The 46,736-nt window shown below is 41.2% G+C and carries 39 protein-coding genes and 6 pseudogenes; 12 read left to right on the top strand and 33 right to left on the bottom strand.

Features of this window, described 5'->3' with window-relative positions; all coding sequences use genetic code 11:
• The coding region (locus tag E0H81_RS13010) for a transposase (RefSeq protein ID WP_165492629.1) at positions 1 to 145 on the bottom strand (145 nt) is incomplete at its 3' end.
• A gap of 70 nt (positions 146 to 215) precedes the next feature.
• On the opposite strand from E0H81_RS13010, the gene E0H81_RS13015 reads away from it, so the two are divergent.
• Positions 216 to 548: a hypothetical protein gene (locus E0H81_RS13015; RefSeq protein WP_131319475.1), complete on the top strand. Its 333-nt coding sequence runs from the start codon at positions 216 to 218 to the stop codon at positions 546 to 548.
• A gap of 120 nt (positions 549 to 668) precedes the next feature.
• On the opposite strand, the gene puuE is transcribed toward E0H81_RS13015, so the two are convergent.
• Positions 669 to 1,631, bottom strand: a complete 963-nt coding sequence (puuE, locus tag E0H81_RS13020; RefSeq protein WP_131319477.1) for an allantoinase PuuE — start codon at positions 1,629 to 1,631, stop codon at positions 669 to 671.
• 83 nt (positions 1,632 to 1,714) lie between these two features.
• Complete coding sequence (locus E0H81_RS13025; protein WP_165492630.1) at positions 1,715 to 2,575, bottom strand: DUF2971 domain-containing protein; 861 nt, start codon at positions 2,573 to 2,575, stop codon at positions 1,715 to 1,717.
• 140 nt (positions 2,576 to 2,715) lie between these two features.
• Between E0H81_RS13025 and E0H81_RS13030 the strand changes: the two are divergent.
• Positions 2,716 to 2,841: pseudogene (locus tag E0H81_RS13030) on the top strand (IS5/IS1182 family transposase); the annotation flags it as partial.
• Positions 2,842 to 2,928: 87 nt separating this feature from the next.
• A pseudogene (locus tag E0H81_RS13035) lies at positions 2,929 to 4,103 on the top strand (IS3 family transposase).
• A gap of 80 nt (positions 4,104 to 4,183) precedes the next feature.
• Here the strand turns inward: E0H81_RS13035 and E0H81_RS13040 are convergent.
• The 13 genes from E0H81_RS13040 to E0H81_RS13100 form a co-directional block, all read right to left on the bottom strand.
• The gene (locus tag E0H81_RS13040) at positions 4,184 to 6,607 is read right to left on the bottom strand and encodes a glucose/quinate/shikimate family membrane-bound PQQ-dependent dehydrogenase (RefSeq protein WP_131319528.1); all 2,424 of its coding nucleotides are present in this window, start codon (positions 6,605 to 6,607) and stop codon (positions 4,184 to 4,186) included.
• Between the two features lie 179 nt (positions 6,608 to 6,786).
• Positions 6,787 to 8,124, bottom strand: coding sequence for a carbohydrate porin (locus tag E0H81_RS13045; protein ID WP_131319481.1), 1,338 nt, complete (start codon positions 8,122 to 8,124; stop codon positions 6,787 to 6,789).
• A 59-nt stretch (positions 8,125 to 8,183) separates the two neighbouring features.
• Positions 8,184 to 9,644 (bottom strand): NosD domain-containing protein, encoded by a 1,461-nt coding sequence (locus tag E0H81_RS13050; protein ID WP_131319483.1) that lies wholly within the window; start codon positions 9,642 to 9,644, stop codon positions 8,184 to 8,186.
• 44 nt (positions 9,645 to 9,688) lie between these two features.
• Positions 9,689 to 10,546, bottom strand: a complete 858-nt coding sequence (aroD, locus tag E0H81_RS13055; RefSeq protein WP_131319485.1) for a type I 3-dehydroquinate dehydratase — start codon at positions 10,544 to 10,546, stop codon at positions 9,689 to 9,691.
• A gap of 157 nt (positions 10,547 to 10,703) precedes the next feature.
• Entirely contained in the window at positions 10,704 to 11,333 is a 630-nt protein-coding gene (pcaG, locus tag E0H81_RS13060; RefSeq protein WP_131319487.1) for a protocatechuate 3,4-dioxygenase subunit alpha, read from the bottom strand.
• Between the two features lie 15 nt (positions 11,334 to 11,348).
• Positions 11,349 to 12,074 (bottom strand): protocatechuate 3,4-dioxygenase subunit beta, encoded by a 726-nt coding sequence (gene pcaH, locus E0H81_RS13065; RefSeq protein ID WP_131217874.1) that lies wholly within the window; start codon positions 12,072 to 12,074, stop codon positions 11,349 to 11,351.
• A gap of 26 nt (positions 12,075 to 12,100) precedes the next feature.
• A complete protein-coding gene (gene pcaC, locus E0H81_RS13070) occupies positions 12,101 to 12,535 on the bottom strand; it encodes a 4-carboxymuconolactone decarboxylase (RefSeq protein ID WP_131319489.1) in 435 nt (144 codons plus the stop codon).
• A gap of 14 nt (positions 12,536 to 12,549) precedes the next feature.
• Complete coding sequence (gene pcaK, locus E0H81_RS13075; protein ID WP_131319491.1) at positions 12,550 to 13,905, bottom strand: 4-hydroxybenzoate transporter PcaK; 1,356 nt, start codon at positions 13,903 to 13,905, stop codon at positions 12,550 to 12,552.
• Between the two features lie 42 nt (positions 13,906 to 13,947).
• The gene (gene pcaD / locus E0H81_RS13080; RefSeq protein ID WP_165492631.1) at positions 13,948 to 14,724 is read right to left on the bottom strand and encodes a 3-oxoadipate enol-lactonase; all 777 of its coding nucleotides are present in this window, start codon (positions 14,722 to 14,724) and stop codon (positions 13,948 to 13,950) included.
• An 8-nt stretch (positions 14,725 to 14,732) separates the two neighbouring features.
• Complete coding sequence (gene pcaB, locus E0H81_RS13085; RefSeq protein WP_131319495.1) at positions 14,733 to 16,088, bottom strand: 3-carboxy-cis,cis-muconate cycloisomerase; 1,356 nt, start codon at positions 16,086 to 16,088, stop codon at positions 14,733 to 14,735.
• A gap of 22 nt (positions 16,089 to 16,110) precedes the next feature.
• Positions 16,111 to 17,316, bottom strand: a complete 1,206-nt coding sequence (gene pcaF / locus E0H81_RS13090) for a 3-oxoadipyl-CoA thiolase (RefSeq protein WP_131319497.1) — start codon at positions 17,314 to 17,316, stop codon at positions 16,111 to 16,113.
• A 64-nt stretch (positions 17,317 to 17,380) separates the two neighbouring features.
• Positions 17,381 to 18,034, bottom strand: coding sequence for a 3-oxoacid CoA-transferase subunit B (locus tag E0H81_RS13095; protein WP_131319499.1), 654 nt, complete (start codon positions 18,032 to 18,034; stop codon positions 17,381 to 17,383).
• A gap of 13 nt (positions 18,035 to 18,047) precedes the next feature.
• Positions 18,048 to 18,728: a 3-oxoacid CoA-transferase subunit A gene (locus E0H81_RS13100; protein WP_131319501.1), complete on the bottom strand. Its 681-nt coding sequence runs from the start codon at positions 18,726 to 18,728 to the stop codon at positions 18,048 to 18,050.
• Between the two features lie 276 nt (positions 18,729 to 19,004).
• Here E0H81_RS13100 and pcaU point away from each other — a divergent pair, with 276 nt between their 5' ends.
• Positions 19,005 to 19,829, top strand: a complete 825-nt coding sequence (gene pcaU / locus E0H81_RS13105; protein WP_100355955.1) for an IclR family transcriptional regulator PcaU — start codon at positions 19,005 to 19,007, stop codon at positions 19,827 to 19,829.
• 144 nt (positions 19,830 to 19,973) lie between these two features.
• Positions 19,974 to 21,152, top strand: a pseudogene (locus E0H81_RS13110) (IS3 family transposase).
• A 100-nt stretch (positions 21,153 to 21,252) separates the two neighbouring features.
• Here the strand turns inward: E0H81_RS13110 and E0H81_RS13115 are convergent.
• Complete coding sequence (locus tag E0H81_RS13115; protein ID WP_131319504.1) at positions 21,253 to 26,304, bottom strand: tyrosine-type recombinase/integrase; 5,052 nt, start codon at positions 26,302 to 26,304, stop codon at positions 21,253 to 21,255.
• A complete protein-coding gene (locus tag E0H81_RS13120) occupies positions 26,301 to 26,969 on the bottom strand; it encodes a hypothetical protein (RefSeq protein ID WP_131319506.1) in 669 nt (222 codons plus the stop codon). The genes E0H81_RS13115 and E0H81_RS13120 overlap by 4 nt, the downstream gene beginning before the upstream one ends.
• 151 nt (positions 26,970 to 27,120) lie before the next feature.
• Here E0H81_RS13120 and E0H81_RS13125 point away from each other — a divergent pair.
• Positions 27,121 to 27,303, top strand: a pseudogene (locus tag E0H81_RS13125) (IS3 family transposase); the annotation flags it as partial.
• Positions 27,304 to 27,348: 45 nt separating this feature from the next.
• Here E0H81_RS13125 and E0H81_RS13130 read toward each other — a convergent pair.
• Both E0H81_RS13130 and E0H81_RS13135 read right to left on the bottom strand, forming a co-directional pair.
• Positions 27,349 to 27,663, bottom strand: coding sequence for a BrnA antitoxin family protein (locus tag E0H81_RS13130; RefSeq protein ID WP_131268936.1), 315 nt, complete (start codon positions 27,661 to 27,663; stop codon positions 27,349 to 27,351).
• Positions 27,650 to 27,937, bottom strand: a complete 288-nt coding sequence (locus tag E0H81_RS13135; protein ID WP_016659740.1) for a BrnT family toxin — start codon at positions 27,935 to 27,937, stop codon at positions 27,650 to 27,652. Before E0H81_RS13135 ends, E0H81_RS13130 begins: the two co-directional genes overlap by 14 nt.
• Before the next feature lie 301 nt (positions 27,938 to 28,238).
• On the opposite strand from E0H81_RS13135, the gene E0H81_RS13140 reads away from it, so the two are divergent.
• Positions 28,239 to 29,573 (top strand): ISNCY family transposase, encoded by a 1,335-nt coding sequence (locus E0H81_RS13140; protein WP_131319508.1) that lies wholly within the window; start codon positions 28,239 to 28,241, stop codon positions 29,571 to 29,573.
• Between the two features lie 194 nt (positions 29,574 to 29,767).
• Here E0H81_RS13140 and E0H81_RS16010 read toward each other — a convergent pair.
• The 13 genes and pseudogenes from E0H81_RS16010 to trxA all read right to left on the bottom strand — a co-directional run.
• Positions 29,768 to 29,854 (bottom strand): annotated as a pseudogene (locus E0H81_RS16010) (recombinase family protein); the annotation flags it as partial.
• Positions 29,855 to 29,872: 18 nt separating this feature from the next.
• Positions 29,873 to 30,724: a hypothetical protein gene (locus tag E0H81_RS13150; protein WP_131319510.1), complete on the bottom strand. Its 852-nt coding sequence runs from the start codon at positions 30,722 to 30,724 to the stop codon at positions 29,873 to 29,875.
• Positions 30,725 to 30,851: 127 nt separating this feature from the next.
• On the bottom strand, positions 30,852 to 33,287 hold the full coding sequence (locus E0H81_RS13155) for a two-partner secretion domain-containing protein (RefSeq protein ID WP_131319512.1): 2,436 nt from the start codon (positions 33,285 to 33,287) through the stop codon (positions 30,852 to 30,854).
• A 64-nt stretch (positions 33,288 to 33,351) separates the two neighbouring features.
• Positions 33,352 to 35,019: a ShlB/FhaC/HecB family hemolysin secretion/activation protein gene (locus E0H81_RS13160; protein WP_131319514.1), complete on the bottom strand. Its 1,668-nt coding sequence runs from the start codon at positions 35,017 to 35,019 to the stop codon at positions 33,352 to 33,354.
• Positions 35,020 to 35,297: 278 nt separating this feature from the next.
• Complete coding sequence (locus tag E0H81_RS13165; protein ID WP_131319516.1) at positions 35,298 to 35,495, bottom strand: hypothetical protein; 198 nt, start codon at positions 35,493 to 35,495, stop codon at positions 35,298 to 35,300.
• A gap of 78 nt (positions 35,496 to 35,573) precedes the next feature.
• Positions 35,574 to 35,801, bottom strand: coding sequence for a hypothetical protein (locus tag E0H81_RS13170; protein ID WP_131319518.1), 228 nt, complete (start codon positions 35,799 to 35,801; stop codon positions 35,574 to 35,576).
• 108 nt (positions 35,802 to 35,909) lie between these two features.
• Positions 35,910 to 36,125: a cold-shock protein gene (locus tag E0H81_RS13175; RefSeq protein WP_067869987.1), complete on the bottom strand. Its 216-nt coding sequence runs from the start codon at positions 36,123 to 36,125 to the stop codon at positions 35,910 to 35,912.
• Positions 36,126 to 37,102: 977 nt separating this feature from the next.
• Positions 37,103 to 37,300: pseudogene (locus E0H81_RS13185) on the bottom strand (integrase core domain-containing protein); the annotation flags it as partial.
• Positions 37,301 to 37,307: 7 nt separating this feature from the next.
• Positions 37,308 to 37,802: an IS630 family transposase gene (locus E0H81_RS13190; RefSeq protein WP_005265831.1), complete on the bottom strand. Its 495-nt coding sequence runs from the start codon at positions 37,800 to 37,802 to the stop codon at positions 37,308 to 37,310.
• Positions 37,803 to 37,849: 47 nt separating this feature from the next.
• On the bottom strand, positions 37,850 to 38,155 hold the full coding sequence (locus E0H81_RS13195; RefSeq protein WP_000122230.1) for an IS630 transposase-related protein: 306 nt from the start codon (positions 38,153 to 38,155) through the stop codon (positions 37,850 to 37,852).
• Positions 38,156 to 38,340: 185 nt separating this feature from the next.
• On the bottom strand, positions 38,341 to 38,622 hold the full coding sequence (locus E0H81_RS13200) for a hypothetical protein (RefSeq protein WP_131319522.1): 282 nt from the start codon (positions 38,620 to 38,622) through the stop codon (positions 38,341 to 38,343).
• A gap of 420 nt (positions 38,623 to 39,042) precedes the next feature.
• Entirely contained in the window at positions 39,043 to 40,311 is a 1,269-nt protein-coding gene (rho, locus tag E0H81_RS13205; RefSeq protein WP_067721834.1) for a transcription termination factor Rho, read from the bottom strand.
• Between the two features lie 329 nt (positions 40,312 to 40,640).
• A complete protein-coding gene (gene trxA / locus E0H81_RS13210; RefSeq protein WP_086175779.1) occupies positions 40,641 to 40,967 on the bottom strand; it encodes a thioredoxin in 327 nt (108 codons plus the stop codon).
• 259 nt (positions 40,968 to 41,226) lie between these two features.
• Between trxA and ppx the strand changes: the two genes are divergently transcribed.
• The 5 genes from ppx to E0H81_RS13235 are packed head-to-tail and all read left to right on the top strand — an operon-like array spanning position 41,227 to position 46,365.
• Entirely contained in the window at positions 41,227 to 42,747 is a 1,521-nt protein-coding gene (gene ppx / locus E0H81_RS13215; RefSeq protein ID WP_131319524.1) for an exopolyphosphatase, read from the top strand.
• 50 nt (positions 42,748 to 42,797) lie between these two features.
• Entirely contained in the window at positions 42,798 to 43,622 is an 825-nt protein-coding gene (locus E0H81_RS13220; RefSeq protein WP_131267058.1) for an acetyl-CoA carboxylase carboxyltransferase subunit alpha, read from the top strand.
• On the top strand, positions 43,559 to 44,941 hold the full coding sequence (gene tilS / locus E0H81_RS13225) for a tRNA lysidine(34) synthetase TilS (RefSeq protein ID WP_131319526.1): 1,383 nt from the start codon (positions 43,559 to 43,561) through the stop codon (positions 44,939 to 44,941). The genes E0H81_RS13220 and tilS overlap by 64 nt, the downstream gene beginning before the upstream one ends.
• Entirely contained in the window at positions 44,938 to 45,768 is an 831-nt protein-coding gene (gene proC / locus E0H81_RS13230; RefSeq protein WP_131267056.1) for a pyrroline-5-carboxylate reductase, read from the top strand. The genes tilS and proC overlap by 4 nt, the downstream gene beginning before the upstream one ends.
• Positions 45,769 to 45,795: 27 nt before the next feature.
• The gene (locus tag E0H81_RS13235) at positions 45,796 to 46,365 is read left to right on the top strand and encodes a YggT family protein (RefSeq protein ID WP_131267055.1); all 570 of its coding nucleotides are present in this window, start codon (positions 45,796 to 45,798) and stop codon (positions 46,363 to 46,365) included.
• Positions 46,366 to 46,736 lie beyond the last annotated feature (371 nt).

A 46,736-nucleotide genomic window follows, 5' to 3' on the forward strand; every position in this document is an offset into this window, starting at 1 on the left:
TTGCTTTATTATTCCAATTTGAAAGAGTTTGCATTGAAATGCCAAGTTGTCTGGCTGTTTCCGATACATTGCCTTGATTGGCTTCAATCAATTTTATTGCTTCAACTTTAAATTCTGCGGTGTAAGTCTTCTGTTTCTTGCTCATGGTAAACTCCTGATGAGTGTCTATAGTTTACCAAGTTAAAACCTCCTGTTTTCTCAGCACACATCAGTCTATGACTTTTAATAAAGGTATTTTATTAGGTGTGGTGAGTATATTTATAGTGGCTTGCTCACCTATGGAAAAAGATAATGGAACTATCACCGTGAATAACAAAACTGATAGTCCCGTTTATAATGTTAATTTTAAGTATAAAACATCAAAAAGAGTAGATGTTATTGGTGATTTAGCACCGAATGCTTCATATAAATATCAAATACAGTATTCAGATACTGAGGATTCAATAAGTATTAATTATACGGACAAAGATAAAAAACTTCATTCTGAGTCTGTAGTAGCATATTCTGCTAAATATGATAAAGAAAATCTTATATTTGATATCAAATAGATATATCAAATTAATTTAAAAAACCACTGCAAAGTGGTTTTTTTGTAGAATTAAAAAAGTTATGGATAATAGAATATTAAACACTATTACTCAGTATGATACTTTATTGCTCTCATACAATTACGGCGCGTGGTGTTTATACCAGTGTTCGGCAATATCCCCACGTCGGCAAATCCAGATCTTGTCATGACTTTGAATATAGTCGAGGAACTTTTGTAGCGCTTTGAAACGTCCCGGTCGCCCTAAAATACGGCAATGCATGCCAATCGACAGCATTTTCGGTGCAGTTCCCCCTTCGGCATAGAGCACATCAAAGGCATCTTTTAAATATTGATAGAACTGTTCCCCACTGTTAAAGCCGCCCGGTGAAGTAAATTTCATGTCATTGTTATCTAAAGTATATGGAATGATCAAATGCGGGCGTGTTTCACCTGCCTGATTGGTCAATGTGCTCCAAAATGGCAAGTCATCTGCATAGTTATCACAGTCATATTGAATCTGCGGAAATTCAGCCAGTAACTGACGGGTGTTTGGACTGTCGCGACCGGTATACCAGCCGATTGGTGCTTTACCAAACAAGGTTTCCAATATGCTAATCGCCTGATCCATATATTGGCGTTCAAGCTCAATCGGCATGTTCTGATAATGCAGCCAGCGCTGTCCATGTGAAACCACATCGTAATTGGCTTCTTTAATCGCTTCGACAATATAGGGATTGCGCACTAATGCCATGCCCACACCAAAAATGGTCATGGGTAAATTTCGTTTTTGAAACTCATTATGAATGCGCCAAAAGCCAGCACGTGAACCGTATTCGTACATCGAATCCATGGACATGTGTTTGTCTGGAAAGCTTGCTGCCCCGATGATGTCAGATAAAAACTGTTCCGAACCTGCATCACCATGTTCAACGTGGTTTTCCCCACCTTCTTCATAGTTCAGTACAAATTGAACTGCAACACGTGCCCCATTTGGCCACTCGACTTTGGGAGGTTCGCCGTGGTAGCCAATCAGGTCACGTGAATAGGGCGCGCTGCGAATGTCATCAATCAGTTCTTGGCCGCGTAAATAAGTCGTGGTCACGTTAAATCCCTAATGTGTTATATCAATTTGTCAATTTTCTATAACAGCGATAAGCAATTTATGCGCCAAAATGAAATCCTATTTTAAGTAGTACTTTTGAAAGGATTGTTTTTGCTTTTTTTAGGTGTTTTCAAAATATCTAACCGAGGATGATTAGGAACAGTTATTTCATATTTTCCTAATATTTTTTCTGCTTTATATAATTGAATTACATTACCAGTTTGGTTAAAAATCTGAGAAAGAATATTTTGTAGTTTTTTATAAAATTCATCATTGGTCTTTAGACCACTTATCACAGAAGACAGAACTATATCTCGTGGATAATTTTGAAATAAACTCTCATATTGCCCATACCTAACTACCCTATATTCTTTTTCGTAACTCCATTCTTCTGACTTTTTTAAAAAAACTTTAGTCATTGTGTCATCATTTTTTAAATCACTCCTATCTAATACTGGGAAATTTTCAGTATATTCAACAGCAGTTGGCACAAAATTGAATTTTTTTAACACATCAAATTTGTTATATGGAATTTTAAATTCAATCATGAAACCTTGGTGAAATTGTGCATAATGAGACCACATGAGATGGCTTAAAGGATTTTGGTTTAAACAACAAATGAAAGCTTTATTTTGAATATCTGTAATTATTGGTAATATATTTGGATTACTGCTTAGCTTATTTCTTACTTTTTGAACATGTAAAATTCTTTTTGCTGCAGGTAAATTCGCATAATTAACATCTAATTTCTTTAACTCAGAAGCTTTTGGATAAAAGCTTTGATCTAAACTAAAGAAGCAATCAAAAGGATCATTAAAATTTTCAGGTTTATTAAATTTTAGTGTTCCTTCTGATAAAATACATAATGAACCATCCGAAGCATCAACATGTTTATATAAATATATGTAATTATCATCTATAAATTTATTTTTCTTACTAGTCATCACTCTACAACCTACATATCTTTTTAAAAAATATTTTAGTAAATTAATTATAAATATTTTATTAGGGTCTGTTGACATTTACTGTATAAAAAATAGCGAGATAGTAAAATCAAATCGCCAAACCTAATTCTACTCTCGCTATGCCTCGTACAATGCTGAAGGATCAACACTGGTCTAAGTTACTTTCCATTTTCCGTCACTTTAATATTTATCTCAAATCAAATTTAAGAAATTTCATTGAAGCTATTTTATTTCGTATTAGAACTTGATCCTAGCCAAAATAATGGACAGCACTTCCCTCTAAAGATAACGTAACGTTAACTTTGGAGTGAGTAGCACTGCTATGCAAGGAAATGGCCAAACGTTTTAGTCCTGAATTTAAACAGCAAGCAATTGATTATGCACTTTCAAACTCACACGAGTCTGTAGCTGCAGTCGCCCAGAAATTAGGTGTGGGTTATGCAACATTAGATAAATGGATTCGTGAAACCCATCCAGCAGGTTCAAGCAAACGTCAACTTTCACCAGAACAACAGCGGATCTTGGAATTAGAGAAATAAGTCAAACAGCTCAGGGAAGCCAATGACATCTTAAAAAAAGCGCATGTGTACTTTCTGACAGATCATGCCAAGAAAAGTACACGGTAATTTAAGATCTAGCTGTGAATAGAGTCACTGTATCTTCTGTCTGTAAATGCCTGGGTGTCAGCACTTCAGGCTATTATGCCTGGCGAAAACGCCAGGCCAATACAGCGCAGAAATATAATGATTTAAAAGCCGTATATTGGCAGCATCATGCACGATTGGGTGCACCTTCATTGGTACATGACATGCATGATTTAGGTTACAGCATGAGTGAACGCACTGTTGGAAGAATGCTGAAAAAGCTGGGTTTACGCAGCAGGATTGCGCGTAAATACAAGCATACGACTGATTCAAACCATCGTTTGCCTACAGCACCCAATCTGTTAGAGCGTCAATTTACAGTCATTCAGCCTAACAAGGTTTGGACAACGGATATTACCTATATCCGTACCAAGCAAGGTTGGCTGTATTTATGTGTGATGATGGATCTATTTAGTCGTCGTATTGTGGGGTGGCAAACCAGCCATCGAATAGACTGTCAATTGGTGTGTGATGCGTTTCATTATGCAATGGCTCGTCAGGGGTATCCAACGGGTGTCATGGTACATTCACTTGCGAAGCAGTGCTTCTCAGGCTCACAGTACTGTAGTCGTGATTTTAGAACGCTATTATTAACGAATAACTGTATTCAAAGCATGTCACGCAGAGGGAACTGTTGGGATAATGCAGTGACCGAAAGCTTTTTTCATACATTGAAAGGTCATGTGGTACATGACAGTGTGTTTGCCACTCGAAAAGAGGCGAATGCTGTCTTGTTTGACTATATTGAGATTTATTACAATCGGGTCAGAAGGCATTCTGCAAATGGTTGGTTAAGCCCAGAAGCTTTTGAACAGAAATATTTTAAGAATTTAGAGGGATCGGTTGTCCACAATACTGTCTAGGATCAAATACTTCCTTGCTTGTTATTATCAAAAAATGGGAAACCTAGCCTCTCAACAGGTTCCCCATACGATAAAATGTTTTAATCAGCTAAACTATATGCAATCACATAATCTCCATGATCAGGCGATTGACGTGCCCCACCTGCGGAAATAACCACATATTGCTTGCCTGTTTTTGGTGAAATATAGCTGATTGGTGTACCTTGGCTACCCACAGGTAAACGCGCTTTCCATAGCTCTTCACCATTTGAAGAGTTAAATGCACGTAAGTAATAATCCTGCGTTGCTGCAAAGAACACTAAACCACCCTGTGTTGCCATTGGACCACCAATAGTTGGCATACCAATCGGTACTTTCAAGCCCATTTTAATACCCATTGGACCTGTATCTTTGACTGTACCCAAAGGAACCTGCCATGCAATTTGACGAGTTTTCATATCAATTGCGGTCATGGTACCAAAAGGTGGTTTTTGACAAGGAATACTTAACGCTGACCAGAAACGGTTTTTGTTTACTTTGTATGGCGTATCTTTCATTGGCACAGCACCCATACCTGTATTCACTTTCTCACCGCCATTGGCTTGAATGGCCAAATCTTCAGGCGTTTGCTTAATTAACTGAATCCAAAGTCCTAGACGCATGTCATTCACAAACATATAACGATGAGTTGGGTCAAATGCAATTGAACCCCAGTTCATACCGCCCAGTGAACCTGGGAAGCTCAATGAAACATCAGTCCCTGGTGCAGTAAAGAGGCCTTCATAACGCATCGATTTAAAATTAATACGACACATCAACTGATCAAATGGTGTTGCGCCCCACATGTCCGATTCGGTCAAAGTTTGATTACCAATCTGCGGCATTTCAACTGAACGTGGCTGAGTTGCGCTGTATTGCTCATCAGGAATATCAGCAGCTTTTACAGGTTGCTCAATGACTTTGGTCAAAGGTTTACCAGTAAGACGGTCTAGTACAAAGAACTGACCTGACTTGGTGCCAATCACAACGGCGGGCTTAGTCGAACCATCTTTCAGTGGGAAATCCACCAAACTTGGTTGCATCGGTAAATCAAAATCCCATAAATCATTATGTACTGTCTGATAGACCCACTTTTCTTTACCTGTAGTCGCATCTAGTGCCAATACCGAAGTATTGTATTTATGATCCAATGGCTGACGGTTTGCTCCCCAAAGGTCGACCGAAGAACTTCCCATCGGTAAAAACACGGTATTCATTTGTGGGTCATAAGACATTGCAGCCCATGAGTTGGCTGAACTACGCTTATAGGTTTCACCCGGTTTAAGTACATAGTTCGGATTTGCATTACGTGGATCGAAGGCCCAACGCAACTGACCTGTAATAACATCGTATGCACGAATTACACCACCTGGCATGTCTGCACCTACGTTATCGGCAATACGGCTGCCAATGACGATTGACGTACCTGCAATGGTTGGTGCTGAAGTGACTTCAAAACGCGGTGCTTTGGTGCCGTCACCTAAGCCTTCAAGCAAATTCACCGTCCCATCGACACCGAAGTCTTTACAACGCTCCCCTGTATCGGCATTGACTGCAATTAAACGACCATCAGGTGTGTTGGTATAAACACGACGTGGACATGCGGTATTGGTTGCCACAGCAGTGACTGCGTTTGCACCGGCCAATGTTGGCTGTACCAAGGCTTGCGTCGAATCGAAATAAGCAACGCCACGGCATCGCTCCCAAGCATCGGCTTTAGAGTTAACTTCGGCTTTCCATATTTGTTTACCTGAGTCTGCATCCAGAGCAATCATGTTGTTATGCGGGGTACATAAAAAGACTTTATTACCGACCTGCAATGGCGTCATTTGATCTTCTGCACCATTACCCGAACCTGTGGTCATATCTCCCGTCCGGAAACGCCAAGCTTCCTTGAGTTTAGATACGTTATTACGGTTAATTTGATCAAGTGCGGCAAAACGGCTACCACCTGTATCACCACCATAGTGATCCCAATTGACCTGTTGTTTATTTGGTGTCACTGGTACAAGCGGTAATTCCTGACCAGAAGCCTCCACTGTTGGATGTGGAATAAACATACCGTACATACCACCCAACATGCCTAGGACAGTCAGTCCACCTACAACATAAGCAGGTGCAGACATTGCAATTTGTTGCTGATATTTACGAATAGAGGGCAAGGTGAATAACACGGCAGCAAATAAACCTGCTGGGAACATTAAACGTGAATGCAGTGGCCAAAATTCCAGGCCAGTATCAATCAATGCCCAAATGACAGTGCCTACAAAGACTAAACTGAATAATCCAACCCCAAGGGCTTTTTTTCTAAAAATGAAAATCGATGAAACGATGATCAATAAGCCTGCAATAAAGAAGTACCAAGAGCCGCCTAAACTAATGAGCTTCACGCCACCCATTAAATAAAATAGGCCGGTTAGCAATAAAGCCAAACCTAATATAAAACACCATATTTTAAATATGGGTTGAGATTGCGCTTCGGACATACTTTTTACTCCAAATGCTGTGTTTTGAATGATCACTTCTGCTGCATTCTGAGGATCATTCACATCACATCTAAACTTTTGAGCCTTCGCAATTGAATTGCTTCAGCAACGAAAAAGAGTGTTTAAATCTGGCGACCGCATTGCCTAAAATTTAAACACTCTTTTCACTTTATATACGATTAAAAATTCACCTTGACGCTAAGTCCAGCCACCCAAGCATCATCAACCTCCTTCACGCCAGAAGGTTGGTAGATATATTGCAGGTTGGGTCTGAGCATCACCGCAGGCGACCATTGGTAGGTGTAATTGAGTTCTACATTAAGTTCATCACGTTGAATCGGGACATAGTCACTCGCAACAGCATCGTAACTGTAATAACCACGCCCTTCGTTGGTGGCGATTTGCTTGTCTGTCGCACGATCATTCACGACATAATTGGCTAAACCCAAGCCAATCGAATCATTGGGGCGACTGTCAAAAGGGCCTTTATACCAAAGTGCCAGCTGTTGTGTGCTTTCTACAGCGGTCGTGTCTCGGTCATTGATGACCCCATTAAAACTAATATATAAACCACGTTTAGAATCAGACCCGCGTTGGGTCAGTTGTTGTTGAGCATTCAACCAGAAACTATATTTGCCATCATGGATTTCTCCTGATGTACCCACATCATTAGCTTCTGCTGTGGAATACAATGCACCTACTTTATATTCGCCCGGTAAAGCGTTAAATGTGGCAAGTTTAGGCTTCCATGCCAGTTCAACCGGAATCGTGGCTCCTTCAACATTGTCCATATCGAGGTTAAAGCCATCACGATCCGAGTCTGTTTTGACATTGTCTGGATTGACTTCATAGACCCCTACACCTAGCGACCAATCCGGTGCAAATTGATATTTGAGGTTTGTTCCCCATAAGCCGACAGGCCAGTTATACCAAATCGAACCGATGGATTTTCCAAGCTGTCCACCACACAATAGTAAGTTCTGAAATTCACATTGTGAGCTGTTAAAGTCATCGGACATGCCCATCCGACCAATCTTGAACTGGACACGGTTGTCATCAAATCCTGTTTTGATCCATGCTTGGGTTAAGCGCCAGATTTTGCCACGACCATAAATTTCCTGGCTGTTACCCAAAGTGCTGGCACGTGGATCTTTAATGCGTTCAAGCGTTAAGGCGTTACCATCTCGCTTGGTAATCATTAAGCCTGCTGTGGTATTTTCCCAACCTGTAATTTTGTTTAAATCAAAATTGGCACCTAAGGTCAACTGTGCAGCATTGTCAAAACTTTTGTCTTCGTTATAACCGCCAGCCAGATTAGTGGCTGACTGGCTCATAATCGAAGCAGTAAATTTATAACCTTGATCTTCCAGTTGCTTCCGTTCACCGTTCCAATCACCGAATAACCATTGACGATCTGCCGAATAAAATTCATTGGCTGAAGCCAATTGGCAACCTAATAATGCCAATGACAATGTGACAAGTTTTAAAATAGGTGGTTTTAATAACTGTTCTTGCATAACCAAACATCCTTTTTTGTGAGGAAAGCTCTAAATGTGAGCTTCCCATGCAGTTTTTATCACTTCACTCGAACGGCTGAACTCAATTCAGAGGTCGCGCCCAAATGGTCTGTGACAGTGGCAGTCACATTGGCAATACCACTGGCTGCCTTCAAAATCGCCTGAGCTTTACCTTGTGCATTGGTCGTTACAACTTGCGTACCTAAATACTGCTCAGCTTCTTGACCATTCGCCTGATGGTTGGCAAAGAACTCAACCTGATAACGCTGGTTTGGTTGTGCCTGGACTTGAGCCATGACTTGGCCTTTGCTATAGCTTAAACGTGGCGCTTGGATGTTTTGGTTTGGCATGGCATTACAGCCTTGCTGGTTTGGTTGAGTGCAGGTTTTTTGCAATTTGGCATCTTCAATCACTACGCCACCACCACGAGAACCGACAAAATCTGCATGTTCAAGCGCAGGCACGGAAAACACAATTGCCCCTAAACGCTGATTGGGTACACATGAACCGCCCGCTTCACAGCGTTTAATATCTTTAGCGTTATTCCAAATTAAATTTTTGGTCAAAGTCGTACGTGCATTGGCATCTTTTTCTGAACGAATGGCTATTCCTAAACGGTTACCATGAACTTTGTTGCTGTCAAAAATGTTGCCATCACCCGTAAGGTTAAAACCAATCGAGTTATTGGTCAGTTCGTTATAGGCGATGTAATTGCGCTTGCCCCAATTGATTTGTAAACCATCAGAGTAGTTTTCAAATTTGTTTCCTACTACAGCATTGTCATTGCCCCACAAGATTTCGATACCTTGCGACGGTTCTGGATTGGCTTTAGTTGAAGTAAACAGGTTGTTGGCCACAAGGTTAAATGCTGCACCACGGGTGAGCTCAAGACCATCACCGTTATCCACAAACAGATTGTTCAGAACTTTATTATTATTGGTGGTGGTTGAGGTCGGATTGCCCTTGCCATCATCACCGGTCAGCATTACGCCCGAACCACCATAGTTATTACTAATGCGGTTATGTTGAATCAAGTTATTGCTTGAACGGTTCACCAAAACGCCAATACAGAAACGACGAATATCGAGTCCTTTTAAAGTCACACCATTCACATCTTGCAAAACGAGACCAGGTAAAGTCGTGGTACGGACATTGGTGCCATACTGTTCAGGGTTTGCCCCCGGACATGCTTTAGCCCCCTCGCCTTTAATATAGTTTGAACCATCAATCGCAATAAACTCGCCCGTTTTGTCCCATTGCGCCCCAATGATCTTCACTGAGGACTTAATCGGCGGTAAAGGTTGATTCAGTTTAATCGCATAGGGTGCTTTACCCACAGCCTGGATTTGAATTTCATTTTCTTGCATCGCATTGCTATTGGATTGTTCAATCGCCCAACGCAGTGAACCATTTGTACTATCGTCTTGATAGCGATCCACAATATATGTTTCTGCACTGGCAAAACCTGATGCCGCTAAACTCAAAACTAATGTGGTTAAACGTAAGGTTGATGGTTTCATATTTAAAATCCTTTTCTATACTTGAAGATCAATAACACAGTGCATTAAGGGGTCGGTTGTACTGTTTTCAGCAACTGTTTGAGTTGGGTTACATCAATTTGACCCGGCGCAGAGGCTTCCCCAATCATGCCGAAACTCAAACTGCCGCCCATATTGGCAGTCGCGACACGCGAAATTGTACCCAACTGTCCCATCGACATAGTCAGCAGTGGTTTTTGACTTTTTTGACTGACGGCCAGCGTGGCATTCATGAGGGTAAAGACATCTTGTTTTGACTTGGGCATCACCGCAATTTTAAGAATATCTGCCCCCATCTGATCTTGTTTCAGTAGGCGGTTTTCTATGTCCTGTTGCTCAGGTGTTTTGGCAAAATCATGATTCGACATGATCACCAACACTTTCTTGTCATGCGCCAACTTGGTTAATTTCGCTACACTTCCAGCATTGCGGAACATTTCGATATCCAGCAATTGCATAAATGGCTTTTTCAAATATTCATGATAAATCTTTTCATAGTCTTGGTCGGACACCGTCATTTTTCCACCTTCGTTATGGGTACGAATGGTGGCAATCAACGGTTTGTCTTTTAAAATTTGATTCAGCTGCTGACCCAGTGCAATCACTTTTTTACTCTCGGCAGAAAACTCCAGTAAGTCGATGCGAAACTCAGCCACATCTGCGTTTGGGTTGCTGGCAATCACTTGCGCTTGGGCAATCGCCTGCTCTGCTGTTTTTGCGGTAATCGGTACAATGGTTTTGACAGGTAAATCACCAATATTGAGATTTTTCACCACATAATGTCGCGCACTTGATTGAACCGCTTCTGCTGCAAATGCTGGCATTTCCGCTAAAACAGCACTGCTTAAGCAAAGTTGCATCGCAATTTTTTTAATCTTAATCATTACATTTCCTTGTATTTATAAACTTATTGCCTGACTTCTGTCGTCAGCAGCAAATATACGTAGGATGGATGAAATGGGTCATGCCATCACCACGCCTAAACTTGAATCATTTCAACAAGAGCAATAATGGACTAGCTGCTCTTGCCAATTCCGACAATTAGATGTCTAAGAAAACTGTTTCGTCTTCGCCTTGCACACGAATATCAAAGCGATACACCACTTCACCATCACGTTCTTCACGCTTGGCAATGAGCGTCTGACGACGAGGTGCCCACTCAATACCTTTCAGCACTGGGTCTTGTGCATTGGCTTCGGCTTCATCTTCAAAATAGACGCGGGTGTTCAAACCGATGTTGATACCACGTGCAAAGATAATCAGTGCAATATGCGGGGCTTGAGTTGTCCCTTTACGTCCCGGAACCGCACCCGGTTTAATGGTATTGAAACTCCAAAAACCAGTTTCGAAGTCAGCCCCTGTACGGCCCCAACCGAGGAAATTGGGATCGACTGCTTTGCCCTGAATATCGGCCGCACTTGGATAGACACCGTTGGCATCGGCCTGCCAGATTTCAATTAACACATCGCGTAACGGCAAACCCAGACCATCAAACACTTGACCTTCTAAGCGAATACGTTCGCCTAAAGTTGTTTCTTGAACTAACTGATTATTAAAATTGTTTTCAAACACTTCGATGTTGGCTTGTTGTGGCAACAAACCAATGTGTACATAAGGTCCACCTGTTTGAGATGGCGTTTCATGCAATTCCTGAAAATTCCAATGGTTCATGTTGTTCTCCCTGAATTAAGTCAAATCATTTTCGAAATAAGTCGCACGACGACCACGTAAAGTGATGTCAAAGCGGTAACAACGGCTGTCTGCTTCAATGAAGTTGCTCTTGTCTTCAAGGGCAATCAGCGCGCGACGTTGTTGTTCCGAAGGAATGGTTTTAATAATCGGACACGAATCAATCAGCGTATCGCCTTCAAAATAGAACTGTGAAATAAGACGCTGCGCCCAACCATCGGCAAGCAAAGAAAAATGGATATGCGCAGGACGCCATTCATTAATGCGGTTACGCCAAGGGTATGGACCCGGCTTAATGGTACGGAACACAAAATAGCCGTTGGCATCGGTCATCATGCGGCCACAGCCACCAAAGTTCGGGTCCATTGCACCAATAAACTGGTCATTTGGATGGCGGTAACGACCTGAAGCATTGGCTTGCCACACTTCGAGCAAGGCATTTTTGACCGGACGACCAAACTGGTCACGCACATAACCATGCACAATAATGCGCTCGCCGACCGGTAAACCTTCTTTGGCATAGTTCAAAATCAAATCATTATCTTTAGGCCCCAACTGCTCCGCACTAAACTGCGGTGAAGTCACTTCTGTTAAAGTTTCTGCAATTGAGATCAAGGCATTTTTTGGCGAGCGTAATACACTGGTTTTATAGCCGGGTGCATATGCTGGCGGATGATCTTCGGTATTGCGTTGTGCATAAGCACCTAAAATAAGTTGTGACATGTGACGTCCCTCTTAATCTTGTTCCATTACTCTTGATTCGTTTGTTCTTGGCTGAGCTGCTGTTCACTCAGTTTTTGCGGGGCAATGCCCAAATCTGCAAAAACCTCTTCTGCCATGTGCATAGCTGCATTGGCTGCGGGTAAACCGGCATACAGCGAACAATGCAAAATCAATTCTTTTAAGTCATCCTTGGTCACGCCATTATTAAAACAAGCACGTAAATGCATACGCAGTTCGTCTTCACGGCCCAGTGCCAATAACACGGCAATGGTGACTAAGCTACGGGTGTGGCGTGGCATGCCTGGTCTAGACCAGACTTCGCCCCAGGCAAAACGACTAATAAAATTTTGAAAGTCGGCATTGAAATCATTCAAGTTCTCAATTGAACGACCGACATGCTTTTCACCCAGCACTTCGGTGCGTACGGCGATTCCTTGTTTATAACGTTGTTCATCATTCATGGAAGAAATCTCAATTAAGTCGCATCGGTATGTGCAACCAGTGATTTAACAAAAATAGCGACTGCTGCTGCCGTTGCAGGAATTAACAGCAGGCTTAAAATGGCAGTAAATGACCAGTCATTCCCCAGTAAAACTGCGCCAATCCAAGCCCCAAATACCGCACCGAAACGGCCAATCCCGGACATCCACGCCACGCCTGTTGCACGGCATTGGGTTGGATAAAAACGAGCACTCAATGCTGGCATAGCCGACTGTGCACCATTTATGGCAACACCTGCGCAAAGCACTAAAATGGCAAGTAATGTCGGGTTAGCTAGGCTCTGCCCTACGGCAAAAGCAAAGATCCCAGCGACAAAGTAGAAGCCTGCAATAATGCGGTTCGGGTTGAAACGGTCCATTGCCCAGCCAATAAATAAAGCACTGAGTACACCACCAAACTGGAACAAACCACCGATAAATGCAGCACGTTCCATGCTTGCGCCAGTTTCACGCATTAAGGTTGGTAACCAACTGGTGAGCAGATAAATCATCACCAAACCCATGAAATAGGTCAGCCACAATAAAACCGTACCTTTGACATATTTCTGAGAGAACAGCATGCCCAACACGCCTTTCTTCTCTGCACCTTCCGTTTTTTCTTCGGGTACATGAAACTCAGTGACACCTTGTATTTTTTCAGGTGCAATACGAGTCAGAATTTTGCGGACTTTTTCGCTGTCACGACCTTTCACAATCAAGAAACGATATGATTCTGGCAGGAAGAAAATAACCAAAATCATCAAGATCAGTGGTAACCAACCGCCCAATAAAAATAAGCTGTGCCAACCAAAAGTTGGGATCAACCAACTGCTGATGAAACCGCCTGTTGCCATACCCAAGTTGTATCCACAGAACATACAAGTCACGAGTAACGAGCGAGAGCGCTGTGGGCAATATTCAGAAAATAGCGTAGTCGCATTTGGCATCGCTGCACCCAAACCAATACCGGTTAAAAAGCGCAGTACCACCAGGGTATTCAGGTCAGTTGCATAGGCGGATGCAAGAGTAAAACCACCAAAAATTAGCATCGATACACTTAAAACAATCTTGCGTCCAAAGCGGTCAGCCGTCGGACCAGACACCAAAGCACCAATAATCATGCCGCCTAAGGCCGCACTCATGACTGGACCCAGTTGCGAGCGGTCAATCCCCCAGTCTTGTGCCAAGGCTGGAGCAATAAAACCCATTGCCGCAGTATCAATACCGTCAACAAAAACAATGAGAAAACATACAATTGCAATCAACCACTGATACTTGCTAATCGGTGCATCATTAATCAGTGCTTGTGCGTCTATACTCGTTTTTTGAGTAGCGTATTCCTGAGACGCCATACCTGCCTCCTTGGGCTGAAAGTCCTTTTAAAAATTCTTAAACTATTGAATTAATACAATAAACTGAATGAGGGTTTGAGTAAAATGCTCGGGCTGCTCAATATTGGAAAGATGCGATGCATCTATCACCGTCAATTCACTGTTTTGAATCTGTTGTTGCATATAGATGCCATCGGCCACTGTAGTGACTGGGTCAAATGCTCCAGCGATGATCAAAGTCGGAACTGTAATCTGCTGAATTTCGGTGCTCAAATCCGCTTTTGCCAATGCTCGACAAGATTCTGCATATCCCAGCGCTGGCGTAGTGGCTAAAGACTGAATGGTGCGCTGTGCCAAAGCATCATGTTGATAATCAAACTGTTCGCTAAACCAGCGCGCATGTGTAGTCGCCACCAAATCTGCTAAGCCATTGGCCGTTACGGCATCTGCACGGGCATTCCAACCTTCCGCAGTCCAAATTTTAGCTGCCGAGTTCGCCACAGTTATGCTATGAAAACGATCTGCATGATGAATACCAAGCCACAAAGCGGTCATGCCGCCCATTGAAATCCCGCAGAAATGCGCTTTTTCAATGTTTAAGCCGTTCAGAATATCAATCACATCTTCTGCGAGATTTTGTACAGTGGTCTGCTCAATTACATCGCTTTGACCGTGACCACGGGTGTCATAAGTCACTACTTTGAACTGTTGTTCGAAGGCAGCAACTTGTGGCTGCCACATGCCTTTATCTGTACCCAATGAATTTGAAAATACAATTACAGGTGCATCTTCTTGTCCGCTCACTTGTACAGCCAAGTGTTTGTCTTGACGATTGGTCATTGTGATATTCACATTGCCTCTCCCTTTGCTTCCTGCAAAACCGCATCAATCTGGTCTTGAATATTGCCTAGATAGGACGCTGGTTCAAAAATTACCGAAATCTGAGCTGCGCTAAAATAAGCTTTGACTTGATCGAGTTCGCAAATGACCTCTTTTAAGTGAATACCTTTTTCAACGGCTGTTTTACACGCGTCCTCTACCAGATGATGGGCCTGTAAGCGCCCCATATGCGGTGCCAAAGCCATCATGACGGCTTCCGCCATGATCAAGCCTTGGGTACATTCCAAGTTGCGTTGCATGTTCTCAGCATTAACTTGCATGCCTTGTAAAACGTCCAAAGTCCGCTCCAAAGCGCCTGCGCAAAGCTGGAAAATTTCAGGCAATGCCAGCCATTCTGCATGCCATCCACCTAAACTACGCTCATGCTCTTGCACCATGCTCTGGTACAAACTCGACATCAACACAGGCACACGATTGGCCGCCGCCAAAACGGATGCCGCAGCGACAGGATTACGTTTATGCGGCATGGTCGATGAACCTCCACGCCCTTTCGCTGTGGGTTCAAAGATTTCAGCAATCTCTGTTTGCATCATCAACGACCAGTCACGCGCCATTTTGCCCAAACTGCCGGTCACCATGGCTAAAACACTCGCAATCTCAACAATACGATCCCGCTCACCATGCCAGGTACAGGCTGGTACAGAAAGCTGCAACTGGGCTGCATAAGCATGAACCACTGCTGTACCTTGTGCCTGCAAGGAAGCCAGTGAACCGACCGCACCGCCTAATTGCACAGTAAAAACACGGGCTTTCATCGCTTCAATACGGGCCAAATCACGATGAAATGCCGAAGCCCAGCGTGCCAATTTATGCCCCAAAGTAATTGGTAAACCTTGCTGCAACCAGGTGCGTCCAATCATCACTTGTGAGCGATACTGTTCAGCTTGGGTCAATGCAGTGCGATAACATTGATGAATTAATGACTCAACCTGTTGCAGCGCAGCACGACATTGCAAAATACAAGCTGTATCTAAAATGTCCTGACTGGTTGCACCCCAATGCACATAACGCGCAGCCTCTTCATCGTTTTGTTTCACAATCGCAGTCAATTGCTTCACAAAAGGAATTGCGATATTTCCCGCCAAACCTGTGGCAACAGCCAAAGCATCAAAATCAATCTGATCAATTGCAGTCTGGGCAACTTGGGAAATTGCAATTGCCGCAGATTCTGGAATGACGCCGACCTGAGCCTGAGCTTGTGCCAAGGCCACTTCAGCCTCAATCATGTAAGACACCAACGCGCGATCACTGAAAATTTCAGTCACCTCGTTTTGGTAAAATAAGCTGGCATATAACTGGCTCATGATCACTATCCTTAAATCTGCTTTAAACGCGCTGAATAATCAAAGCAATGCCTTGACCGACACCAATACACATTGAACATAGGGCATATGTCCCACCGGTTTGCTCTAATTGATTTAATGCCGTGGTGACCAAACGTGCACCTGATGCACCCAATGGATGACCGATCGCAATTGCGCCACCGTTTGGATTCACCTGTGTCGTATCATCCGCTAAACCAAGATCACGTGTTACAGCAAGTGCCTGTGCTGCAAAAGCTTCATTTAGCTCTATCACATCCATCTGCTCTAATGTCAGATTGGCTTGTTTCAATAACTTTTTAATGGCAGGTGCTGGAGCAAAGCCCATGATGCGTGGTTCTACACCCACTGCCGTTGAAGCAATAATTTTGGCACGTGCTTTGAGCTGATACTGTTCAATTGCTTGTTCTGAAGCAATCAGTACTGCAGCTGCACCGTCATTGATACCTGAAGCATTTCCCGCTGTGACGCTGCCCTCTGCTGTCACCACTGGCTTGAGTTTTGCCAAACCTTCTAAGGTGGTAGATGCACGTGGATGTTCATCGCTATCTACCACAATTGGATCACCTTTACGCTGTGGAATATTCACGGAGATGATTTCATGTTTAAAGAAGCCTTTTGCCTGAGCGACTGCTGTACGCTGTTGACTTGTCAAGGCAAAATGGTCTTGATCTGCACGATCAATATTAAATTGTTGTGCCACGTTTTCAGCAGTTTGCGGCATAGTGTCCACACCATACATCGCTTTCAGCTTTGGATTAATAAAACGCCAGCCCATGGTGGTGTCTTCAATCTTTTGGTTACGCCCATAAGCAGTTTCTGATTTGCCCATCACAAAAGGTGCACGGGACATACTCTCCACACCACCGGCAATGATCAGATTGGCCTCACCCGCTTTGATTGCACGGGCTGCCATGGCAATTGCATCTAGGGATGAACCACATAAACGGTTCACAGTCGTGGCAGGAACTTCAACCGGTAAACCTGCAAGCAATGCTGACATACGGCCGACATTACGGTTATCTTCACCCGCCTGGTTGGCGCAGCCATAGATCACATCATCAACTTGCGTCCAATCCACGCTTGGATTGCGTCGCATCAGGGCTTGAATCGGCACTGCACCCAAGTCATCTGCACGTACTGGTGCGAGTCCACCTGCATAACGACCAAATGGAGTACGAATGGCATCGATGATATAAGTGTTTTTCATATTTCATTTCCCTTTGAATCTTCCTAAGCCTCTCCTTTTAGGAGAGGCTTAGGAAGAGGTTCATTTATCCCTGCGTCGCATCCACCAAAGTGGCACCCGTCATCGCCTGTAATTCTGCAAAGCTTAAACCATCTACTTTCTCGATGACTTCAAGACCGTCTGCGGTCACATCAATTACACACAGGTCGGTGTAGATGCGGTCTACACATTTCAAACCTGTCGCTGGGTAGCTCAATTCAGCTACGATCTTCGGTTCACCTTCTTTGGTCACATGATCCGTGGTGATAAAGACTTTCTTAGCACCAACGGCTAAGTCCATCGCACCGCCCACTGCAGGAATCGCAGCTGGTGCACCGGTATGCCAATTGGCTAAGTCACCATTCGCTGCCACTTGAAAGGCACCAAGGACTGCAATATCTAAATGCCCACCCCGCATCATGGCAAAAGAGTCACCGTGATGGAAAAAGCTGCCACCTTGCAGCATGGTCACATATTCTTTACCTGCGTTGATCAGTTCAGGATCTTCTTGGCCTTTTTGAGGTGGTGGACCAAAAGCCAACAATCCATTTTCAGAATGTAAGAACACATCTTTGTCTGAAGGGAGATAGCTGGCAATCTTGGTCGGCAAGCCAATGCCTAGATTGACATAAGCCCCATCAGGAATATCTTGTGCCACACGTTCAGCGATTTGGTTACGGCTGAGTTTTTGATAGCTCATGATGTTCTCCCGATTACACAGCAACAGGTTCAGGCTGAACCTGCACCACGTGTTGAACAAATATCCCAGAGGTGATGATGTGCTCTGGGTCTAAAACCCCTAAGTCCAACACTTCAGAGACTTGAGCAATGGTCACGCCCGCTGCCATCGCCATAATCGGGCCGAAGTTCCGTGCAGATTTACGGTAAATCAAATTGCCCCAACGGTCGCCTTGCTGGGCTTTAATCAAAGCAAAGTCGGCTTTGATTGGATATTCAAGTACATAATCTTTACCGTCGATGTGACGGGTTTCTTTGCCTTCAGCCAATAATGTGCCATAGCCAGTTGGGGTGAATACTGCACCTAGGCCCATACCAGCCGCTTGAATACGACAAGCCAAGTTGCCTTGTGGGACCAGTTCTAACTCAATTTTGCCTGCGCGATAGAGTTCATCGAAAACCCAAGAATCTGACTGACGCGGGAACGAACAAATAACTTTTTTAACCGCCCCAGCTTTGAGTAATTTCGCCAGACCATAGTCGCCATTGCCTGCGTTGTTGCTGACAATTGTCAGATCTTTAATACCGAGTTGAATTAAGCCATCAATTAGTTCAGCAGGTTGTCCTGCTGTACCAAAACCACCAATCATGATGGTTGAGCCGTCGGTGATTTGGGAGAGCACTTCCGCGAGGGATGCGGCGCTTTTATCTATCATTAGATAACTCCATTGTGCATCATGCAAATTTGAAAAGGCGTAGAAAACCAACTTGTACTGGAGGATGATTCAGCTAAAACGACATTCCCTAGTTTTTTAGTTTGATTTCCTTGTCCGTTCATTCTTTATAATTTCTTTACTTTGGGCTAGATAGTAACTACATGTTTTGTTCGATCATCGAACATTTTATCTATTTATCGCACAAAATCTGATTAATACGGTCTGGTTTCACGCTATAGTAAAGATATACAGGAAGAAAATGCAGAAAGATTCAGTATGAGTAAAACAGTACAACACAGCGAAAAGCAGCTGCACAATCAAGACAATAAAAAAAATATTCGGCACGAAGACTTTGTCGCTGGCATCAGTAAAGGCATGGCTATTCTGGACAGCTTTGGTACTGACCGACATCGTTTAAATATTTCTATGGCCGCAGAACGAACAGGCATGACACGAGCTGCTGCACGACGCCATTTACTCACCCTTGAATATTTAGGTTATTTAGAATCCGATGGTCATTATTTCTACCTAACCCCTAAAATTTTAAAATTTTCAGGTTCTTATCTTGGGGGTGCCCAACTTCCTAAAATGTCTCAACCTTTACTCAATTTGTTGACCAATCAGACATCTTTGATCTTTTCGGTTATGGTGCTAGATGGATATGAGGCTATTACGATCGCTCGCAGTGCAGCACATCAGCAAACAGATCGCGTTAATCCCTACGGTCTACATTTAGGAAACCGTTTACCTGCACATGCAACCTCTGCAGGAAAAATTTTATTAGCACATTTAGAACGCCATGAGCAAATAGAATGGTTAGAAAAATACCCTCTGCAACGACTGACTAAATATACGATTGTTGACAATCAGCTCTTTCTAGAACTTTTGTATGAAATAAAAGAGGATGATTGGTGTTATTCATGTGAGGAACATGAATTGGGAGTACATGCCCTTGCTGTACCTATTTATGATCATAAGTTTAAAGTAATTGCTGCATTAAATATTGTTTCTCCAACCGTTCGAACAACAAAAGACTACTTAGTTCAAAATATTTTACCTTTACTTCAAGAAACAGCTCGAGAACTGCGTAATATTTTATAATTTATCAATTAAAATTTAGTGGGATTTCAAATGCTAATCTAAGATTTCAACAAGTAAGAATATTATCCCAATAAGGAGGGTGAATAGCCACCGATTTTGTAGACACTCTTTAGTTAGATAAAATGGCTAATTAACGAGGTGTTTATGAGCAGTAGCAAAAGATATCCTGAAGAATTCAAAATTGAAGCAGTAAAGCAAGTGACTGAAAAAGGTCATAGCGTGGCTGAAGTTGCCGCACGTTTAGGTACAACCACGCATAGTCTTTATGCCTGGATTAAACGTTATGATCCTCAACAGCCTAAAATCACAGAATCTGGTGATCCACTTGCGGAATTGGCAAAGCTAAAAAAAGAACTTCAAAGAGTCACAGAAGAAAGAGACATATTAAAAAAAGCCGCGGTGTACTTCGCAAGCCAGTCCAGGTGAGGTATGCCTTTATTCAGGACAATCAGTTTTTCTGGCCGATCCGTCGTTTGTGTTCAACTTTAGATGTTCATCACAGCGGATATTACGCATGGTTAAAGCAACCCATCAGTAAGACTGCTAAGAAACGGCAACAGCTTTCAGGTCTCATTAAACAGTTCTGGCTCGAATCTGGTGGAGTTTATGGCTATCGCAAGATTTACTGTGATTTAAAAGATATTGGTGAGGGCTGTGGAGTTAATCGAGTACATCGGCTGATGAAAGCGGATGGACTTAAATCACAGCGTGGCTATCGCAAGCCCAGAGCTTCTGCTGGTATTCCCAGTATTGTTTCCGCAAACACTTTAGACCGACAATTTAATCCAACTCAGCCTAATCAACGGTGGGTGACTGATATGAGAAGCACTGCTTCGCAAGATATTCGTACGCATGAAGGTTGGTTATATCTTGCTGTAGTGATTGATTTATTTTCGCGTCTTGTGGTTGGCTGGTCTATGAAATCGAGAATGACTACAGATCTGGTTTTAGATGCACTATTGATGGCGCTATGGCGGAGAAAACCACAGAACAAAGTTCTGATCCACTCTGATCAGGGCAGTCAATACACTAGTCATGAATGGCAAGCATTCCTTAAACAACATAATTTGGAATGCAGTATGAGTAGACACTTGCGCAGTATACTGCTCATGCCATGATAATGCTGTTGCTGAGAGCTTCTTTCAGTTGTTAAAGCGAGAACGTATTAAGAAGAGAATTTATGTATCGAGATCAGATGCGAGAGCAGATATATTTGAATATATTGAAATGTTTTGTAACTCAAAACGAAGACATGGTTCCAATGGACAACGTTCTCCATTAGATTATGAAAAGGCCCATCGAAAGATGGTTATGTGTGTCTAGAATTTTGGTGGCTATTCAGTTGTCACTTGAATTTAGCTCAATTAGGGTAGCGCTGTCTTTCAAACCTTTGTGTAACAAAGCCTGCGTAAGTCATATTTACTTAGATTCTGATATGATCTCTAATCACCAAATATCGTACACTCAACCACGCAAGTACCCATCGCACGGCGCTTAATGACGCTTGTTGAGACATAATTCTAAAATAATCATATTTATTATGTTTCATCACTATCGGAAAAAACTGATGTTCAGTAAGGATTGAAAGCATAGGTTCATCCTCTGCCGTAAAATGCATCAATACTTTTGTTACATTACTTTCATACAACCATTTTTTTATTAACCAATTATAAGTTTCTGATTGGTTTTGTTCTAAATAATCAAATCGCTCTAAAATCTCTTGTGCAGAATTAAAATCTACAGCACTTAGTAATTCAGGCAAACGTGCTAACTTTCCTTGTATGGATAATGGATGTCTTCCTATATTTGAACCACGTTTACCTGACGGAATGTTTGCCATCTTAATTAAAGCCCTCTCCCAGAACTCAATATCTGATCGTGGCTGCCCCTGCCCTGAAATAAGATACCGCTCAATATCTTCAAACTGTTGAAACAACTCGTGTTTAATTAATTTATCAGTCGAATTCCCTCTTTTTTGAGCATAGATTACCCACCTCTGACTTTGTCTTTTTTTGAGTACATATTTTTCGATGGTATCTCGCAACTCATATTTTAGATGACCATCCTGTTGATGAATCGCTTGGAAATGCCTGAATAAATTACTCCGACTCATGATTCGCTTATAAAATGCAGTATGTAAATTGGGTTGCTGTTGTTGCATGCTATAGGCATAAGTAGCCAGAAATAAGATATGAACATAATGCTTTAATGTTGTCGATTCATGCAAATGTCCAAGCACTCGACTAATCGCCTTAATGCCTTGCCCAACCTGTCCTTCATTGCCGACTAGCGTATTAAATTGCTCATTCGATGGCATCCAATTTTGTAGCCATGGCAATTCTATCGTAAGCGCTTTAAAATCCACCACTGTTTGCAAACACTTTACAGTATATGCACTTGCAAACGTATGTCTTAAATGATGTAAGCTGAGATCAACATCTCCGGTGACTTTCTTTAATATTTGGGATATTTGATTAAAAAAAGGCCTATGCTCACTGTTCTCATCAGACATTAATATCGAATCTTTTTGATTCTTATAAATATCATCTAATCCCTTTTGAATCGTCTGACTTAATAAATTCATCGGAACAACACGTTCTGATCCAAGTGTTTTTAACTGATGCTCACCATAAGGACGAATTCGGAGCATATCCTCTTCAATATCTAAGGGCCGTAAATGAAGTGTCTCTGAACGGCGTACACCCATCGCTGCAGATAAACGAAAATGACGCTGAATCTCTAGACGTAAAGCAGCATCATTCACTCCAGATTCGACAGATTGTAATATTTGAACGATCTGCTTCACTTCATTTTTTGAAAAAACTTTAGCACTTGCTTGATGCGCTGTACGATTGTGCAACTTTATACGATCATCATTTAACTGAATTAAAAAATCTCTAAAGCGATTCCACGCAGCGAGATGCTTGCGGTGTGGAAAATGCTCTTGCGTCAACTCCATCCATTTTTGAAATACATCTTCATCAATCTGGCTATCTTTTGTTAAATCTTCTGAAAACCCCAATATACCTGCACTGACGATGGCCAAATGTAGATGAATCATATTTCGATTCTGTAGACTTAACTCTTCTGCATCACAGCGTAAAATCAACCATTGCACAAAGCACGTTAATAAATTGACTGAGTAGTGATTCGTTTTATTATTGGCAAGCTGTTTAAGCCAAATGCTTGATCTAGACTCACCTTTTAGTTGCTGAATCATCGCTAAAATATCAGACAAATGTAGTTGCTCATCGCCTATTTCTATTTCACTTTCTGGCTCAGTGCTATCTAAACCTGTGGTTAATTTTTCATATTCGGATAAGCGTAATAATTCATTTATTGAAAGATCTTCAGTCAGGACTTGGCCTGATATATAACCTGCAATCAACGGAGTGCTATTTAACATCACATTTTGCTGTAAAGCTTTCAACCATTGAGCTAACGATAGATTTGACTTAAGCCCTATTTGTTTTAAATATGTATTAAAACACTTTTGCCAAGCCGTTCTTTGTTGATTTCTTGGCTGTGCTAAAATCTCTTTTAATCGGGGCTGTAGATACTGTCGGTCTACTAAAATTAAAGTCGAGACATAAGGACTTAACAGTACTGTACGGCGTATCTTCGTCACAGATCTATCATTATTCACTGTCAGCTCAACGAGCCGACTATTTCCCATAGCGACTATATGTTGATCAGAAGCAATAAACTCCAACATCGCTTGTAAATGGCTCACTCTGCACAGTTGTGAATACATGGAGAGTACAACCAGCAAACGTCCTATTTCAACATCACAATTTTGATGTTCAGGTAAATGTTCTAAATCCTTCTGAATAAGATCAAGTAAGTTTTGTTCAATATAACACCATGTACTAAAACTATTTTCAGATGTCAGCCATGTACGATTAGCTTTTTGAGGAAGTTGAACGAATAAAGGAATTTTCGTTTTATCGCGAATATAAGCACAATACGTTTTGATCGCTTGTGGCAAATCAACCTTTGTATTTTTAGCTAAATTGAGAGCTAATACATGTCCAAGCTCTAAAGCTACTTGTGGCTCAGGATTTTTCTCAAAAATCAACTGACAATAGGACTCATACTCTGAGTTTTTCAGCCATTCTTTTACATCATTTTCTGAATATTGTATTCTCGGCTTCGTCTCTGCTTGTACTGTTTTAGTCTCTTGGGTTAAAACAAATGTTGGAATATTCTGGGTTTTTAAAAAATCAAAAACATCAAGACATTCGAAACCTAACTGTTTTTGCAGGTTTTCTTGTACATCAAGCCACTGTTGTTTAAAAGCTGATACAGGAAATACGGATAACATATCCCATGGATAACGACCGCGTACCCAGTGCCCAAGTCCAGCGTCCTTGAACCGTCCAGGTAACTGATTATGATCAGAGCGAACCAACTTCCGTGCCCAATTTCTAACTAAACCTTCAATCTGATGAGGATCACAAAGTTGCACAGCATAAAATGATAAATCAACACGTGCTTCAACTTGCTCCCCCAGCATTCCCATCAAACCACGTAAACCTTGAATCTGTTTGATCAAGGCTGCCGTCAATGGCACATAACGATCGGTTGATTCATCTTGATGATGTTTATCTTGAATCAATGCCCAGCCTTGCTGACTTATCCACTTTGGAAAGGGTTGCTTAATTCCTCGTCCTGCAGTTGCAAGATTCATCCATAATGCTGTATACAACGTTAAGTTATCAAAGAGTACCTGCCAATCTTCCTGTTCAGAAGCCTGATTTATTCTCTTTTTTATTCGTGTAATTTCATTTTGTATTTCAACAATCTTTATTCCAATCGGACTACCCACGCGTTCACTGGAAGAGTGCATATATTCAGGAATATCAATTTTTATCGTTCTTAAACAATCAGCCCATAATTGCTCAAGTTGCCTCTGTTCAAAAGAGGCATAATGAATCAAGTTATCATAATTTCGACCTGATGCATTAGTCACTGCTTTAACGACAGCTAAATCACCTTGGCTATGCTCATATAACAACCGTGGAAGAATATCTCGAATGCTTTTGAGGCTGATTTCTAACTCTTTAGGCAAACTGTTAATCAGTCTTCTAACTTCGCGTTCAACTGCCGGTTGACGGGTCTTAATCCCAAGATTTTTGACTTGATTCACCAAAGCATTGAGCTCACTTGGTAAAACCAAATGTAATTTCTTGGTCCATGGCACATGAAATTTAGACTCTTCTGGCTTTGCTTTGAGTATCGGTGTGCCTGCTAAAACACTCAATACGTATGCAGATGAAATATGATCATACTCAATAACAATATTATTTTGATCAGTATTTTGACTAAAACACGGCGCTATTAATTCACTCACTGGACGTCCTGTGAGTAAGCTCAATATTAAAGCTAATTTTGCGCGTAAAATTAAGCTGGTATCAGCCTTAGATGGTTGACAGAGCCTCAACACTTCTTGAATCGAATTTAATGACAATCGCCATTTGGTCCAAACTAAACCAACATTTGTAGCTTCAACATGCTGAAAAATAGACTTAGATGCATAAAGCCCTCGAATTAAATCGGATTGTTCTGCCAAAAAAAATGTAAACAATGGCTCCAATGGTGTTTCATCTTCTTCAATCTCATCATCCTCAAATACTTCAGAAATCAGACCACGATGAATTTCATCCATATCCTCCAAAGGCTGGATGGCCATACTTAATGAGCCGTATCGTTGCAAGATCAGTTTTTTATGCTTTAACCCTATACGGTGTAAAAACTCTCGACGTTTTTTCTTATTTTTTAGTCGATTATTTTGCCAAATTTGTGATAAAAATAGCTTTAATGCATAAAAAACTTCATTTAATCGTTTATCTTCAGAACCAGCGGACATCAACTGAATCAGTTGTTCCGGTGAATTTTGAATCAGTAATTCTTTGACTTGTTCTAAAATATCCTCATTACCTGGATCGCCTAACTGCCTAATCGCTAAAAAGGCGTTATACACACGAGATCCTTTTAGATTTTTCAGCTTTGTACTGCCATCACCATGTAAATAATGACTATAAAGATCTAAAGTATATACCTTTTTTTGAAAGTAAAAGATTTGCTCTAAAAACCAAATTATTACACTATCAAAATGCTCATTATTTCGACTTAGTCCTGCTTGAATCAATAGCAAGTCACAAATTCCACTGTCTCCAGTAAATGGACGTAATGGTGTGTGTGGATGTTTGTTTTTATCTGTTGTTTCTGAGAAAAAATGTGAATGTTGATCAGATTCTTGTAATGTACTAATGATCTTTAAAGTATTAAGCTCACTACGAAATTCTGGTAATTCATCATCCTCAATCAATGTGAAGATTCGCTGACAAATGACAACAATGCCAGCTAAGCTATAGTGTGCACGCAACAAAAATAATGCTTGGATCAGTTCTTTTTCTTCTATATTTTCATTCTGCTTAATCCATTCTAGGAGCTGCTTCAAATAACTATTCATGAACTACTCCGAATACGATAGACCCATGCCTTCTTCAAGTCCGTTAAAGCCAAAGCAACTTCTGCCGTTGGTGCCACACGAACAATTTGCTTCTGATGTTTTTGATAAAGTCCCTCCAGTCGAGGTAAAAATACAAAAAAGTCAGCTAAATGAAAATATGGTTGCACAGACTTGCCAAGCTCTTTTACTTTAATTTTTTCTAATGGCAAAAGCTTCTGGGCGATATAACCTGCTAAAACATTTTCGATTAAAAAAGTACCACTAACCACCGGTGGTGCCCAATCTACCAATTTTTGAACAAAGGAAATCGGCAGCTTTTTTAAAAAATGCTGTGTATTTAAAAATAAAATCATTTCTTCTAGATCTAAATGCTTTAGTCGAAGTTGGTCTGCAACCACCATCTTATCCTGTGCTTTATCCACTTTACCCCAGTGTCTTCTTTTCACACTGTTCTTTAGAGTTTTTACCTTAAATAAATCCATATCGACAGCAAGCAGTAACTTACGATATATCGCGAGCAGTAGTAATGCTTGATTTTTAATTTCTTCTGAAAAGCTGCTCGTTTCCTCATTGAGTAACATCATTTTCAAAACTAAAACTGGGCATGGTTTTTTAAACCTGCCTTCAGATATTGTTAATGCATCAATGAGCAATGGTGTCATCATTTTTTCTGCACAGTTAAGTTATTTTTAGCGTTGAAATAATAGACTAACATAGTCCCAAAATAAATAAAATTAAATCAAAAAAATTTAATATTTAATAACAAAATATTTGATTTATATAATTTATTTACTAACTTTATTTTTACACCAATTAATGGAAAGTTTCTTTGGAATACTTAAATCAGAATGCTTTCATGGACAAAAATTTAATTCAGTTGAAGAACTGGAGCAAACCGTGAAAGAATATATTCACTATTACAACCATGACCGAATCAAGGTTAAATTAAAAGGACTAAGCCCTGTCGAATACAGAACTCAGTCCTTAAAAGCTGCTTAATCAATCCGTCCAACTTTCGGGGGTCAGATCATGAATCTCCCATTTTTATTGATGATTTTCTAAATCTTTTAACATTGCTTCACGCAGAATTTTATTCATGCGTGTCTGATAGCCTTTCCCTTGTGCTTTTAACCATGCAAGTACATCAGCATCGAGACGAACAGATGTCTGCTGCTTCACTGGACGATAAAATTGATTATGGCGTACAGCATTACTCCAATCAGTAATTTCAGGAATATCTGATAGATCTAGCTGATCATCAGGAACAGTCCCCTTAGCAAGCAAGCGTTCAATTTCAGCATCTTGCTTGTCGTTGAATTTTTCATTCAGCTCTTTGCGTGAGTATCTAACCATGCTCATATTTATCTCGCTCCGCCTTAGTTACCTGTCTTGCACTAATGATTCGTATGATTTCACAGTCATCCTCATCAAAGATGGTGTGAGCTACTAAGAGCATTAGTACGCCTTTTACTTTTCCAATGGTCTGCCAACGTTCTTCACCATCGGTATGTCTGTCCTGTATTGAGATCCTCAGCGGATCTTCAAAAACAAGGCTTGCAGTTTCGAAAGATACATCATGCTTTTTCTGATTCTTTCGATTCTTTACCTCATCCCATTCGAAATACTGTTCCATAAAAAACATTCAAATTTGTATATACAATAATGTATCACAAATTTGTATCACTCAAGCTGATTAGCGTAATTTTTAGTCAAAATTATTGGCAAGAACTATCAAAACAGCTCATAAAAAAAGACGACTTGTTTCCAAGCCGGGATTCTGCTGATCTTTTAACTTTTTCTTTTATCTTAACTTATTGATATTTCAGTATTATTACAATTGCTGTTAGAACCCATTTAAAGTGTCTATATTCTCACCAATAAAAATGTCTGGTTTATGATGATTTTTATCACCATGGACTGGATATAAAATATAGATGCTGATCACTATGTCTGACAAAAAAATTCAACGTCTTGCAGTTCTGCAAGACGTTCGAGATCATCGTATTACCCAAGTCCGTGCTGCTGAAATCCTGAATCTTTCCACCCGTCAAATTACCCGATTATTGCAGAAGCTTAATCAAGATGGTATTTCAGGCATGACGCATGCCAGTCGTGGTCAACCGGGCCATCATCGCCATGACGACTTGTTAAAATCGCAATGTCTTTCCATTATTTCTGAACATCTGCTTGGATTTGGACCCACCTTGGCGCATGAGAAGCTCAGCAGCATGTTCGCCCTGAATATCCCGGTAGAAACGGTTCGGCGCTGGATGACGGCCAATGACCTGTGGATTCCTCGATCCAAACGTCTAAAACGCCCATACCAACCACGCTATAACCGGGATTGCTTCGGTGAACTGATCCAGATTGATGGCTCATATCATGACTGGTTTGAAGGACGAGCCGCCAAATGCTGTTTATTGGTGTATATCGATGATGCTACCGGCAAGCTGTTGCATCTGCGCTTTTGTGAGGCTGAAACGACCTTTGACTATATGCTTTCAACCCGAGCCTACATTGAGCAATACGGCAAGCCCTTGGCCTTTTACAGCGATAAACACTCGGTATTCCGAGTGAATCAGAAATCCAGCCAAGACAGCAAGATCACGCAATTTGGGCGGATTCTGAATGAGTTAAACATTGATATTATCTTTGCCAACTCACCCCAGGCCAAAGGCCGTGTGGAACGTGCCAACAGAACCCTTCAGGACCGTCTGATCAAGGAGATGCGCCTGGAAGGCATCGGTTCGATTGTGCAAGCCAATGCATGGCTGCCCTGCTTTATTGAGCAGTTCAATCAGAAATTTGCCAAATGTGCGAGAAATTCCAAGAATTTACATCGACCATTAACCGAATCTGATCTTGAACTGGATGATATTTTTACCTGGCAGGAACCGCGTAAGATCACCAAGAACCTGACGATTACCTATGACAAATGTATTTATCTGCTTGAACCGACTGAATTGAACCAGAAATTAGTTGGGCAATACATTTCATTTCTGGAGTATCCGGATGGCACTGTGGCCCTGATGTATGAGGGACGAAAGCTCAACTACAGCATCTTCAATAAATTGGCTGGGCTACAGCAAAATGAGATTGTTGAGAATAAACGGTTAGGTACAGTTTTGGCGCATATCCAGCAACAACATGAAGAGTTGGAGAAACAGAATAAACGTTCCCGGGCCCAGAAAAGTATGCCAAGTCGTAAAGCTCAGAAAGCTGTTATTGAACAAAAAAAGTTAAATCCTGTGCTTGACTCTTGTGGTTAAAAACAGGACATTTTAAATGGTTTATCGCATAGACATTTTAATTGGTGAATAACATCTATTATTTTATCTTTTAAAATCAGTAGCATATTTCTTTGTAAAAAACCCCTTTCCCCTCGAATGGGCTTTTTCATTGATTTATCACGTTTCACGATTTTTCTAAGCTAAACTAAATATAGTTGTTAATTTCAATTGAGTTATTCACCGGCTTTTAAATAACGGTATACCGCCTGGCGACTAATTCCAAATGCCTGACCTAATGCCATTTTTGAAGGGTACTTTCCATGTCATTAATTCAGTTATTACTGCTCAGATTCAGGATCTGCGACACTATATGATCCAAACACTTCCTTTACTGAACGCGTATCTGGTAACACATATACGATTCCATTTGTTCCAGTGAAGGATGGACTTATAACCTGGTCATAAAACTTAACGGGAACGTTAATACACCCGTACGAAATTCGACGTTCCAAAGGGTTTTTGGATTCTAAGCGTTGCAAGCGGCGTTCTTTAGACGAGGATGTCACAACACGATGTAGTGAGATTGCCGCATCATAATCTACCCATAAAATTTCTTTATTATGTATGTTTTTACCCAAGGCTGCGACGAATCGACCCGCAGGCGTAGTACGTTGTTCTGGTTTAATGCTCGCTAAGGGCATAGTACCAATATTGGGGATTGAATTGTCGCCCACTGCCAAGCCAAGTAGGGCTGGTGCTGCGCCAGTTAATTGCCCGAGTGCGTCAAACACATAAACCTTGGCTTCCTTTTTATCAACAATCACAAAAGGCATCTGTTGGTTGTCACCCGAATCAAGCACCCAATCTGCTAAATAGACAGAAGCTTGAGTGGCCGTTTCCTGTTTAAAGTTGGCGCGTTTGGTATTAAAACTAGACACTGGTGATCGAACAGGCGTTGTATGGGTCCGGGTTTTATCATAATTCGTGGCGAAGACTGAACTTATAGGTTCTACAAGTTCCTTACGCTTAGCAGCTGATGCATGACCAGTAATAAAGCCAGATATTATAATTGCAAGGCAAAGCCGCTGACTCATCATAATAATTGCCGATTGCATTGTTACGTTGCTAAATCTAGCCCCTGATAACAATTTTTTAGTCACTCCTACAGTTTTTTGTCCAAAAATTTTCATTGAATTGCCTTATTACTCAAAAGTAATTCCTGTCGATCGGACTAAATCGACAGGCTTTGCTCGGTGTTTCGCTACAATCTAATTTCATGCAGTCCATGACCGATCTAAAATTAAACTTAAAAAAGCCTTAGTTGCGATCCTGCTTAGGTAAATAAACGGGCGGCACGTAGGTTACCGGTGGTTGCTTGATGACTACGGTTTTTGGTGGAACAGCCACAGGAGGTACTGATACGTCTACAGATGGCAATTCGGCTGGTGGTAAAACTGTAAGCAATGGAGGTACCACGATGACGGGTGGCAATTTCCCTGGTGGAGTCGGTTGAATGACCGGCGCAATAACAACTGGCGGTACGACCACAGGTGGATTTACCGGAGGAACAACAACTGGTGGTACAACCACAGGCGGAGTTACTGGAGGAACAACAACTGGTGGTACGACCACAGGTGGATTTACCGGAGGAACAACAACTGGTGGTACGACCACAGGTGGATTTACCGGAGGAGTGACTACTGCAGAGATCGTTCCCGTCGTTGTGCGTACACCAGTACAACAATCAGCAGCCAAGGCAAAATCACCCGCATTTAAACCACTCAGGCTATAGCCATCAAAGGTAATGGTTTTATCTGTTCCTATAGCAGCATCATTAAATGTAGCTGTGCTATTTGGACCTGGAACTAAGCTTAGGCCTGAAGGGTTACCGATAAGACCCGAAAGCGTGGTTTTATTTGAACCATCAAATGTTTTATCACCACCGGTTGCATAGACCAACATGTGTTGTGTCAGTTTAGCGTCGGTTAATACAAAGTTCTTAGCGTAATCGGTGGGCGCTGTATAAGAGACTGGATTATAGTTAATGGTAACGGGTGCATTGGGACCAGTCACGGTGATCGGTGGCGCAAGTGGCGCAAAAATCACTGTGCCGCCCTCAATACCCGGTTTATTCGCCCCATAACCCGCACTAAGCACTAAGCCCAAAGGAAGGCCAAGGCTTTGACCTGGGATGGTTGTACCTCGAGTCAATGTAATTTTTTCATTTATATGAATATCTTCTTCTGCACAGAAGGTAATGTTGCCATCAGTCGTCGTGGTTGCGGCATTCAGGTTTATATCACGGCCAGCAGCCAGTAAAATACTGCCCCTGGTTGTGGTAATAGGCGCGTCGACGTTGATGTCGCGTCCACAGCACACTTCAAAGTTACCATTGGTTGCAGTAACGGCTTGGTTAATGTTGACATCGCGTTCAGCACGTAAGGTCAGGGTTGTTGGACTGGAACTGGCTGACCAACTGACTGCCTCTTTGATGTTGATGTCACCATTACCCACTATTGCAGTATTCAGATTTGTCTGTGGCGGTGTACCAGCCTGAGTAGTATTAGGTCCTGTTAAGGTACTAATAATGACACTATTGGTCACTAACAAAGCTGACAGGGTGGCCCCTGAAATATTATCTGTTGAGTCACCACCGACATTGAAGTCTTGTGGGTCAATTAACCAGGTTCCAGTCTGACCCAAAGGTGCTACGGTCGTAATCTTGGCAGTATCGCTAATGCGCACTTTTGCTGCTGAGGTTTCGATGAAGCCACCCGAACCACCTGTTGGGGCACTTGCATCCATTGTTCCTGCAACGAGCGTACTACCATTTTGCATGCCTGCGAGCAGTTTAATCGTGCCTTTAACATTTTGAATGGTTTGTGCTTGAATCACGCCAGTGTTATTCACTGCATTGGCAAGTAGACTTCCTGCAGTTTGAGTGGTCATGAGCACTTGACCACCATTGGCTTGAATAACACCACCATTTTCAACCAGCGCATTGACCACGTCTTGGTTGACCACGATATTCAGCAACTTGTCGCCCGCTACATCCAGCGTCATGGCTTTACCTGCTGCCAGAGCAACAGTGCCAAGTTGAGCTGCAATCACGCCTTGGTTACTGACATTGGCACCTAATAATGCGACATAGCCACCATCGGTAGTATTAATGCTACCCTGATTGAGCACCGTCCCAGTTTCCGTGCCAGAAAATTTATAGTTATTTGCCATAAAATCAGCATCGCTGATATTAAGCGTAGACGCCACAAGTCCACCCACATTGACGGATGCCGTCTTGCCAAATAAAACACCATTTGGATTGATCAGGAACACTTTGCCGTTCGCTGACAAATTCCCCATAATATTGGATGCATCTGAACCCAGAACGCGGTTTAATGCGATCGAGCTGCTATTGGGTTGTACAAAGTTAACTGATTCACCGCGATTGATGTTGAAGCTTTGCCAGTTGATCGCCACATTTTGTGAGTTTTGCTGGATAGTCATATTGCCCGGCAAAATGCTAATGTTCGCGTTTCCTGCCGATACCACACCACCTACGGGTTGCGCATACGCTAGAGTGGTACCGCACACCACCAAGAGTGATGCGGCTAAGCTTTTTAATGCAAAATCTATACTGCTATTGCCCATCGTATTACATAACGATGACTTTTTGCCTGCGCTGCGAGCATTCTCGGACACGGCTATAAATGTGCCAGTCCTTAGGTTACAAATCGATCTATATATGCGATTCATGCTGTCATTCCTTTATTCTTTAATTTATGAATTCAATGCCGTTTGCTTTTTTGTTAGCAAAAACTTAGAAGTATTTGACCAGCTGAACCCAGAAACGACCGCTTTTGTCAGGTGCAGATATTGCTTTTTCACTGCCCAATTTGTGCGCGTAAGCAAGTTTCATCGCAAAATTATTGTAATCCATCCAGTTTATTCCAACACCTGCCCCGCTCAGCGTTCTGGTGTTATCGCCAGTTGTCCAAGTGGTTTCATCAATATTTATGCGGCCAGTATCAATAAAGCCTACCAATTGCATTTGACCGGGTATTTGCTCAGAAAACTGGGGTAAATCTTTTCTGACTTCCACTGTTAGCACATAGCCCTGATCACCATAGGCTTCGCCTTCAGGATAAGCCCGCACTGCATTCATGCCACCCAATCCCATTTTTTCTGAGTTATCAAGATTCTTTGATGCCAACTGGCCATTAAACCCAGCATAGAGGGAGACAGTATTCGTCACACGTTGTAGACGATTGGCGCTGAGTGCCAATTTACTATAATGACCATCACTACGTGCAGTGCGGGCGTCATATGCATAGGCATCAGGGGTTTCGATATTCAGATCACCAACGGTTGCAGCTAATGAATAGCTGTTTAATCCACCACCGCCCAGATTATCCATACGGTCACCACGTAATGCAGCAGTGAGGGCATTGACCTTTTTATCAGTCACCATGGATATTGCATCGATTCGGTCCTGTAGTATTTTATTTTCATACAGAATATCGGCATACAAATTATTGTTGCGTGAGCGAATCAACGGATAACTGCCATATATGCTGGCAATTTTTGCATCACCATGCGCGTCTAAAACTTTAAACTCTTTGCCAAGTTCGTAGTCTAGCCAGCTATAAGCCACACCAGCGGTGGCTTTAGCAAACTGCATTTGATAGGCTGCTCTGGCATAATTTAAGCCCTTGCCAGAGGTGAGCACACGCAGTGAAGCGACGTCACCATGGCCAGCTAAATTGTTCACGTTCATTGTCGCGCCAATGCGATTTTCACCGGTATAACGATTGCCTGCATTGTCAGCATCAATACTGCCAGTGATACGCGGTGCAGGATTCACATCAACAATTAAATCCGAAGTCCCTGCCGTTGCACCAGGTGCTAATGTTGAACTGACATTTACCCCGGCAATGTCAGAAAGCAGCAGCAAGCGACTTTCAAGTGGTGCATGGGTGATCACATCACCGCTCTTGATGCCCTTAAGCTGACTCGCCACTAAGCCATTGGACAGGTTGGTCTGATTACGCACAATAACTTTGCCATATTGACCTTCGATCACGGCCAGGGTTACTACGCCATTTTCAATGTCTTGAGCAGGTAGATAGGCTTGCGCTACAAAATAACCATTTTTATGGTAGTAGTTGGCAATGCTGGCTGCCATTGCGCGCAGATCTGACAGGGTGAGTTCGCTATTGGGTTTAAACTGGGTGAGTTTTAGCAACTCAGCTTCAGAGTAAGCCTGCATTCCAGTGATTTGAAGGCTTTTAACATTAATTTTGACATTGTCATATTGTGGCGTTGCTGCCGTGTCACTCGGTACAAGGCTAATTATTGGTTGTTGTTTTTGTGGAATAGGCGAAGATGGAATTTGTTGTAATTGGCTACCAGCACTAGGTGGCTGGGCAGCTAAGACACTTTGGCTCAATGCCAGTATTGCGAGCGGCCATACTTTTTGATTTAACATAATTTCCCTGGGTGAATAACCCAAATGGCTAAATTTCTTAAAAAATCTTAAGCTTAAAAGAATTTTAAGCTTAATTAATGAATCCCCTCTTGAATGCTGGGATCGCGTCTGTGCTGTACAGCACATAGCTGGTGCACGGCAAGTGCCTGATTCAAGAAGAGTATTATCTGTAGTGAAGATTTACGGGTAGAAGGGATAAGAATCTTGAGAAATTTTTATGATCTGCGCTTCGTATAATCAGTATTAGGAGACAGTGGCTTAAACAGAATTCGGCTTATCTAGACAATTTTAAAAATTTTTCCACTTAAGGTACTTTGAAAATACATTTCAAAACTCGGACGAATATCTTCACCCTCAACTGTAATATGTTTAACATTGGAATAAGATTGCGTATTCGCAAAATGGTGATCAACTGTCGCTTGAATAGCGTGTTTAATCCCAAACTGATCTTTTACACTGATACTTTGTTTAAGCATGAATATACCTTGAATAATATTATGATTATGATGAAGCTAGGATGTTAAATTAAATGTTTTATATCTATCTAATTTTATTCAACTAACTTTATGATTTAATTTAAAAAGCTGATGTAAAGAAGTATAAAATGAACGACCATCTAAATTTAAATCAACCTCCACCCCAGACTGAAGCAGCACCCGCTTCCCTACTTCAATTTTTTTAAAACCCTGACGTGTATTTTGCATTTTATTTAAGGGAATTAAAGACACTATAATTTCGGTACCACTTTTAGATTTAGCAATTAAATTATTTATTTTTAACAATTAATATCCTGATTACTTGACACTTTTCCAACACGGAAAACAAATTTAAAATTAAATTTTGACGTATAAAAAAGCACTTCTAGGTGCTTTTTTAATACTAATTACTACTTATACAGCAACAATATTCACAGCATTCGGGCCTTTTTGACCTTGAGTAACACTGAATTCAACTTGCTGACCTTCCATTAAGGTTTTGAAGCCTGAACTGGCGATTTCGCTAAAGTGAGCGAAAACATCTGGACCTGATTCTGGCTGGATAAAACCGAAACCTTTAGTTTCGTTGAACCACTTTACAGTACCTTTAACAACATTTGAATTAGACATAATAAATCCTACTGATTTTTAATAATTTTTAGCCATTTTATTGACTGAATATAACTTTGAAAATAATAAAGAATGGAACTTAAAATCTGAAAAAACGAAGGATTATGACTAAAACTGCGATACTTAAAGAAGATTTACCGAAACAAGACTTTTTTTCTAGTTGAGTGAACTATATAGTAAAAAAATAAATAATCAAGTTTTCTTATATATATATTTATTTATTTTATAAAAGATAAAGATTCATTAAAAACTTTAGTTATTTCAATAATATTTATCTTTTATTGTATTTGTAACAAAATAAGGTTACCGTGCTGATCTAGTAATTTTGATAAGTAATGAATGCGTTTATATAGCTCTGTAATAACAATATTAGCCTTTTTGATTTCGGGAATGATGGTTTTTTCCCATATACAAAACACGAATCACCCTCCAAATTTGACCACTTTATTTATTGCTCAATAGTTAAGTCCAATAGAAAAAACCGCATAACAGGCGCTTTTTTGTATTCGTCATACTGACGAATACAAAAAAAATATCATTTCCTTTAACCTTTATTAAGTTAAATAAAGGGACTTTTTTAGGCAAGTTTTCTTAAATTTTTTAGCATAAAAAGACTCTGATTTGATATGAATGGACAAAAAAAGTTAATATTTTTTCATTCCATAAATACTTTAAATTTATGGGTTTAATTAAAAACCCTTATACGAGATTCAAGTTATATCGAATTTATGGATTACAAATTCCCATTACTTCTTTTAACAGTTTTTTCAATAACATTGATAGAATTTTAATGATTAGAAAACAATTAAATATAGTGAGAACTGTGTCTATAACATCATCATGTAAAATATTCGTCATGATGATAGAGATAAATAATACAGTAAATAAAAAGTATAAAAATGAATGTTCATTACACGAAAAGTGGGTAATACCCCCATTTTTAATTGAACTAATGGGTAGAAAATTCAAAGCCCTTGTTATTGTTTAAAATTAGGTGGACAACCATTTACTGACATATGAGGTCGTTCATGATTATAAAAGTACTGCCATAAGGTTGTACAGTCTTGAACCTCACTAAGCTCTCTAAATAAATATTGGTTTAGGCATTCGTATCGAACTGTGCGATTAAATCGTTCAACATAGGCATTTTGTTGAGGGTTACCTGGCTGAGTAAAGATATAGTCAAACTACTTTATTATCCATACAGGATTCGAAAAAAACTCGAAATAATTCATCGACTGAGTCGATCAACCATTCTTTACGCTTACGTTTAACCCATGCCCACATCTGTTCTATAGGATTTAAATCAGGGCTGTATGCAGGAAGCCAAAGAATTTTATGCCCTTGTTGTTCCAATAACTCCAGAATATCTGCTCTTTTATGAAATGCTGCATTATCCATAACCACTACACTATTTTCAGGTAATGCTGGTATGAGGAATTGCTCAATCCAAAAATGAAAAACATCTGAATTGATTTTGCAGTCAAATAAACCTACTGAAAATAAATACCCTTTATGGATTGCTCCAATGGCATTGGTCTGATTCTTTAATTGCCAATTATATTGCCCTAAACAGGGTACTCCTTTTCGTGAGTAGCCATGAGGTCTGTAATCATGTGACTTAAAACCACTTTCATCCAGATAAATAATCGGGTGGGTTTTTTCTAATTCATTCACTTGCTGAATAAATTTATCCCTAAGCTTTGTATCTGCTTTAGGATGGCTTAACGTCTTTTTTTAACTGTAATATTTAAGCGCTTTAATGCAGCACCAATAGATGAAACACCACAATTAAAACGTGCAGCACGTTCATATTGATAAGCATCAGGATACTTTTCAACATCTTCACGTAAAGCATCATCGTTAATTTTAGAAGGTTTACGTACACGAGTTTTTTTAATCTCTATACGTTTCTTCCATTCAACAATGGTATTTTTATTAATTTCAAATTGTGCAGCTACCGCTCGAATAGAATAACCTTCCTCAAGCTTAGCTAAAATTTTACGTCTAAAATGTTCTGAATAACTCATTGCACCATTGTATTAGTTTTATAATGATTTGACTATATCCCTTGAGTGAAGGTGAAGTAGGCTATGGTAAGAATTAATGTCGTAGGTGAAAATAAGATGAGATAATTTTTATTTTATTGAACTTTATTTTAGACATAAAAAAAGAGAGCCAAAGGCTCTCTTTTTTTACTTAATAATCGTAAAGATTATTGAGCTTTAGGTGCAGCTTCAGAAGCAGCAGTAGCGTCAGCAGCAGCGTCAACAGCTACAGAAGCAGCGTCAGCAGCTTGAGAAGCAGCAGCGTCAGCAGCAGGAGCAGCTTCAACAGTAGCAGCAGAAGCAGCAGCTTCAGCTTCAGATGCAGCAACTACAGCTTCAGATGCAGCAGAGTTAGCGTCAGCAGCAGCGTCTTCAGTTTTTTTAGCACAACCAACGAAAGCTAAAGTAGTAGCAACTGCAGCAGCAATAGCGATTTTTTTGAATAACATGGCATCACTCTCTAAAATATGAGATTAAAAAAAACCTATGTTAGCCTGTTGAGTGCTTTTATTCTTCCTAATATTTGTTAGGCAGTAACAATGCAAAGGCAGTCTAACTGGTCTGCAAATATGCTATCACTGCGCATTTTGAATTACTACTAGGCAGCAGACGAAAAATGATAAAAATGATGAAAAATGAGCAATTTATTAACAGAAAATAACAATCAAGTGGAGGGTTTATATTGGATAAGTACTAAATAACTTGCTAAAAACTATAGTATTTTTTGTATGAATATTTTAACAATCATAAACTTGCATAAAAGTTTACAATAAAAATGACCAATTGTAGTTTTATGTAAACAAAGTCAACCAAATAAAAAGGCTATCGTTATAGATAGCCTTTTATATATAAAATAATAATGAATCGAATTAGCTAGTTGCTTTACGTTTCATTTGATCGAAGAAATCATCATTGGTTTTGGTTTCTTTCATACGATCGAGCAAGAATTCCATTGCCGCCAATTCATCCATAGGGTGAAGCAGCTTACGCAGAATCCAGACTTTACGTAGGTTGTCTTCGCTCATGAGGCGTTCTTCACGACGTGTGCCAGATTTCTTGATATTCATCGCAGGGAACACGCGTTTTTCAGAAATGCGGCGATCAAGCGTGATTTCCTGGTTACCTGTACCTTTGAATTCTTCGTAGATCACGTCATCCATTTTACTGCCAGTTTCAATCAAGGCAGTAGAAATGATGGTCAATGAACCACCTTCTTCAATATTACGTGCTGCACCAAAGAAGCGTTTAGGACGTTCAAGCGCATGTGCATCTAAACCACCCGTAAGTACCTTGCCTGATGAAGGAATAACCGTGTTATATGCACGCGCTAAACGAGTGATCGAGTCAAGCAGAATAACCACATCTTTCTTGTGTTCTACCAAACGTTTTGCTTTTTCGATGACCATTTCTGCAACTTGAACGTGACGAGCAGGTGCTTCATCAAATGTTGATGCAACTACTTCACCACGAACTGTACGTTCCATTTCGGTAACTTCTTCTGGACGTTCGTCAATCAGAAGCACAATAAGGAAACATTCAGGGTTGTTACGTACAATCGACTGCGCGATGGTTTGCAACAACATTGTTTTACCGGCTTTAGGCGGTGCAACAATAATTGAACGCTGACCTTTACCAATTGGTGCAACCAAGTCAACCACACGTGAGGTCAAATCTTCAGTGGTACCGTTACCTAACTCCATAATCAATTGTTCCGTTGGGAACAATGGAGTTAAGTTTTCGAACAGGATTTTGTTCCGTGAGTTTTCAGGTGTGTCGTAGTTAATTTGATTCACTTTTAATAAGGCAAAATAGCGTTCGCCTTCTTTCGGTGGGCGAATCGTTCCTGTAATCGTATCGCCAGTACGTAAGTTAAAGCGACGAATTTGAGATGGGCTGACATAAATGTCATCAGGACCTGCAAGATATGAACCTGCTGCAGAGCGGAGGAAGCCAAAACCATCAGATAGAATTTCTAAAACACCATCACCAAAAATTTCTTCGCCATTCATTGCATGGCGCTTTAAGATGGCAAAAATGATGTCTTGCTTACGGTTACGAGCCATTCCTTCTAGGCCCATAAACTCGGCAATCTTGATGAGTTCGCCAATCGGTTTTTTCTTGAGTTCAGTTAAATTCATAGGGGGTCTGATAGAATCAAAATTCTGGAATAGAGATGAGGAAAGGGAGCAACATTCAGCCGCTTGCACGCAAAAAAAGTAACGTAATTGTATTTGCACAATAACAATTCAGAGATCTGATTCATTGTTTCGAAGAAAAAAGTGTAAAAACAATTTCTGTTGCCGAGCGGCGATCTTATGTGTTGTGTCTTGTAAGAAAATTGCGGATTGAAAATCCTTTATTCCTTGAACATGCAATATAAGAGAGAATACAGCTTTTGTCAATTTATAGACGAAAAAAATACGCTATCCGGAGATAGCGTATTGGATTAAATTGAACTGTTTTTGAATCAGATGTTTTCTTCAATAAATGCAGTCAATTTAGATTTTGGTGCTGCGCCTACTTGCTGCGCAACAACTTCACCATTTTTGAACATCAATAGTGCAGGAATGTTGCGGATGTTGTAATTCACGGCAGTTGCTTCACAAGCAGTTACGTCAACTTTAACAACTTTAACTTTGCCTTCGAATTCTGTAGAAAGTACTTCTAATACAGGTGCAATCGCTTTACATGGTGCACACCAGCCTGCCCAGAAATCGACAAGTACAGGAACGTCAGATTGTAAAACGTCAGCTTCGAAGTTTGCATCAGTTGTGTTTACGATATTGCCAGACATGGATATGCTCCAAATAAGATTTTAAGATAGTTTTATATCTATAAGTATTACATAGCCTCGTTTAACTATGTAGGGGGATATGTAGATTTTCAGACATTATAATGAGTTTGTCTAATTGATGCTCACGATATTGATAATCGTGTCATGCAATTGTCAATCATTAAAAACATAAAAACTGCTTCATTTGTGTTTATAAATGGCTTTTAAATTGCATGTATGTGAATTACTCTAAGCATAATTCTTATAGGTTCATTGAATAATGTCAGATTTTTTGATTGATGAAGAGTTACTTGCTGCTATCGATATGGGGTCGAACAGTTTTCATCTTGCTATTGCGCGTGTAGACCATGGCGAAGTAAAGAAAGTTGCTTCAATGTCAGAAAAAGTACAATTGGCTGCAGGTCTGGATGAAAATAAAAATTTGACTGAAGCTGCACAGCAACGTGGTCTGGCCTGTTTGGCACGTTTTGTCGGGCGCTTAAGTTCAGTGCAAGCAAAGCGGATGCGAATTGTAGCCACCAATGCTTTACGTCAAGCCAAGAATGGTCATGAATTTATTCAAAAAGCCGCAGAAATTTTACCCAAACCGATTGAGATCATTGCCGGTCGTGAAGAAGCGCGTCTGATTTATTTGGGTGTCTCGCATACTATGGCCAATAGTGGCCGTCGTCTGGTGATTGACATTGGTGGTGGTTCTACAGAACTGATTATTGGTGAAGAATTCGAGCCAATTCATACCGAATCTTTACAAATGGGCTGCGTAGCCTTTACCAAAGCTTACTTTAGCGATGGTGAAATTAACCAGAAAAATTTTGATAAAGCGGTCGTTGCTGCACGTAAAGAACTTTCAGGCATTGCCAATACCTATAAAACAGCGGGTTGGGATACAGTTGTCGGTTCAAGCGGAACCATTAAAGCCTGCCGTCAAATTATCGTAAATATGGGCTGGAGCGATGCGCAAGAGAACTTGACACGCGAAGGTCTAGAAAAACTTAAAGAAAAATTACTTAAATTTAAGCATATCTCTGAAGTCGATTTTGATGGTTTAAAAGAAGATCGCCGAGCAGTTTTGCCAGCAGGGGTTGCCATTTTATATGCTGTGTTCGATGTACTTGAATTGAACAAGTTGGTGTATTCCGATGGCGCATTACGTGAAGGTGTGATGTATGACTTGCTGGGTCGTTTCCAGCATGAAGACATTCGCGACCGAAGTGTGCAAGCGTTGATGGGGCGTTATAACGCAGATCCCAAACAGGCTGAACGTGTGGTGAAAACTGCGCAGCATTTATTTGATGGTGTGGCTAAGACACTGAATTTAAATAGTGAAGACAGTGATTTATTACGTCGTGCGGCCTATTTGCATGAAATTGGCCTGGCGATTAGTCATGCCGGTTATCACCGTCATGGGGCCTATTTGTTGCAGCATTCAGATATTGCCGGCTTCTCGCAAATTGATCAAAACCACCTTTCACACTTGGTAGCACATCATCGTCGTAAGTTACGCAGTGACAGCCGGGTGGATGTGATGAAGGTGGGCGGTAGCAAATTAGTTTACCTAAGTCTATTGCTTCGTCTTGCCGTTTTGCTGAATCATAGTCGTAGCGATGAGATGCTTCCTGCCATTGAATTAAGTGTCGACAATGAGCAACAATGGCAACTAAGCGTTTCTGGCGATGCCAAACAATGGCCTTTGCTTGTAGCAGACTTGCACGATGAACAGGTGCAGTTCAAGCATTGGGATATTGAATTGAATATTCAGTCGGAACAATTTGTCTATTAACAAGTTATTGGTTAACAAGCTATTGTTAGTTTCGGGATAATGGTCGACCTATGAAAAATAAAGCTGCTCAATCTAAAGCATGGACAACGGTTCAAATTGCACGTCATCCAGAACGTCCGCAATTTTTGGATTATGTTGGTGAAATTTTCACTGAATTCGATGCTTTACATGGTGATCGGTTGTTTGGTGATGATGGTGCAATGATCGGTGGCTTGGCACGTTTTAATGGTCAGCCAGTCATGATTGTTGGACAACACCGTGGCCGTAGCACGCGTGAAAAATTGCAACACAACTTCGGGATGAGTAATCCTGAAGGCTATCGCAAATCACAGCGTTTACTGGACATGGCAGAACGATTTAATCTGCCAGTATTTACCTTTATTGATACCATGGGTGCATATCCGGGTGTGGGTGCAGAAGAACGCGGTCAGGCAGAAGCCATTGCAACCAGTCTGGCACAGCTTTCAAGCTTGAAAGTGCCTGTGATTGCAACAGTATTGGGTGAAGGCGGTTCAGGTGGTGCACTGGGTATTGGTGTGGCAGACCGTGTGGTGATGCTGTCTCACAGTATTTATTCTGTGATTTCTCCTGAAGGTTGTGCATCCATTTTGTGGAAAACTGCGGAAAAAGCTGAACAAGCCAGTGAAGCATTGGCACTCACTGCTGAAAAACTACAAAAAATGGGTATCGTGGAATATGTAGTGGATGAAGGTGAAGGCGCGCATTTGCAGCCTGAACAAGTCATGCAAGCTCTTAAAGATGTGTTACAACAGGCTTTAGAAGAATTGCAATCGATGGATGCGAATGAAAGATGCGAAGCACGTTACCAGCGTTTAATGAAGTTTGGCAGCGACAATTTAGGTCTGGCGTCTTAAAACAAATCCAGTGCTTTCCTATCGAGAGCACTTTTTTAATTGGATGTAGTGGCGGCATGGATTCCATGCTGTTGTTGCATCTGATGTCTTATTTATACCCTGAAAAAATCCGTGCCATCTACATCGATCACCAATTGCAAGAAAGTAGTGCAGATTGGGGACAGTTTGTGTCTGATCAATGTGCTGCGCTGAATGTACCTTGTATTGTTGAAAAGGTCGAAGTACAAGCAGGCAACCTGGAACAACAGGCACGTAGCGCACGTTATCAAGCCTATTCAAAACATTTAAAAGCCAATGAAATTTTAGTGCTGGCGCATCATCAGCAAGATCAGGCGGAAACTTTAATGTTGCGTTTGCTCTCCGGTGCCGGCGTGCAGGGTCTAGCTGCCATGAAGCAGGTCGATGTTCGCGCGCAATTCACGATCTGGCGACCGTTGCTCGATATCTCGCGTGAGCAGATTTGCCAATGGGCCGTCCAACTCAATGTGCAAAATATTGAAGATCCCACCAATTTAGATCGCCATTATGATCGTGCCTGGTGCCGTCATGAATTATGGTCAGTATTGCAAAATCGCTATCCTAAAATGCAACAGGCACTTAGCCGCACCAGTTATTTAATGCAAGATGCTGACGAAATTCTGCAAGAGGTATTACAACAAGATTTGGCACTTTGTGGATCGGCAACTGAACTGGATTTAAAAAAATTATCCCAATTATCCAGCGCACGTCAAAGACAACTGTTATCTGCGTGGATGAAAGGGCAGGAGATCTATCGTCCTAGTTTTGAGATGGTGGAACGCGTATTGCATGAAGTGATTGCCTCCAAATCCGATGCACAGGCCGCTTTGCACTGGAATCAATATTATTATGTGCGTTATCAACAAAAACTTTATCGATTAAGTTCAGCAGAATATCTGGCTGAAAAAAACCAAGCTCATATTTCAGCGCAAGTAATCTGTTTGGAATTAAACCAAAATATTAAAGTGCTTTGTGGACAGTATGTTACAGAAACTGCAAAAATTGGATTGTCAGCCTCGTTGTTAGGCAAAGAATTGAATCTGGTCATGCGCCAAGGCGGAGAAAAAATTCATTTGCATGGACGAGTGGGAACCTGGCCGTTAAAAAAAGCCATCCAGGAAGCACAAATTTTTCCTTGGCAGCGTTATACAATTCAAATATTAAGCATAGATAATGTTATGCTTGGTGTTTTTACACCGAAAGGGTTTTGGTTAGCTCAATCTGAATATTGTGAAGTCGGTGGTTGGCGACCAAATTTGATCTCTTCGTTAAAAAATTCTAAGTCGAGTATTGATTCATGAGTGCAGCTTTAAATTGTAATATTTGTTTTATTGGTGGCGGTAATATGGCTCAAGCCTTAATTGGCGGACTCATTTCGCGTGGTTTGCCACCGACACGTATTACAGTTTCTGATCCGGTTGAAAAAGTACGTCTTTTATTAGAAGAAAAAGATGTGCATGTCACCGATGATAATATTGCTGCCATTCGTGATGCCGATATCGTACTTTTTGCGGTGAAGCCACAAGTGTTGGCGAGCGTATTAAAACCACTTAAAGGTTTATTTGACGGCAAACTGGTGATGTCGATTGTGGCAGGGGCTGAAATTGCCACCATCGCAAATCTGCTGGACACCGATCGAATTGTTCGTGTCATGCCGAACACGCCTGCCTTGGTACAAACAGGGGCACATGGTTTGTATGCGACTGACGCAGTGGATAGCAAAGATCGTGAGCTTGCAAGCCAGGTTCTGGCAGCAACCGGTTTAACGATTTGGGTGAATACCGAAGCACAGATTGATGCAGTTACTGCAGTATCTGGTTCTGGTCCAGCATATTTCTTTTATATGATGGAAAGCATGATTCGTGCAGGAAAAAACTTGGGTCTGGATGAGAAAGTGGCGACAGCGTTAACTTTACAAACGGCTTTAGGGGCTGCGCAAATGGCGATCACCAGTGCAAATTCACCTGCAGAATTACGTAAAAACGTAACCTCTCCAAATGGCACAACTCAGGCTGCACTTGAAGTCTTTGACCGTGCACAAATCTCTCAAAATATTCAGGCCGCTTTGGCTGCAGCTCAAAAGCGCAGTCAGGAACTTGCTCAAGAGCTAAGTGAAAGTAGCAAATAACTCGTTTTTATTTAGGAAAGTTCCAGTATGGGTGCAAACTCTGCGCTAATTTTTGGCATTATCATTAACGTAGCGATTTTGCTCGTGTTCTTCCGTTTTCTCATGCAGTTGGCAGCGGTGAATGCTTATAATCCGGTGGTCATGTCTACGGTAAAAGCCACGAAAATCGTTGATGTCTTTGGTCGTATTTTTCCCACTGTAGGAAAAGGTCGTGTGAACCTGGCGGCTTTGGCGTTGGTGGTACTTTTATATTTACTCAAGATTTTTGGGGTGATGTATCTATCCGGTGCCATGCCGAATAGTCCTGTGCATTTGGTGATTTTGACTTTTGTCACCATGATTCAGGACTTGATTCGTTTCTGTCGTTACTTGATTTTTGCGACGATTATTTTAAGTTGGGTGGTGATGTTTACACAGTCTCGCTCACCTTATATTGAAGTGATTCAAGAGCTGGCAGAACCGTTATTGGCGCCATTCCGTCGTATTTTGCCAAATATGGGGATGATTGATTTATCTCCAATCATTGCATTCTTGACCTTGTATATTGCTGAAATCATCATGAATCAAGTGGCGATTGTGCTTTTGACAGGGCTTTAAAATTTGCTCAATAAAAAAGGACTCGATGGAGTCCTTTTTTATTGTCTGTTGAAATGCTCTATGGAAAATATTGATAGTTCCTCTCCCTGAGCAAACTTGAAAGCACTGCTTTCAAGTAAAGCGTAAGAGAGCTTAGGAGAGGAATATCTACTTTAAAAATAACCTCTCCCTAGCCCTCTCCTAAAAGGCATAGGTATCTACACAATTTCCGAGCTTTGCGTTAAATTGAAGAGCATGCTCTTCAATTTAACATCTCTGGCCTGGATCAGCGTCTTGTCAAACGCTATAACAGCCTTGTAAAACTCAATATGACTCCTCTTGCTTCACTTGCTCCCGCAATCAAAGACCTGGCCTCTACCCAAAAGTCGAGT

This window comes from Acinetobacter terrestris, assembly GCF_004331155.1.
Classification (GTDB): domain Bacteria; phylum Pseudomonadota; class Gammaproteobacteria; order Pseudomonadales; family Moraxellaceae; genus Acinetobacter; species Acinetobacter terrestris.

Bases quoted from the DNA above. Each gene is read 5' to 3' on its own strand.
- E0H81_RS13140 (WP_131319508.1), top strand. From the start codon at position 28,239: ATGCTGATCACTATGTCTGACAAAAAAATTCAACGTCTTGCAGTTCTG.
- pcaG (WP_131319487.1), bottom strand. From the start codon at position 11,333: ATGAACCATTGGAATTTTCAGGAATTGCATGAAACGCCATCTCAAACA.
- trxA (WP_086175779.1), bottom strand. From the start codon at position 40,967: ATGTCTGGCAATATCGTAAACACAACTGATGCAAACTTCGAAGCTGAC.
- pcaF (WP_131319497.1), bottom strand. From the start codon at position 17,316: ATGAAAAACACTTATATCATCGATGCCATTCGTACTCCATTTGGTCGT.
- E0H81_RS13115 (WP_131319504.1), bottom strand. From the start codon at position 26,304: ATGAATAGTTATTTGAAGCAGCTCCTAGAATGGATTAAGCAGAATGAA.
- pcaH (WP_131217874.1), bottom strand. From the start codon at position 12,074: ATGTCACAACTTATTTTAGGTGCTTATGCACAACGCAATACCGAAGAT.
- E0H81_RS13235 (WP_131267055.1), top strand. From the start codon at position 45,796: ATGGGTGCAAACTCTGCGCTAATTTTTGGCATTATCATTAACGTAGCG.
- E0H81_RS13130 (WP_131268936.1), bottom strand. From the start codon at position 27,663: ATGAGCATGGTTAGATACTCACGCAAAGAGCTGAATGAAAAATTCAAC.
- E0H81_RS13045 (WP_131319481.1), bottom strand. From the start codon at position 8,124: ATGCAAGAACAGTTATTAAAACCACCTATTTTAAAACTTGTCACATTG.
- E0H81_RS13175 (WP_067869987.1), bottom strand. From the start codon at position 36,125: ATGTCTAATTCAAATGTTGTTAAAGGTACTGTAAAGTGGTTCAACGAA.
- tilS (WP_131319526.1), top strand. From the start codon at position 43,559: ATGCGAAGCACGTTACCAGCGTTTAATGAAGTTTGGCAGCGACAATTT.
- proC (WP_131267056.1), top strand. From the start codon at position 44,938: ATGAGTGCAGCTTTAAATTGTAATATTTGTTTTATTGGTGGCGGTAAT.
- E0H81_RS13200 (WP_131319522.1), bottom strand. From the start codon at position 38,622: ATGTTATTCAAAAAAATCGCTATTGCTGCTGCAGTTGCTACTACTTTA.
- pcaC (WP_131319489.1), bottom strand. From the start codon at position 12,535: ATGAATGATGAACAACGTTATAAACAAGGAATCGCCGTACGCACCGAA.
- E0H81_RS13100 (WP_131319501.1), bottom strand. From the start codon at position 18,728: ATGATAGATAAAAGCGCCGCATCCCTCGCGGAAGTGCTCTCCCAAATC.
- E0H81_RS13135 (WP_016659740.1), bottom strand. From the start codon at position 27,937: ATGGAACAGTATTTCGAATGGGATGAGGTAAAGAATCGAAAGAATCAG.
- E0H81_RS13150 (WP_131319510.1), bottom strand. From the start codon at position 30,724: ATGAAAATTTTTGGACAAAAAACTGTAGGAGTGACTAAAAAATTGTTA.
- E0H81_RS13015 (WP_131319475.1), top strand. From the start codon at position 216: ATGACTTTTAATAAAGGTATTTTATTAGGTGTGGTGAGTATATTTATA.
- pcaK (WP_131319491.1), bottom strand. From the start codon at position 13,905: ATGGCGTCTCAGGAATACGCTACTCAAAAAACGAGTATAGACGCACAA.
- E0H81_RS13160 (WP_131319514.1), bottom strand. From the start codon at position 35,019: ATGTTAAATCAAAAAGTATGGCCGCTCGCAATACTGGCATTGAGCCAA.
- pcaB (WP_131319495.1), bottom strand. From the start codon at position 16,088: ATGAGCCAGTTATATGCCAGCTTATTTTACCAAAACGAGGTGACTGAA.
- E0H81_RS13120 (WP_131319506.1), bottom strand. From the start codon at position 26,969: ATGATGACACCATTGCTCATTGATGCATTAACAATATCTGAAGGCAGG.
- E0H81_RS13040 (WP_131319528.1), bottom strand. From the start codon at position 6,607: ATGTCCGAAGCGCAATCTCAACCCATATTTAAAATATGGTGTTTTATA.
- rho (WP_067721834.1), bottom strand. From the start codon at position 40,311: ATGAATTTAACTGAACTCAAGAAAAAACCGATTGGCGAACTCATCAAG.
- E0H81_RS13050 (WP_131319483.1), bottom strand. From the start codon at position 9,644: ATGAAACCATCAACCTTACGTTTAACCACATTAGTTTTGAGTTTAGCG.
- E0H81_RS13155 (WP_131319512.1), bottom strand. From the start codon at position 33,287: ATGAATCGCATATATAGATCGATTTGTAACCTAAGGACTGGCACATTT.
- E0H81_RS13220 (WP_131267058.1), top strand. From the start codon at position 42,798: ATGAAAAATAAAGCTGCTCAATCTAAAGCATGGACAACGGTTCAAATT.
- ppx (WP_131319524.1), top strand. From the start codon at position 41,227: ATGTCAGATTTTTTGATTGATGAAGAGTTACTTGCTGCTATCGATATG.
- E0H81_RS13195 (WP_000122230.1), bottom strand. From the start codon at position 38,155: ATGAGTTATTCAGAACATTTTAGACGTAAAATTTTAGCTAAGCTTGAG.
- pcaD (WP_165492631.1), bottom strand. From the start codon at position 14,724: ATGACCAATCGTCAAGACAAACACTTGGCTGTACAAGTGAGCGGACAA.
- E0H81_RS13095 (WP_131319499.1), bottom strand. From the start codon at position 18,034: ATGAGCTATCAAAAACTCAGCCGTAACCAAATCGCTGAACGTGTGGCA.
- E0H81_RS13165 (WP_131319516.1), bottom strand. From the start codon at position 35,495: ATGCTTAAACAAAGTATCAGTGTAAAAGATCAGTTTGGGATTAAACAC.
- aroD (WP_131319485.1), bottom strand. From the start codon at position 10,546: ATGATTAAGATTAAAAAAATTGCGATGCAACTTTGCTTAAGCAGTGCT.
- pcaU (WP_100355955.1), top strand. From the start codon at position 19,005: ATGAGTAAAACAGTACAACACAGCGAAAAGCAGCTGCACAATCAAGAC.
- E0H81_RS13025 (WP_165492630.1), bottom strand. From the start codon at position 2,575: ATGACTAGTAAGAAAAATAAATTTATAGATGATAATTACATATATTTA.